The organism is Paucibacter sp. DJ2R-2 (assembly GCF_025717675.1).
Classification (GTDB): Bacteria; Pseudomonadota; Gammaproteobacteria; order Burkholderiales; family Burkholderiaceae_C; genus Paucibacter_A.
The window spans coordinates 113,684-170,365 of sequence record NZ_JAJIRT010000006.1 but is presented as its reverse complement, the minus strand read 5'-3'; the positions used below and the strand labels follow the sequence as shown (position 1 = coordinate 170,365).

Below are 56,682 nucleotides of genomic sequence, written 5' to 3'. Positions count from 1 at the left end.
TGCGCAAGTACATGAAGATCACCTGGATCACATCCTTGCTGGGTTCGCTGGCCCTGATCGGCACGCCGTTCTTCTCGGGTTTCTACTCCAAGGATTCCATCATCGAAGCCGTGCACGCCAGCCATCTGCCGGCGGCGCAGTGGGCCTATTACGCCGTCATCATCGGCGTGTTCGTCACGGCCTTCTATTCATTCCGGATGTATTTCCTGGTCTTCCATGGCAAGGAGAACTTCCGTCACAAGCCCTTCCCGGGCGAGCATGACCATCATGACGACCACGGTCACCATGAGCCTCATGTGCCGCATGAGTCGCCCTGGGTCGTGACCCTGCCGTTGGCTCTGTTGGCGGTGCCCTCGGTGCTGATCGGTTACTTCACCATCAAGCCGATGCTGCATGGCGACTTCTTCAAAGACGCCATCTTCATCAACCACCAGGCTCACCATGCGATGACGGAACTGGGCCATGAGTTCCACGATGCCGCTGCCATGGCTGTGCACGGCCTGCAGACGCTGCCTTTCTGGCTGGCTCTGGGCGGTGTGGTGACGGCTTACCTGTTCTATATGGTCTGGCCGGCCGTGCCGGCGACCTTCGGCCGTGTGCTGCGCCCGCTGATCGTGGTCATGGAGAACAAGTACTTCATGGACTGGATCAACGAGAACATCCTGGCCAAGGCTGCGCGCGGCCTGGGTCTGGTGTTCTGGAAGGCCGGTGATGGTGCCTTGATCGACGGTGTGCTGATCAACGGCTCGGCGCGTGCGGTTGGCGGTATCGCTGGTCTGGTGCGTCGCGTCCAAACCGGTCACCTGTACTGGTATGCGCTGGTGATGATCCTGGGCGTGATCGGCCTGATGACCTGGCAGCTGTGGCCCTATATGTGGCCCCAACTCAAGACCCTGACCGGTCTGTGATTGAGGGCGGAGAACAACAATGTTGCTAAGTCTTGCCATTTTCCTGCCCATCGCCTGCGGCGCCGTGCTGCTGGCCCTGGGCCGTGACGACCAGGCGAAAACCGTGCGTTGGCTGGCCTTGCTGGCCGCGCTTGCCTGCTTTGCCGTGACGCTGCCGCTGATCAGCGGTTTCGACAACAGCACGGCTGCGATGCAGTTCGTCGAAAACCAGCCTTGGATCGAGCGCTTCAACATCCGCTACCACCTGGGCCTGGACGGCATCTCCATGTGGTTCGTGCCCCTGACGGCCTTCATCACCGTCATCGTGGTGCTGGCCGCCTGGGAAGTGATCGAGTCGCGCGTCAACCAGTACATGGGCGCCTTCCTGATCCTGTCCGGCCTGATGATCGGCGTGTTCTCGGCCCTCGACGGCATGCTGTTCTACGTGTTCTTCGAGGCCACGCTGATCCCGATGTACATCATCATCGGTGTCTGGGGCGGTCCGCGTCGCGTGTACGCAGCCTTCAAGTTCTTCCTCTACACCCTGGCCGGTTCGCTCTTGATGCTGATCGCGCTGCTCTACCTGTACTTCCAGTCCGGTGGCAGCTTCGACATCCTGACCTGGCACAAGCTGCCCCTGGCCGGTGGCACGCAGACCTTGCTGTTCTTTGCCTTCCTGGCCGCTTTTTCGGTCAAGGTGCCGATGTGGCCGGTGCACACCTGGCTGCCGGATGCCCACGTGGAAGCGCCCACCGGCGGTTCGGTGGTGCTGGCCGCCATCATGCTGAAGCTGGGTTGCTACGGCTTCCTGCGTTTCTCCCTGCCCATCGTGCCGGACGCCGCCCATCAGTGGTCCTGGTTGATCATCGCCATGTCCTTGATCGGCGTGGTCTACATCGGCCTGGTGGCCTTGGTTCAGCAGGACATGAAGAAGCTGGTGGCTTACTCGTCCATCGCGCACATGGGTTTCGTGACCCTGGGCTTCTTCATCTTCAATGACCTGGGCGTGCAGGGCGGTCTGGTGCAGATGATCTCGCACGGCTTTGTGTCGGGCGCGATGTTCCTGTCCATCGGCGTGCTCTACGACCGTGTCCACTCGCGTGAGATCGCCAGCTATGGCGGCGTGGTCAACACCATGCCCAAGTTCGCGGCCTTCGCCCTGTTCTTCGCCATGGCCAATTGCGGCCTGCCTGCCACGGCCGGTTTCGTCGGCGAGTGGATGGTGATCCTGGGCACCGTGCGCTACGACTTCTGGCTCGGTGCCATCGCCGCCACGGCCCTGATCTTCGGTGCGGCCTACACCTTGTGGATGTACAAGCGCGTCTACTTTGGTGCCGTCACCAACGACGATGTGCGCAACCTCAAGGACATCAACGCCCGTGAGTTCCTGATGCTGGCCGTGCTGGCCGTTGCTGTGCTGTGGATGGGCGTGTACCCCAAGCCCTTCACCGATGTGATGCAGGTGTCGGTGGCTGAGTTGCTCAAGCATGTGGCAACGTCCAAGCTGATCCCCGGTTGATTCTTAGGGCCAACAAGACATGAACAATATGAACTGGCTCGCGGTTTATCCCGAAATCATTTTGCTGGCCATGGCCTGCGTGGTGGCCCTGGCGGACCTGTACGTCAAGGACCCGGCGCGTCGCCCGACCTACTGGCTGACACAACTGACCCTGGTCGCTGTGGCCTGCGTGCACTTCAGCGCCTTCAGCGACGGCCAAACCCTGTACGCTATGCAGGGCATGGTGGTGTCCGACCCCATGGGTCATTTGCTGGGCTTCTTTGCCAGCATCGCCACCATCGTCGTGCTGGTCTATGCACGCCCCTACGCGGCTTCGCGCGAAATGCTCAAGGGCGAGCTCTTCACCCTGAGCCTGTTCTCCTTGCTGGGCGTGTTCGTCATGCTCTCGGCCAACAACTTCCTGGTCATTTACCTGGGCCTGGAGCTGATGAGCTTGTCGCTCTATGCCCTGGTGGCTCTGCGCCGTGACCATGCGGTGTCGACCGAGGCGGCGATGAAGTACTTTGTGCTGGGCGCCTTGGCCAGCGGCTTCCTGCTTTATGGCCTGTCCATGATGTACGGGGCCACCGGTTCGCTGAGCATTCCCCGTGTCTTCGAAGTGATCTCGACCGGCGTGCCCAATAAGTCGGTTCTGGTCTTCGGCGTTGTTTTTGTGACCGCCGGTTTGGCCTTCAAGCTCGGTGCTGCACCTTTCCATATGTGGGTGCCCGATGTGTACCAAGGCTCGCCGACTGCCGTCACTTTGCTGATCGGTGCCGCGCCCAAGCTGGCCGCTTTTGCCATCACTGTGCGCTTGCTGGTGGAAGGCATGATTGGCCTGGCTGTGGACTGGCAGCAAATGCTGATCGTGCTGTCCGTGATGTCTCTGCTGGTGGGTAATCTGGCAGCTATCGCGCAGAGCAATCTGAAGCGCATGCTGGCCTACTCGACCATCGCACAGATGGGCTTCATGCTGCTGGGCCTGGCTTCGGGTGTGGTCAACAACAACACTTTGTCTGCCGCCAACGCCTACAGCTCGGCCATGTTCTATGCCGTGACTTACGTGCTGACCACCTTGGGCAGCTTCGGCATGATCTTGCTGCTGTCGCGTGCCGGTCATGAGGCGGAAGAGATCAAGGATCTGGCCGGCTTGGCCAAGCGTAGCCCCTGGTTCGCGGCCGTGATGGCGATCTTCATGTTCTCGCTGGCCGGTGTGCCGCCCACAGCGGGCTTCTACGCCAAGCTGTCGGTGCTGCAGGCTCTAGTGTCGACCAATGTTCCCTTCTATCTCGGCTTGGCCATTGCTGCGGTCGTGGTGTCCCTGATCGGTGCGTTCTATTACCTGCGCGTCGTCAAGGTCATGTTCTTCGACGAGCCGAGCGATCGCGCTCCCTTGGCTGCTCCGGCCGATGTGCGCCTGGTGCTGTCCTTGAACGGTGCTGCTGTGCTGATCTTCGGTCTGCTGCCTGGAGGCTTGATGGCCTGGTGTGCGACGGCCATCGTCAAGACCTTGGCGACCTGATCCGGCGAGCGGTTCGATTCCATGGATCAGAGTGCAGCCGTCTGGCTGGTCTTGCTGGCGGCCGTGCTGGCCGCCAATCTGCCCTACATCAGCAAGCGTGTCTTGCTGGTCGGCCCTCGCCGCAATCCCAAGCCGGTGGCTTGGCGCCTGTTGGAGCTGGTGCTGATGGCGCTGCTGACCCTCGGGCTCGGCTTCCTGCTCGAGTCCCGGCTGGGGCAGCGCCAGCCTCAGGGCTGGGAGTTCTATGCGGCCGGTTTCTGCCTCTTTGTGACTCTGGGCTTCCCCGGCTTTGTCTGGTGCTATCTGCGCCGCCATCGCCATGAGTCCTGAGGCTGGCGTTGCGGGCGGCGACGCCCACTTGCGCGAAGACAGTCTGTCCTCTGAGCGCGTTTTCTCTGGCAATTTTCTGCAGATCCAGCGCGACATCGTGCGCCTGCCCGATGGTGGGCAGGCCAGCCGCGAGTACATCCGCCATCCCGGTGCGGTGATGATCGTGCCCTTGCTGGACGATGGGCGTTTGTTGCTTGAGCGCCAGTTTCGTTTCCCGATGGGGCGGGTCATGCTCGAGTTCCCGGCCGGCAAGCTTGACGCTGGAGAGGCGCCTTTGCGCTGCGCGCAGCGTGAGTTGCTCGAAGAGACCGGCTATCACGCCAGTGAGTGGGCCCATGCCGGGGTCCTGCACAACGCCATTGGCTACTCGGACGAAGGCATTGAGGTCTTCTTTGCCCGTGGCCTGCGCGCTGGCACTCGCCAGCTCGATGAAGGCGAATTCATCGAATTGCTGTCTCTGCCTCTGGATGAGCTCGATGCCATGTGCTGCGACGGACGCATCACCGATGCCAAAACTCTGATCGGCCTGCTTTGGTTGCAGCGTTGGCGCGCCGGCGATTGGGCCTTGCCTTGGGTGGCCGCCGCCGCTTGAAACCAGACATCGGGGCAAGGCCTTGCTCAACGCGTACCATTGGCCATGCTTGTTCTGAATCTCTCCTGCGCCTGTGACCATGGTTTCGAAGCTTGGTTTGGTTCCTCGTCTGACTTCGAAAGCCAGCAGGCGAGCGGATTGATCGCTTGCCCGGTTTGCGGGAATGCTCAGATTCGGCGCCTGCCCAGCGCGCCCCGGCTCAATCTGTCCCATCTGCGCCGCGACAGTGGCGCCGCTGCAAGCGCTGCTCTCTCGCCGCCCCATGAAGCGGCGCTGCGCGACCGGCCCTTGGCTGATCAAGCAGATGAGGATCGGAACCACAGGATGGCTGAGGCAAAACCTGACCCCACATCCGCCCAGATGGCAATGCAGGCCCAGATGTACCAAGCCCTGCGCCAAATGGCGTCCAAGAGCGAGAACGTTGGACCTCGGTTTGCCGAAGAAGCACGCCGCATCCACTATGGCGAGGCCGAGGCGCGCAGCATTCGCGGCCAGGCCAGCCATGCGGAAAGCGAGGCCTTGCTGGAGGAGGGCATCGCGGTTCTGCCGCTGCCCGATATCCCGGGTTTGAACGATCCGCTCCACTGAGAATCGGTGCTGGTTTGCCGTGGGTCTTAAGGGTAAGTCCGAAGCACCAATCGGTTCCATGACCTCTGGCCCCAGAGACAGCCCTCACTTAAGCTGCCAGGCCTTTGCCCGCCGGCCCGCCATGCTGTGCATGGCTGAATTTCCGCCCCTTCCAACCGGAGTTGATCCGATGACGCGTTCGTCCCGCCTTGCCCCTTCCGTTTCTCTGAGTTTGCTGCTGAGTGCTGCCCTGGCCCTCACCGCCTGCGGCAAGCGAGAGGGCGCCGCAGGTGCCGCTGCGCCGGGCAAGGCCGCCAGTGCGGCGGTCGCCGCCTTGCTGGTCGCGCCGGAAGACCTGCGCACCATGAGCCTGGCGTCCTTTGCTTTCGGCCCCGTCATCACCGGCTCCATCCAGCCCGAGAAGCGCGCCGATCTGCGTGCCGAGGTCTCGGCCGTGGTCTTGCAAGTGCTCAAGGAAAACGGCGAGAGCGTGCGCCGTGGCGACCTGTTGGTACGTCTGGATGACACCTCGATCCGCGACTCGCTGGCCTCGGCGGAAGAGGCGGCGCGCGTGTCGGCACAGTCCTTTGAACAGGCTGAACGCCAGATGCAACGGCTCAAGACCTTGCAGGCCCAGGGCATGAGCTCGCTGCAGGCACTGGAAGACTCGGAACTGCGTCGCAACAATGCCCAGAACGACCTGGTCGCGGCCAAGGCCCGCCTGGTACAGGCCCGCCAGCAGTTGCATCGCACCGAGGTGCGCGCGCCCTTCGACGGCGTCGTCAGCGAGCGCAAGGTCTCGGCCGGTGATACCGCGCAAGTCGGCAAGGAGCTGGTCAAGGTGATGGACCCGCGCAGCATGCGTTTTGAGGGCCTGGTGTCGGCCGACCGCATGCAAGAACTCAAGCCCGGCCAAACGGTCAACTTCCGCGTCAATGGATTTGCCAACGGCGAGTTCACAGGCAAGGTGCGCCGCGTCGATGCGGCCGCCAATGCAACGACACGCCAGCTTGAGGTGCTGGTCGACTTTGCGCCCGGCAAAGCGCCACAGGTGGCTGGGCTCTATGCCGAGGGCCGGGTTGAGTCCGGTAGCGTCAGCACCCTGATGTTGCCCGAGGCCTCGCTGCAGCGCTCGGGTGATTTGGTCCATGCCTGGCGGGTCAAGGGCGGCGTGCTCAAGAAGGTCGCCATCGAGTTGGGCGATCGGGACGCGCGGCGCGGTGAGTTCGTGGTCCGCAGCGGCCTCGCCGTTGGCGAGCAGGTCTTGCGCAGCCCCGGCTCCAATCTGGTGGACGGACAGAAGGTGGAGATCGCCGTGGCCGCCGCGCCAGCGGCCTCGGGCATTGCCCAAGCCAGCGCAGGGAAGTAAGCCATGTTTCTTTCCGATTTCAGTATCAAGAAGCCGATCGCCACGATCGTCATCATCATCGCGCTGATGTGCATGGGCCTGCTGGCCCTGAAAAAGCTGCGCGTCAACCAGATCCCGGATGTTCAGGAGCCGGTGCTGGTGGTGTCGATCGCATACCCTGGCGCCTCGCCCGAGACGGTGGAGCGCGAGGTGGTGAACCGCATCGAGAAGTCGCTGCAAAGCATCTCGGGCGTGCAGCGCGTGCGAGCCACGGCAGCCGAGGGCTTTGCCCAGATCGTGCTGATCTTCAACTTCAACAAGAACATGATCGAGGCCTCGGATGAGGTCCGCAACGCCATCGGCACGGTGCGCTACAAGCTGCCTACCGAGATCCGCGAGCCCGTGCTGGAGCGGGAAGACCCCGCGGCCGAGCCCATCATGCAGCTGGCCCTGTCCAGCAGCAAACACAGCCACGCCGAAATCTCGCGCATCGCCGAGGATCAACTGGCCGACAAGTTCCGCGCCGTGCCCGGCGTTGCCGTGGTCTTCGTCAACGGCGCGCTCAAGCGCGAGCTCAGTGTGCTGCTCCACGCCGAGAAGCTGCGCGAGAACAATGTCTCCGTCACCGAGGTGGTGGCGGCGCTGCGCAACCAGAATGGCACGGCCCCTGTGGGCAAGGTGCGCGGCACGCTGGAAGACCAGAGCATCCGCTTGCTCGGCCGTTTGGAATCGCCCGCCGAGTTCCAGCAGATCGTGGTCAAGCGACGTGGCACCGAGCTCGTGCGCCTGTCCCAGGTGGCCAGCATCGAAGACGGCTACGGCGAGCTGACCCGCCAGAGCCTGCGCAATGGCAATCCCAATGTGGGTCTGGCCGTCACCCGCTCGCGCGACGCCTCCACCGTCACCACCGCCAACAAGATCCGCAGCCTGGTCGACGAGATCAACAAGACCTTGCCCGAAGGCGCCAAGCTGGAAGTGACCCAGGACGGCGGCAAGGACGCGCAGAACAGCCTGAACAACGTCATCGAGTCCCTGGTGCTGGGGGCGGGCCTGACCATCTTCGTGGTCTATGTCTTCCTGAACTCCTGGCGTTCGACCCTGATCACGGCGCTGTCCTTGCCGACCTCGGTGATCGCGGCTTTCATCGCCGTCTGGCTCTGCGGCTTCACGCTCAATTTCATGAGCTTGCTGGGCCTGTCTCTGGCCATCGGGGTGCTGATCGACGATGCCATCGTGGTGCGAGAGAACATCGTGCGCCACTTGGAGCGCGGCTCCGACCGGCGCACCGCCGCCCTGGAGGGTACGGCCGAGATCGGTCTTGCCGTGGCCGCCACCACCTTTGCCATCGTCGCGGTCTTCGTGCCCGTGGCCTTCATGCCTGGCGTGTCCGGTGAGTGGTTCCGGCCCTTCGCGCTGACCGTGGTGGCCTCGGTCATGGTGAGCTTGTTCATCTCATTCACCCTCGACCCCATGCTGTCGGCCTACTGGGGTGACCCTCCGAACCATCACCAACTGCCCAAGAACGCGCTCGGTCGCGCCTTGGTGCGCTTCAACGAGTGGTTTGACCATCAGACCGAACGTTATGGCCATGTGATCGCCTGGGCCTTGCACCACCGTAAATGGATGGCGGCATTCGCCTTGGCCAGCTTGGTCGGCGCCATGGCCCTGCATTGGAAGTTCGGCGGTTCCAGTTTCCTGCCCGTGACCGACAACGGCATGGTGGCCGTGGAAGTGCGCACCCCCGCCAGCAGCAGCCTGGAATACTCCAAGCTCAAGCTGGAAGCAGCGGCCAAGCTGGCGCGCGAGATGCCCGAGACGGTCGCAACCAACAGCAATGTCAACGTCAACGGTGGCCGCATCTATGTGGACATCGGCAAGGCCAAGAACCGCAAGCGCTCGGCCTATGAAGTGGCCAACGACCTGCGCGAGAGGCTCAAGCGTCTGGTGGGCGCCGAGTATGCGGTGTCGGACAACCTCAACGGTGGTGGCCGCAAGCCGGTGCAGATCCGCTTCACCGGCGTCGATTCCCGCAAGCTGCTGGACATCACCAACGAGTTCATGGCCAAGCTGCGCAATGTCAAGGGCGCGGTCGATGTGGGCCTGTCCGAGCAGGATCCGCAGGACGAGCTGCAGATCGAGCTGAACCGCGGCCTCGCCAATTCCCTGGGCATCTCGGTCAACGACGCGGCGCAGGCCTTGCGCGTGGCCTTTGCTGGCGTGGAAGTCGGCGACTGGGTCGACCCCTCGGGCGAGACGCGTGATGTGGCCGTGCGCCTGCATCCCGATGACCGTGTCGATGCCGGCAATATTGAGCGTCTGCCGATTGCCGTCAGTGGCAGCAACACCATGGTGCCGCTGGAGCAGATCGCCACCGTGACCATGGGCAAGGGCCCGTCCAAGATCAACCATGCCGACGGCAAGCGCACCATCGCCGTTGCCGCCAATGTGCAGGGGCGTTCGCCCGGCGAGGTCACAGCCGATGCGCTCAAGCTGGCCAAGTCCATCAATTTCCCGCCCGGCTACAGCCTGGAGCTGGAAGGTGACTCGCGCGAGCAGAACGAAGTTTTCAGCGAGATGGGCATTGCGCTGCTTTCCGGCATCGGCCTGATGTACCTGGTGCTGGTCATGCAGTTCGGTTCCTTCACCGCACCGCTGCCGGTGATGATGTCGCTGCCGCTGTCCTTGATCGGTGTGGTGCTGGCCCTGCTGATGAGCAAAAGCACGCTCAACCTGATGAGCTTCATCGGCGTCATCATGCTGATGGGCCTGGTGGCCAAGAACGCCATCCTTTTGCTTGATGCGGCACGCCAGTTGGAACGCGAAGGCATGGAGCGTGAAGAGGCCTTGATGATGGCCGGCCGAAAGCGACTGCGCCCCATCCTGATGACCACCCTGGCCCTGATCGCTGGCATGCTGCCGGTGGCCATCGGCCTGGGCGAGGGCAGCGAGTTCTACCGCCCCATGGCTGTGGCCATCATCGGCGGCACCATCACCTCGACCTTGCTGACGCTGCTGGTGATCCCGACCTTCTATGACAGCATCGAAATCGCCCGCGACCGCATGATCGCCAAGTTCCGTCGCCGCATGGAGCGCTGGAACGGCTTGTTTGCTTTCGTGATGACCTTTGTCGAGGCCTTGCTGACGCTGACCCTGCTGCGCTTTGTGTTCCGCATGGTGCTCAAGCTCGTCCAGCTGGCGACGGGGCGTCGCGGCGCGGCCCTCCCGCAAGGTGCCGATTGAGCTTGCCCAACTGACCCCGGTTCAAACCATGAAAAAGGCCTCCCTGGTGGAGGCCTTTTCTTTGGGCGGTGGGAAAGCGAAGCCGTGAAGACGGGCTCAGAGCAATCGCCCCGGATTCAACACCCCCTGCGGATCCAGCGCCTGCTTGATCGCGCGCATCAGGCCGATGGCGACAGGGCTCTTGCGGGCGACCAGTTCCTCGCGCTTGAGCTGCCCAATGCCGTGCTCGGCCGAGATGGAGCCACCGTGGGCCATGACCGCGTCGTAGACGATGGCATTGATGGCCTTCTCGTGCTCGCGCAGAAACTCGGCTGCGGGCTGGCCCTCGGGCGCTTGCACGTTGTAGTGCAGATTGCCGTCGCCCAGGTGGCCGAAGTCCACCATGCGGATGCCGGGGTAGGCTTGGGCCAGAGCGGCATCGGTGCTGCTGACAAAGGCCGGGATGGCCGAGACGGGCAGGGCGATGTCGTGCTTGATGTTCAGGCCTTCCTCGGCTTGGGCCAAGGGGATAGATTCACGCAGATGCCAGAGTGCCCGTGATTGCGGCAGGCTCTCGGCCACGGCCGCGTCGCTGATCAACCCGCCTTCCAGGGCGGCCTCCAGCAAGCCTTCGAAGAGCCCTCGCGCATGGGCCTCGCTCTCACTGTCCGAAATTTCCAGCAGCACCGTCCAGGGGCATGGCGCCAGGGGCTGCTGTAGCTGCGGGAAATGCTGGCGCACCAGGCCCAGCGAGAACTGGTTCATCACTTCAAAGCCGGTCAGGCCCGAGCCCGCGCGGGCCCGCGCCAGGCTCAGCAGTTGCACCGCCTGTGCCAGGCTGTCGCAGGCAGCCAGGGCAGTCATCTGCGCCACCGGTTTGGGGAAGAGCTTGAGCGTGGCCGCTGTGATGATGCCCAGCGTGCCTTCGCTGCCAATGAAGAGATCGCGCAAGTCGTAGCCGGTGTTGTCTTTGCGCAGACCCGAGAGGCCGTCCCAGATCTCGCCTTGGGCGGTCACCACTTCCAGGCCCAGGCAGAGTTCGCGAGCGTTGCCATAACGCAGGACCTGCGTGCCACCGGCATTGCTGGCCAGATTGCCGCCGATGCTGCAGCTGCCCTCGGCCGCCAGGCTCAAGGGGAAGAGCAGCTCCTCAGCCGCTGCGGCCGCTTGTACGGATTGCAGGACGGCGCCAGCTTCCACGGTCAGGGTGAGGTTGGCCGCGTCGAGGCTGCGCACGCGGTTCATTCGGCTCAGGCTCAGCACGATCTGTGTGCCGCTGGCGTCGGGCGTGGAGCCGCCGACCAGGCCGGTGTTGCCGCCTTGCGGAACCAGGCTCACGCCATGTGCCGCGCACAGCTTGACCACGCCAGCGACCTGCTCGGTGCTGCTCGGCCGCGCGACGGCCAGGGCGCGGCCGGCATAGCGGCGGCGCCAGTCTTGCTCAAAGGCGGACAGATCACCGTCGCGCAAGAGGCCGGCATCGCCCAGCAGCAGCTGCAAGGCGATCAACAGCTCGTCGTGAGGCAAGGGCTTGCTCATGGCTACGCTGACGCTGGTTCAGCTGCGTTCCGCCTTGGCGGCCGCCAGGCGCTGGCGCACTTGCAGGGCGCAGGCCACAAAGATCAGCACGCTGAGCAGGACCTCGGCCGTGGCCAGCCACATGGCCGGGCCGCTTTCGCTGGTGGCGCGCACGGCGCCTTCGGCGAAATACAGCCAGACCATCAGGCTGAGCCAGCGGAAGGTGTAGAGGCGGTAGCGCCACAAGCCCACCATGGGCAGCAGCAAGGGCAGGGCCTTGATGGCCAGCGTGCCGCGGCCGGTCGGGGCCAGCCACAACTCCCAGCTCAGGCACAGCAGGAAGAGGGCGATCAGGCCGCCCAGGGCGAGATTGCGCGACAGCGCTTCATCCCGGCTCGCTTGGGTGCGGGCGGTGGGCGGCGGCGGCGGGGCTTCGCGAGCCGCAGCTCGGGCGGCTGCCTTGGCGGCGCGTGCGGCCGCTTTGGCTGCTCTTTCGGCCCGGCGCTGTTCGGCCGGGCTCTGGGGGGCGGGGTGCGTGGAAAGGGGCTTTGGCGCAGGGTTGGCGCTGGCCTGAGAGGAGGGGGGCAGGGACATGCTGGCATCATAGCCAGCATGCGAAATCCCAGCTCCGACCCCCTGGTCCAGAGGCCGACCCTCGACCAGTTCCTGATATCCCTGCAAAACTGGCCCTGGCGCCTGACCGTACGCAGCCTGCGCGAGCGTTTTCGCGAGGGCCGCCTCGGCTTGACCGCCGGCAGTCTGACCTTCACCACCCTGATTTCCCTGGTGCCGCTGCTGACGGTGATGCTGGCCCTGTTCACCGCCTTTCCCATGTTCGCTTCCTTCCAGGTGGCGCTGGAGAAGTACTTTCTGAAGAGCTTGATTCCGGACAGCATCGCCCGCCCGGTGCTGGCCGCTCTGACCCAATTTGCCTCCAAGGCCAGCCGGCTCGGCGCCGTCGGCCTGATCGCCCTGGGCCTCTCGGCCCTGGCCCTGATGCTGACCATCGATCGCACTCTGAACCAGATCTGGCGTGTCCAGCGACCGCGGCCGATTGCCCAGCGCGTGCTGGTTTACTGGGCCGCCGTGACCCTAGGCCCGCTACTACTCGGCGGCAGCCTGGCCCTGACCAGCTATGCCATCACCACCGGTCATGAGTTGGTCAGCACCATGCCGGTGTCCCTGTCTCTGCTCTTCAGCATGGTGCAGTTCCTGTTCCTGTCTTTCGGCGTGGCTGCACTTTTTCATTACGTGCCCAACACCGATGTGCGCTGGCGCCATGCCTTGCTCGGCGGCGTCTTCGTGACCGTCGGCTTCAGTCTGGCCAAGGCCGGGCTGGCCTGGTATCTCAAGCAGGTGCCGACGTTTTCCACGCTCTACGGCGCATTCGCCACGGTGCCGATCTTTCTGGTCTGGCTGTACTTGGGCTGGGTGATCGTGCTGCTGGGGGCCTTGCTGGCGGCCAATGCGCCGAGCCTGGGCAGCGGCATGCTGCGCCGGCCGGAAGCGCCGGGCCTGACGCTGGAGCTGTGCCTGTGTGTGCTGCGCGAGTTGCGCGACAGCCAGGCGCGCGGTGAGGGCGGCCTGACCAGCTTGAGCCTCGCGCGCCGACTGCGCGTGGACCCGCTGCAGCTGGAGCCGGTGCTCGATCAGTTGCTCGATCTGAACTGGTTAGGGCGTCTCGACGAAGCTGGTGCCCAGCGTTTGGTGCTGTTGTGCTTGCCCGAACAGACGCCGGCGAAGGCCTTGCTGCAAGCCACCCTGGCCGTGCGCAGCGCCGTGCTGGCGCCGCTCTGGTCGGGCAGCGGCTGGGAGCAGGTCAGTCTGGCCGAGCTGCTTGATACCGAGCCGCGCTGACCCGCTTCAGGGGTGCAGAACGACGAGCAAGGCCACGGCCGGCTCGGCCTGGGCTTGGCCCGCGGCGCTGAGGTGGCGAATGGCATGCGGACCATCCACCGCATAACGTGCAGTTTCACCTGCATTCAAAGTCCGGCTGCTGCCGCCAGCCTCCACGCGCAAGCTGCCGCTGAGCACGCTCAGGTGTTCGCGCGAGCCGGGTTCGTGGGCGGCTGATTCTAGCGCGCCACCGGGCTGCACCGTCAGTTCGTACCACTCGAACTGCCCGGCCAGGTCGATGGGGCCGAGGATGCGCAGCTGGCACAGGCCGTCGGGGCTGCTCATGCTGGGTGTGGCATGGGCGGCTACGGTTTCAATGGCCGGCGCCGCGGCGCGCTCGCCGCCGAGCAGCTCGGACAACTCCACCCGCAGCGCATTGGCCAGGCGCCAGACGACCGCGACCGTGGGGTTGGCCTGGTTGCGCTCGATCTGGGACAGCATGGATTTGCTCACCCCGGCGCGGCGCGACAGTTCGTCCAGCGACAAGCCCTGGCTTTGCCGCAGGGCTTGCAAGGTGGCTCCCACCTTGGGCGGCTCCAGATGATCCAAACTCGGCACGGACATGATGCTTGACCCCAAAAAGGAAATCCCAGATACTGCACATAAGTTCGATATATCGAACTATGTTCAATTTAACGGATTGTGCACCAAGCTCAGCTCGGCGAGCATCCGCCCGCACCACCAAGCCACACCCAGGAGACCCTCATGGCCAGCAGCGAAGACTTTTACGCCCACATTCGCAATGAACTGGCTGGCATCCGCGAGGCCGGCCTCTACAAGAGCGAGCGCGTCATCACCGGACCGCAAGGCTCGCTGGTGCACACCAACGACGGCCGCGAAGTCATCAACCTCTGCGCCAACAACTACCTGGGCCTGTCCTCGCACCCGGCCGTGATCGAAGCCGCGCATGAAGCCCTGCGCAGCCACGGCTACGGCCTGTCTTCGGTGCGCTTCATCTGCGGCACACAAGACCTGCACAAGACCCTGGAACAGCGCCTGGCCAAATTCCTGGGCACCGAAGACACCATCCTCTACGCGGCAGCGTTTGACGCCAATGGCGGTCTGTTCGAGCCTCTGCTGGGCGAACAAGACGCCATCATCAGCGACGAGCTGAACCACGCCTCCATCATCGACGGCATCCGCCTGTGCAAGGCCAAGCGCTTCCGCTACAAGCACAACGATCTGGTCGATCTGCAAGCTCAGCTGGAAGCGGCCAAGGCCGCCGGCGCCCGCCACACCCTGGTCTTCACCGACGGCGTGTTCTCCATGGACGGCACCATCGCCCAGCTGGACAAGATCCGTGCCCTGTGTGACCAGTACGGCGCGCTGCTGGGCATCGACGAATGCCATGCCAGCGGCTTCCTGGGCCAGACCGGCCGCGGCACGCATGAGTACCGCGGTGTTTTTGGCATGATCGACATCATCACCGGCACCCTGGGCAAGGCCCTGGGCGGCGCCTCGGGCGGCTTCACCTCGGGCCGCAAGGAAGTGATCGAGCTGCTGCGCCAGCGCTCGCGCCCCTATCTGTTCTCCAACACCGTGGCGCCCAGCATCGTCGGCGCGTCCATCGCCGTGCTGGATCTGCTGGAAGCCTCCACCGCCCTGCGCGACAAGTTGGAGGCCAACACCGCCTACTTCCGCGAGGCCATCCAGGCCGCCGGTTTCGAGATCAAGCCCGGCACCCACCCCATCGTGCCCATCATGGTGTACGACGCGGTCATGGCACAACGCTTAAGCGCCCGCATCCTCGAGCTGGGTGTCTACGCCGTCGGTTTCTTCTTCCCCGTGGTGCCCAAGGGCCAGGCGCGCATCCGCGTGCAGGTCTCGGCCGGCCATGAGCGTGAGCAACTGGAGCGCGCCGTCGCCGCCTTTGCCCAGGCCGGCCGCGAGCTGGGCCTGATCAAGGCCTGATCTTCTGAAGCCCCTCCCCGAACTGCACTCAGACCCATGAGCACCACCAAGATCCTCATCATCGGCGCCAACGGCCAGATCGGCACCGAGCTGGCCCAGGCCCTGGCCCTGCGCCACGGCAATGACAACGTCATCACCAGCGACCTGGCGCCTGAAGGCCGCGTGCCGGCCCTGACGCACGAGATGCTGGACGCCACCGACGCGGCGGCCATCGCCGCCGTCGTCAAGCGCCACAGCATCACCCAGATCTATCTGCTGGCCGCCGCGCTGTCCGCCACCGGCGAGAAGCACCCGATGTGGGCCTGGGACCTGAACATGAAAGGCCTGCTCAATGTGCTGGAGCTGGCCCGCACCCAGAAGCTGGACCGCATTTTTTGGCCCAGCTCGATCGCGGCCTTTGGCCCCAACACCCCGGCCCTGGACACGCCCCAGACCACGGTCATGGACCCGACCACGGTCTACGGCATCTCCAAGCTGGCCGGCGAGCGCTGGTGCCAGTGGTATTTTGAGAAGCATGGCGTTGACGTGCGCAGTCTGCGCTACCCCGGCTTGATCAGCTACAAGACGCCCCCGGGCGGCGGCACCACCGACTACGCCGTGGACATCTTCCATTCGGCGCTCAAGACCGGCCGCTACACCTGCTTCCTCGAAGAGGGTCAGGCCTTGCCCATGATGTACATGCCCGACGCCTTGCGCGCCACCATCGAGCTGATGGAAGCCCCGGCCGAGGCCATCAAGCAGCGCGGCAGCTACAACCTGGCCGGCGTCAGCTTCACGCCGGCCGAGATCGCCGCTGAGATCGCCCGCCAGGTGCCCGGCTTTGAGATCAGCTATGCCCCGGACTTCCGCCAGGCCATCGCCGCCAGCTGGCCACAGCGCATCGACGACAGCGCCGCCGTGGCCGATTGGGGCTGGAAGCTTGAGTACGACTTGCAGGCCATGGCCACCGACATGCTGACCCAGCTGCGGCCTATCCTGGGCCTCTGATTCCAGAGCATGGGCATGGCTTGATCTGCATCAGCTGAGCCGCAGCGCACGGACAAATGCCGCGCAGCGCTGCTAAGCTGCGCTGATGCTGCTGAACTCCATCTCTCAGGTTTCTGAACATACGACTTGTCATGGTCCGCGGCCTGCGCCGCCCGCCTTGGCCTGGGCAAAAATGCTGCTGCTGGTCGCCGCCGGCCTGCCGGGTCTCAGCCTAGCCCAAACCCCGTTGGAAGCTGCGGTTTCAAGCGATGTGCGCTACTTGATTGGTGCCGCTTATCGCTACAGCCCCGAGTATTTCGGTGCGCGCCAATACGCCGGTGACATCAAGCCGCTGTGGGCGGTGCGTTGGGGCCGCTGGCGCATCGCCACTTCGGGCTCTTCCGGCCTGATGGGTTTCGGCCGCGAAACCGTCGATGGCGGCGCCGGTGCCAGCCGCGAGCTGTTTCGCAACGAGAACTTCAACCTGGGCTTCGGCTTGCGCGTGGACAGCGGTCGCAACAGCCGCGACAGCGAAAGCACCCAGGGCCTGCCCGATGTCAAGCGCACGCTGCGTGGTCGGCTGTTCGTGGGCTTCACCTTGGCCCCGAGTTGGCAGCTGGGTGGCAGCCTGAGCCAGGATCTGGCCGGCCGGGATGGCGGCCTGGTCTGGAACGCCGATCTGCGCAAGCAGCTCTTCCGTTCGGCCGGAGGTGAGTTGAACCTTGGCCTGGGCGTCTCCGGCGGCAATGGCCGCTACATGCAGAGTTATTTCGGCGTGCCCGAAGGTCCGGCGGCAGAGCGCCTGGGGCGGAGCTACGCGCCGGGCTCCGGCCTTCGCGATGCAGGCTTGGGCTTGAGCTACACCCGCTCGGTCAGCAAACACTGGGTTTGCTTCAGCAGTCTTGGCGTGGGTCGCTTGCTGGGCTCGGCCGCCGACAGCCCACTCAACCAGAAACCGAGCTCCTACAGCTGGAGCCTGGGCCTGGCCTACCGCAACTGAGCGTGAGTTGACGCACGCCATGGACACTCCGATTGCCTCAACCCCGGCTGCGCCGCAGCGCCGAACCTTGCCTCGCTGGCTCCTGTGGGGCGTCGGCGTTCTTCTGATCGCTGCAGCCTGGGGCTTGTGGCAAAGCCAGCGCGGCAAGGCCGTGCCGGCCGAGCAGGTGCAGCGGCGCGATTTTGTGCAGACCGTGGTGGCCAGTGCCCGGGTGGAGGCGCCGCACCGGGTGGACCTGGCGGCGCAGATCACCGGCACGGTCAGCGAGGTGCCGGTGGCGCAGGGGCAGACGGTGGCGCAGGGCCAGCTGCTGGTGGCGCTGGAGGCCAGTGAACTCAGCGCCGCGCAGCGCCAAGCCGAGGCGGCCTTGCAGCAGGCGCAGCTGAACCTGCGCCGCCTGGGCGAGGTGCAGCTGCCGGTCAGCGAGCAGCAGCTGCGCCAGGCGCAAGCCACGCTCGATCTGGCGCGTGCCCAGCTGCAGCGCAGTGAGCAGCTTCATCAACAAGGGTTCATTGGTGCGGCGGCCCTCGATGAGGCGCGTAAGAGCTTGAGCCTGGCCGAGGCCCAGGCGCGCGCCAACCAGGCCCAGACCCGCAGCCTGCAACCGGCCGGCAGCGAGCTGGCGCTTGCCCGTGCGGCCCTGAGCCAGGCCGAGGCCGCCGCCGATTTGGCCCGGGCGCGGGCCCGCTACACCCGCATCCAGGCGCCGGTGGCCGGCACCCTGATTGCGCGCAATGTCGAGGTCGGTGATGTGGTGCAGGCCGGCCGTTTGCTGATGACGCTCTCGCCCCAGGGGCGGACCGAGCTGGTGCTGTCCATCGACGAGAAGAACCTGCGCCTGCTGCAGCTGGGCCAGCCGGCCCTGGCCTCGGCCGACGCTTACCCCGAGCAGCGCTTCGCTGCGCGCGTGGCCTACATCAACCCGGGCGTCAATGCCCAGACCGGCGCGGTCGAGGTGCGCCTGGCGGTCGATGCGCCGCCGGCCTATCTGCGCCAGGACATGACGGTCTCGGCCGACGTTGAGGTGGGCCGGCGTCAGCGGGCCTTGCTGCTGGGCCTGGCGCAGCTGCATGAAGCGCCGGGGCAGAAGCCCTGGGTCTGGCGCGTCGATACCCGCGAGGGCTTGCAGCGCCGTGAGCTCCGGCTGGGCCTGCGAAGCGGTGGCTGGGTCGAGGTGCTCGAAGGCATGGCCGAGGGCGATGTGGTGCTGCAGGCCGCGGCCGCCGATGCGGCCGGCCTGAATGCCGGTGATCGGGTGCGGCCGGTGTTGGCCGCGCCGACCGCAGCACCAGCAGCAGCGTCCTCGCCCGCCAGCCGCTGAAGCCGGGCGAGCCCTCTGACCATGCTCAAGTCCTGGCAACCGTTTGAATGGATCGTCGCCCTGCGCTTTCTGCGCGAGGGGCGTTTGCAGACCCTGTTCATCATGACCGGCGTGGCCATTGGTGTGGGCGTGATCGTCTTCATGTCGGCCTTGCTGGCCGGTTTGCAGGGCAATTTCATCCGCCGCGTGCTCTCGGCCCAGGCTCACATCCAGCTGCTGCCGCCGCAGCAATTCACGCGCGAGCTGCGCGGCGAGCACGAGCTGGGCCCCGACGGCCAGCCCGGCGCCGTGGTCGGCGCCATCGTCCAGCCGCCGCTGCAGCGACTCAAGTCCATCGACCAGTGGCAGGCCGTGGCCCGGCAGGTGCAGGCCATGCCGGGCGTGCGGGTGGTCAGCCCCCAGGTCAGCGGCTCGGCCCTGGTGCTGCGCGGCAGTGCCAGCCGTGCGGTGTCCATCACCGGCATCGAGCCGGCGCTGTACTACCGCATCGTCGATCTCAGCGACAAGATCCTGCGCGGCACGGCCCAGCTGGGCAGCGGTGACATCCTGATCGGCAGTGAGCTGGCCGCCGACCTGGGCCTCGATGTCGGCGACAAGCTGCGCCTGAGTACCAGCAATGCTGCCAATCCGGGCGCCGCACCCAGCCTCAGCACTTTCAAGATCGCCGGCATCTTCGACCTGGGCAACAAGGGCGCCAATCAGCGCAGCACTTTTGTGCCCCTGCGCACGGCGCAAAGCCTGCTGGGCCTGCCCGGCGGGGTCAGCAGCCTGGAGGTGACGGTCGAGGATGTCTATGCTGCCGAGCGCATGGCCCAGCGCATCGCCGCGGAAACCGGCGTGCAGGCCGACAGCTGGATCAAGGCCAGCGCCCAGTTCTTTTCGGCCGTCAGCGCCCAGTCGACAGCCAACACAGCCATCCGCTTTTTCGTCGGCCTTTCGGTCGCCTTCGGCATCGCCAGCGTGTTGGTGGTCGTGGTGGTGCAGAAGTCGCGCGAGATTGGCATCTTGCGAGCCATGGGCATTTCGCGTGGGCAGATCCTGCGTGTCTTCCTGCTGCAAGGGGGCCTGCTGGGTCTAGGAGGCGCGCTGATCGGTTGCGCCATCGGCGCGGCGGCCTTGCTGGCCTGGCAGCGCTTTGCACGCAATGCCGACGGCACGCCGCTGTTCGCGCTCAGCCTGGACCCGCAGCTGTTTGCCCTGGCCTTGCTCTTGGCCAGCATCACCGGTTTGCTGTCAGCGTTTGCGCCGGCCCTGCGTGCGGCAAGACTTGACCCCGTGGTGGCCATCCGTGGCTGAGGGCGCCGATCGCAGCGCTGTGGTGACCATGCGCGGGGTGCGCAAGGTCTTCAACCCGGGCACGCCCTTCGCCAGCGAGGTCTTGCACGGCATTGATCTGGACTTGAGCCGCGGCGAGTTTTGCGCCGTCATGGGCCCCAGCGGCTCGGGCAAGAGCACGCTGCTCAATATCGTCGGCCTGCTGGACCGGCCCAGCAGTGGCGAGCTGAGCATCTGCGGCGAGAACACCGTGGGCCTGGACGACCATGCGCTGACCCGGCTGCGCGGCCACAACATCGGCTTTGTGTTCCAGTACCACCACCTGATCAGCGCCTTCACCGCGCTGGAGAACGTGATGCTGCCTCTGCTCGGCGCCAAGGGCCGGCCCGATGCGGCCATGGCGGCGAGGGCGGCCGAGCTGATCGATCAGGTGGGGCTCACGCCCTGGCGCGACAACCTGGCCAACAAGCTCAGCGGCGGCCAGCAGCAGCGCGTGGCCGTGGCCCGAGCCCTGGCCATGAAGCCGGCCTTGCTGCTGGCCGACGAGCCCACCGGCAACCTTGACACCAAGAGCGCCGATGCGGTGTTCGAGCTGCTGCGCCGGGTCAACCGCGAGCAGGGCACGGCCGTGCTCTTCGTGACCCACAACCCCGAGCTGGCCCAGCGCTGCGACCGCACCATCCAGGTGGTGGATGGGCTGATCCAGCACGGTTGAGTGACTGGTTCAGCGCAGCGCCTGGCGCAGCGCCGCCAGCATGGCGTCCGGCGCCTCGGCCATCATCGAATGGCCGGCCGGCAGTGTGTGCACGGCGGTGGGCACCTGGGCTTTCAGCGCCTCGATCAGGGCTTGCGCCTGCTTGGGCGCCGTCATCTGGTCCTGCTCGCCGAGGATGAAATGCGCCGGGCAGCGCACCCGGGCCGCAGCCTCCAAGCCGCCGGCATAGCTGTCGCAGACCCGGAAGTCGTGCTCGAACAAATTGAGCGCCGTCTGCCCGTTCTGGATGCGGGTCTTGAGTGCCAGCTCGGCCCCTTGCAGCCAGCTGCCCGGGCCCGGGTAGCCGGGCTTGCTGGCCCAGCTGGCGAAGGAGAAGGTGTTGACCATGGCAATGGCCTGCTCGGGCGCGGTGCGGGCGGTTTCCAGCAGGGCGGGCGAGACCTTCATCGGGTAGGCCGTGCCCACCAGCACCAGGCGGCTGACCTGCTCGGGCGCGCGCGCAGCGGCCTCCAGCGCGATCAGCGAGCCCATGCTGTGGCCGACCAGGGCGGCGGGCTGGCTCAAGCCCGCGGCCTGCATCAAGGCCAGCAACCAGTCGGCCATGGCCGGCACATCGGCCAGCGGCGCTTGCGCGCGGTTGCGGCCATGGCCGGGCAGGTCGACGGCCAGCACCGCATGGCCGTGGTGGGCGCACCAGCGCGCCAGCAGGGTCCAGACGCTGTGGTCGTTGAGGGCACCGTGGATGAAGACCACGCAGGGCAGGGTGGGGTCAAAGGGCTTGCCGCCGGTGTAGGCGTACGTGGACTGTTCGTGGACGTTGAAGAGCATGGTGTGGGTCTCGGTGGCTTCGCTTCAGCGGGCGGCGATCTTGAGCGCGCGCTTCAAGTCGGCGATCAGGTCCTCGGCGTCTTCCAGGCCGATGGACAGGCGGATGGTGCCGGGCGTGATGCCGGCCTGCGCTAGGGCCGCATCGTCCATGCGGAAATGGGTGGTGCTGGCCGGGTGAATCACCAGCGAGCGGCAGTCGCCGACATTGGCCAGGTGGGAGAAGATCTTGAGCGCTTCGATGAAGCGCCGGCCTTGCTCGCGGCTGCCTTGCAGATCGAAGCTGAAGACCGAGCCGCAACCGCGCGGCAGCAGCTGCTGGGCCAGGCCATGGTCGGCGTGGCTGACCAAGCCGGGGTAGCCGACGCGGCTGACCTGGGGTTGGGTGGCCAGGAACTCTGCAATGCGACTGGCGTTCTGCACATGGCGTTCCATGCGCAGGGACAGGGTCTCGATGCCTTGCAGGATCAGCCAGGCGGTGTGCGGGCTCATGCAGGCACCGAAGTCGCGCAGGCCCTCGCGGCGCGCGCGCAGCAGAAAGGCGCCAGTGCTGCTCTCCTCGCTGAACACCATGCCGTGGAAGCCGGCGTAGGGCTCGCAGAGTTCGGCAAAGCGATGGCCGCCGCTGCGATCAAACGCGGCCTGCCAGTCGAAGCGGCCGCTGTCCACCAGCACGCCGCCGACGACGGTGCCGTGGCCGGACAGGAATTTGGTGGCCGAGTGCATGACCAGGTCGGCGCCCTGGGCGATGGGCCGCTGCAAATAGGGCGTGCTCAGGGTCGCGTCCACCAGCAGGGGCAGGCCGGCCTCGTGGGCGATGGCCGCGACGGCCGGGATGTCCAGCACGTCCATGCCCGGGTTGCCCAGGGTCTCGCCGAAGAGCAGCTTGGTCTCGGGCCGGATGGCGGCGCGCCATCCTTCCAGATCGCCTGGTTTCACAAAGCTGGTGCTGATGCCGAAGCGAGCCAGGGTGTAGTGCAGCAGATTGTGCGAGCCGCCGTAAAGCGCGCTGGAGGCAACGATGTGCGAGCCGGCCGCCGCGATGGTGGCGATGGCCAGATGTAGGGCCGCTTGCCCGCTGGCCGTGGCGATGGCGCCGACCCCGCCTTCCAGCGCGGCCATGCGCTCTTCGAATACGGCCGTGGTCGGGTTGGAGATGCGGCTGTAGACATGGCCGGCGCGCTCCATATTGAAGAGCGAAGCGGCGTGCTCGCTGTTCTCGAACACAAAGGAGGTACTCAGATGCAAGGGCGTGACGCGCGCGCCGGTGGCGGGATCGGGGGCCGCGCCGGCATGCAAAGCCAGGGTGTCAAAGCCAGGGTCGCTGTAACCGGACATATGGACTTTCGTGATGTTGAATGCGCGGATTGTGTGCTATGTTCCCAAGCATCCTGCGGCGCAAGGTGCCGGGTCTTGCCGGCAGCGCGGCAGTTCGTGCGAAGCAGTGGCAGGCAGTGAAAACGAGGAGAAAGCTGATCATGAAAGTCGTCGACATTTTGCGCGTCAAGGGCGGCACGCTGTTCACCGTCACGCCCGACGAATTGCTGGCCGTGGCCGTGACTGCCATGGCCGAACGCGACATCGGCTCCCTGGTGGTGATGGAGCATGGCGACCTGGTCGGCATGCTGACCTTCCGCGAGGTGATCGCGGCCATCGTGCGCAATGGCGGCACGGTCGGCACCTCTCTGGTTCGAAGCGTCATGGACGACCATCCGCTGACCTGCACGCCCGAAACCGAAATCGATGAAGTCCGCCGCATGATGCTGGGCCGCCACGCCCGCTATATGCCCGTGCTCAATGGCAAGACGCTGATGGGCGTGATCTCCTTCTACGACGTGGCCAAGGCTGTGGTCGACGGGCAGGATTTCGAAAACCGCATGCTCAAGGCCTACATTCGCGACTGGCCGCTGGAAGACAATCCGGCCGCGGCGGGCGAGTCCAAGTTCTGAGCGCCTGATCGCCTGCGCACCACCTGAGCGGTGGTGCCGGCCTGAGTTTTATTCCGACAGAGAAGCGCGGCGAAGCCGGCTTCTCTGTTTTGTTTTCAGCCCTGGCTCCGTGGCCAGCGGCGCTTCGGCACTGCGCTGCTTGGAGCACAGAGGAGACGTTCATCGCGATGAAAACCCTGCAGCAACTCTTTGCCCAGAAGTCCTGGGCCAACCAGGAACTGTTTGCCGTGCTGGCGGATGTGGACGCGAGCCAACACGCCGAAGATCTGCACGCCGCCCTGCGCATGCTCAACCACATCTACGTGGTGGACTGCATCTTCCGTGCCCACCTCAACCAAGAGGCGCATGGCTACACCCGCACCAACACCGATGACACACCGAGTTTGGAGGTGCTCCAGTTCGAGCAGGCGGAGGCGGACGCCTGGTTTGAGCGTTATGTCGCTGAACTCAGTCCCCAGCAGGCTGCCGAGCCCCTGCGTTTCCAGTTCACGGATGGCGATGGCGGCTGCATGAGCCGCGAGGAAATGCTGCTGCACCTGATCACTCACGGGGCCTACCACCGCGGCAATGTGGGGCAGATGCTCAAGGCCATCTCGGTCGCACCACCGCGCGACTTGCTGACCAAGTTCCTGCACCTGAGCGAGCCACAGCGCCGCCAGGCTTGAGGGCTGGTCGGCGCGCGCTGTGGGTGACCGAGTTCAAGCGCTCAGGCTCAATGCCTGTTTGCGGCCTCGGCCGAGCGTGGCCCACCAGAGCAAACCCAGGCCCAGCCAAGCCAGCCCCAGCTTCATGGCCGCGCGATCTTGCCCGTAAAGGATGAAGAGCAGCACCGCCAGGCCCAGGGCCGGCAGGAGACCATGGCGCAGCCAGCGGCCGCTGCGCTGGCGCACCAGGAAATGCCAGATCACCGCCAAATGCAGCAGCACAAAGGCACTGAGCGCGCCGAAGGTGACGAGGTTGGTCAGGGCGGCTGCGTCATCGAGAAACAGCAAGGCCACGGCCAGGGACACGGCCGCTACCAGCCAGGTGCTGGCTTGCGGCGTCTGGCGTTCGGGGTGCACCTGGGCCAGCCAGCGCGAGCCCGGCAGTTGGCCATCTCGCGCCATGGCATAGAGCACCCGAGACACCGCCGCCTGCGCGCTCAAGGCATTGGCCACGCCCCAGGCCAGAGCGGTCGCCACGGCGCAGGTGATGAAGAGGCCGCGGCCGCCGGCCAGTGCGGCGATGTCGTAGAAGGCGCTGTCGGGGCTGGCAGGCTTGAAACTTGGGCCTGCGGCCAGGGCCAGTTCGGCCGCCAACCAGGTTTGTGCGATGAAGCAGGCGCCCATCACGAACAGCACCCAGAGGGTGGCCCGGCCCACCGGATTGTCGCGCGGGCGCGAGGGGTCGGACCGGACCTCCTCGCTGAGCGTGGAGATCGCGTCAAAGCCCAGAAAAGACAGGGCCGCGATGGCTGCCGCTCCTGCCACCCAGTTCCAGTTCAGCTGCGGGCCCTGGATGGGCCTCAGGCTCAGGCCCGCGCCGCCCGGCCCAAGCAGTGCCCACAGCGCCAGGGCCATGAACACCGCCAGCACCAGCAGTTGCAGGGCCAGAAACACCCGGTTGGCGCGCGCGGTCAGCTCCACGCCGCGCAGATTGATGGCCGTGCACAGGGCGATGAAGGCCAACACCCAGCAGCCCGTTGGCAGGGCGGGCAGCAGGGCTTGCAGCGAATTCGCACTGACCACAAAGAGCAGGGCGGGAACCAGGATGTAGTCGAGCAGCAGCAGCCAGCCGGCAAGAAATCCGGCCAGCGGGTGCAGGCCGCGCTGGGTGTAGGCATAGGCGGACCCGGCGACCGGAAACTCGCGCGCCATGGCCGCGTAGCAGAGCGCGGTAAACACCATGGCCAAAAGCCCCAGGCCATAGGCCAGGGGCACCAAGCCTTGCGAAGTTTCTGCCACAAAGCCGTAGACGCCAAACGGCGCGATCGGCACCATGGCCACCATGCCGTAGCGGAGCAGGTCCTGGAAGCTCAGGGCGCGTTTGAGCTCCTGGCGGTAGCCGAAGTCGGCCAGGCCGGGCGAGACCGCGCTTGGTGTGGTCGAGCCGTTCACAGTGCAATCCCCAGCTGCTGCAGCAAGGCCTGGGGCATTTCGAAGCGGCAGGTTTTCTTGGGGTCGACGATCTGGCAGATCTGCAAGTTGCCGGCGATGCTCATCAGGTTCACCGCATCGACCTCGCTCAAGCGGCCGTGCCGCGTCAGCAGCTCCACCATCTGGCGGCTGGCCAGCAGGGCGGCCTCATCGAGCTGCACCGCTGAACCCAAGGTGTAGGCATGGCTGGGTGTGCTCAGCAAAGGCAGGGGCCAGACCTTGCCGGCCTCGGTCTTGATCAGGCGCAGGCGTATGTGCACCTCGCCGGCCACCTCCAGCCCGCAGACGGAGACCTCGCCGTCACCCATGGCCGCGTGCAGATCGCCCATTGCCAGCAGAGCGCCCGGCACTTGCACTGGCAGGTAGAGCGTGTGGCCGGCGCTGATCAGCTTGCAGTCCATATTGCCGCCGTGGGCGTCGGGCGTGCCGCAGGACACCGCCTCGCCAGCCGGCGCTGTGCCGATGACGCCGATCATGGGGCGCAGAGGCAAGGTGATGCCTCCTGGCATCAGCACTTGCCCGTCTTCGATGGCCATGCTGCGGATGCTGGCCTTGGTGAAGCGATCGCCGAGGATGCCCAGGCCCGGCGCCGTGACCATGACGGCGCGCTTCCCCACCTCGATGTGCTCGATATCCACGGCCAGCACATCGCCGGCTTCGGCGCCGCGCACGAAGACCGGGCCGGTGGCCGGGTTGATGCGGGCCCAGTCCACGCCCTCGAAGGGCGTGTCTTCGCTGACGATCTGGTCCTGGAAGCAATCGCAGGTTTCAAACAGCAGGCGCTCGCCGCTGTCGACCGTGAGCACGGGTGGGTTGTCACGAGACATGGCGTAGATCACCTGCTCGCGTGAGATTCGATGGGTGCTGCTCATGTGCGTCTCCTCCTCCGGGTGGGGCCTGCGGCCTGCGTCCGGACTCTACGAAGCCAAGCTGCAGCCGACCATTGGTGGCGACCCTTTGCGGGCGCGGATTCCGTGGAAGATCGAAAGCAGGTTTTCATCGCGTCTTTCATTGTTCGGCGAACCGAGTCGGGCGCTGTGTTGCTGGGACCCGGACATCTGTCAGATGTTTCTATGTTCAAGCGCCGATGGGCTGAGGACACTGCGCAGCCTCGGTCCTGAACCGACGGCGCACAACCACCTCTGGAGACTCCCATGCCTGCCCACAAGAACCCCTTGAAACTTGCCCTGCTTCCCGCGGCCGTTCTGGCCCTGAGTTCGCTCGCCAGCCTGAGCCTGCCGGCCGCTGCGCAAGATGCTTCGCGCGAGAGCGCGATGGTGCTGAACCTCGGCAGCGGCGAGCAGCTGATCGATGCTCTGCGCCAGCAACACCGTGGCAGCAGCAGCCCCTTCTTCCGCACCCTGGGCAGCGAGTCGTTGGCGGTGCAGATCCAGGACTTCTTCGACAAGAACGGCCTGGTGTCGATTTCCGGCCATGCACTGGGCAACAGCAACTCGGTGTTCTTCCTCAAGGGCAGTGCCAAAAGCCTAGGGGGATACCTTGCCTTGCACGACAAGCGCAAGGCCTTTGAGTTCAGCACGGGCGCGGTCGATGGTGCCAAAGGTCAGGTGACCGTGCGCGAAGTCCCCTACACCAAGGTCTTCCCGGATTTTGAAGAGGAGTTCCAGCGGGACTACGACCGTGCTCAAGGTATCACCGCGCTGGCCGTGGCCGCGCCGGTCTACAGCCCCATGGCCTTGCGCCAGGCGCCGCACATCGGCCCATATGCCAACCAGGACGTCACCAAGTTGGAGAGCAAGCCCGGCAGCCCCTGGGTTTTCTATCTCAACACCACGGCGGTGATGAGTGGCAGCACGCCGCTCAACGGCGTGAGCAAGGAGCAGATGTACCGGGCCTGGCAGTCGGTGGCCGACCAGTACAGCATGCTGAACATGAACGTCACGACCAACCGTGCGGTCTATGACGCAGCGCGCACGGCCAACACCTTGCGCACCGGCATCATCAATTTCGTCAATCAGGACGGCCGCTCCTTCGCGCCCCTGCGCTCCTTCGGCACCACCTCGGCCGGCACGCTCTACCGCAATCCTTCGGCCGGTTTCGACTACGGCTATGGCATCGGCATGACCGGCGCCCACGAGGTGGGCCACCAGATGGGCATGTCGCATGACGGCGGCGGCAGCGGCGGTGAGTACTACGAGGGCATCGCCGCCTACCAGTGGGGGCCTATCATGGGCAACTATTGGATGGGCGGATCCTGGGCCAACCAGCTCTTCACTTGGAGCCGCGGCGAGTACAGCACGGCCAACAACCAGGAAGACGATTTCCGCATCATGACGGTCAATGAGTCGGTGCCCTATGTGGCCGACGACAACGCCAGTGGCAAGCCGCTGCAGTTGCGCGCCGGTGGTGAGATCAACCCGCTGGACAACTGGGGGCAAATCGAGCGCAACACCGACAGCGACGTCTTCAGCTTCAATGTCGCCACCGCCGGCACTTTGAACTTGCGTGTCGATCCCATCGAGTACCTGCGCATGCTGGATGTCGATGCAGTCATCCTCAACGGCAGCGGCCAGCAGGTGGCGCGCAGCAATCTGTCGGTCAATCGCTCGGCCGAGTTCAAGAACCTGGCTTTGGCGGCGGGCAGCTACCAGATCAAGATCCAAGGCGGCGCTGAGGGCACGCCGCAGAACGGTTTTTCGAACTATTCCTCGGTCGGCTATTACGCGCTCAAGGGCAGCCTGACCGGCGGCGTGCCCGACACCCCGCCCACCCCGCTGAGCAGCGGCGTGCCTCTGGCCAATCAGAGCGCGGCCACAGGCAGCTGGACCTATTACGCCATCACCCTGCCCAGCGCTGCGTCCAAGCTGACCGTCACCCTGCAGGGCGTCAACGGCGATGCCGATCTGTTTGTGCAGAAGACGGCCAAGCCCAGCACCAGCAGCTATGCCTGCAAGAGCGATGGCTCGACCAGCAACGAGAGCTGCGCCATCACCGCGCCGACGGCGGCCACCTACATCGTCGGTGTGCAGGCCTATGCGGCCTACAGCGGCGTGACGGTCACCGCCACGGTCACGCCTTGATGAGCTTGTAACGCTGCGGCGGCGGGCAGGCCGGGCTTCACTCGGCCTGCCCGTAGAATCCTGCGCTTCAGGCAGCACAGGATTCCCATGTCAGGCAGCACTTTCGGCGAATTGTTCCGGGTCACGAATTTTGGCGAGAGCCATGGCCCGGCCATCGGTTGCGTGATCGACGGCTGCCCCCCCGGCCTGGCCCTGAGCGAGGCCGACATTCAGCCTGAACTGGACCGCCGCCGCCCCGGCACCAGCCGCCATGTGACCCAGCGCAACGAGCCCGATGCCGTCGAGATCCTCTCCGGCGTCTATGAGGGCTTTACCACCGGCACCCCCATCTGCCTGCTGATCAAGAACACCGACCAGCGCAGCAAGGACTACGGCAATATTCTGGACAGCTTCCGTCCGGGCCACGCCGATTACAGCTACTACCGCAAGTACGGCCTGCGCGACCCGCGCGGCGGCGGCCGCTCCTCGGCCCGCCTGACCGCGCCCATGGTTGGCGCCGGCGCTGTGGCGCGCAAATGGCTGAAAGAGAAATTCGGCACCGAGTTCCGTGGCTGCATGACCCAGCTGGGCGAGATTGATATCCCTTTCGAGGGCTGGCAGCATGTGGGCAACAACCCCTTCTTCGCCGCCAATGTCAGCAAAATCGCCGAGTTGGAGGCGTATATGGATGCGCTGCGCAAATCCGGCGATTCGGTCGGCGCGCGCATCCGCGTCGAGGCCACCGGCGTGCCGGTGGGTCTGGGCGAGCCTCTGTTCGACAAGCTCGATGCCGACATTGCCTACGCCCTGATGGGCATCAACGCGGTCAAGGGCGTGGAGATCGGCGCCGGCTTCGGCGTGGTGGCCCAGCGCGGCAGCGAGCATGGCGATGAGCTGACCCCGCTCGGCTTTGCCAGCAACAACGCCGGCGGCATGTTGGGCGGCATTTCGACCGGTCAGGACATCGTCGCCTCCATCGCCATCAAGCCGACCAGCTCGATTCGCAGCCCCAAGGCCTCGATCAACCGGGCCGGTGAGCCGGCCGTGGTCGAAACCTTTGGCCGCCACGACCCCTGCGTGGGCATCCGTGCCACGCCGATCGCCGAGGCCATGCTGGCCCTGGTGTTGATGGACCATGTGCTGCGCCACCGCGCGCAATGCGGCGATGTGGCGCTGCCGCTGGCACCGATCCCCGGGGCGCGCCCCGAAGCCGCTGCGGGCTCGGACGGATTGCCTGAATGACCGAGCCGCTGAGCGGCTCCGGCAGCTTCGGTCTGCCGCGCGGCGGCGCTTCGGCCCGCACCTTGGCCGCCAGCGCGGCCCTGTCTTGCGCCTACTTCGCCGCCATCGGCGGCTTTAATCCTTACGCCCCGCTCTGGTACAAAGAGCTGGGCCTGCCGGTCTTCGCCATCGGCTTGCTGGTGTCCCTGTCCAGTTGGACGCGTTTGTTCGCGCCCTACGCCTGGGGCGCCCTGGCCGACCGCACCGGCCAGCGCGTGCAGATCATCCGCTGGACGGCCTTGGCCAGCTGCATCGCCGGCGCGGGCTTCCTGCTGCCGCCGAGTTTGGCGACATTGGTGATCGCCACCTTCCTGATGTTCAGCTTCAATGCGGCCATCGTGCCCTTGACCGAAACCGTGGTGGCCAGCCATCTGAGCACGGCCGACGGCGGCATGGACACGCGCCGTTATGGGCGTGTTCGCATGTGGGGCTCGATCGGTTTTCTGGCCACCGTGGTGCTGGCCGGTTGGTGGTACGAGCATTTCGGCATGCGCTGGTTTGCGCTGACGACCTTTGCCTTGCTGTCCTTGGTGGTGCTGATGGCCTGGCGCATGCCGCTGCAGGCGCGGCCCAGCTCTGCCGCACGCAGCGCAGCCGCGGCGACCGAGGGCAGCGACTCGGTGCTTGCCGTGTTTGCCCGTGCCGAGGTGCGCTGGTTCTTTCTGGGCGTCTTCCTGACGGTGCTGGCGCATTCGGCGCTGTACGCCTTTTTCAGCCTCTATCTCGATGCTCTGGGTTACAGCAAGCCAGTGATCGGTGGCCTGTGGGCGATCTCGGTGGTGGTGGAGATCTTCTGGTTTGCCTTCTCGGGCCGCCTCTTGGAACGAGCCACCTTGCACCATTGGCTGCTGGCAGCGGCCTTGCTGGCGGCGCTGCGCTTCGCCATGACGGCGGCCTTCGGGGCCAGCCTGGGCTTGCTGCTGCTGGCCCAATGTGCTCACGCCGTCACTTTCGCAGCCCAGCACACGGCCTGCATCGCCCTGATCACTCGCTACTTCCCGGGCCGCCTGCGCGGCCGTGGCCAGGCACTGTATTCAGTCCTGGGCTATGGGCTGTCGGGCGTGTTGGGCAGTCTGGGGGGCGCTTGGTTGGTGGCTCGGCATGGCTTCCCGGCCGTGTTCTGGGCGGCGGCGCTGTGCGCGCTGGCCGGTGCCGCTTGCGCCTGGCGCAGCCTGGTCTGCGAGCGCCAAGCCCCGGCGCCCTGAAGCCGGCGGCGGTCCGGTGATCGCAAGCCCGCGCAGATCGTTCCCGGCTTTCCGCGTTTCGTCGCAAGTGGCCAGCCCCAGGCCCCTCGTCTTCCTACACTGCGGCCACTTTGTGGTTTTGACAGATGAATGGGGGACTCCATGCGCAAACAATGGCTGATCGGTGGCATCGCTGCAGTGCTTTTGGCTGGTGGCGCGGGTGTGACGGTGTGGGCAAGCAAAGGCGCTGACGCCGCCAAGAAGCCGGGCGAGGAGGGGCCTGCCAAGCTGACCCTGGAGTTTGTGCCCCGCGAGGTGGTCAAGCCCACCATGACCAGCATGCCGGCTCAGATCGAGTTCTCCGGCCCCCTGGTCGCCCCCAATACGGCCGTGGTTCGGGCCAAGTCCAGCGGCACTTTGCTGAGCCTGGCCGTGGCCGAGGGCAGCCGGGTGCGCGCCGGTCAGGCTCTCGGGCAGGTCGATCTGGAAGAGCTGCGTTACCGCATCGCCGAACGCAGCGCCAGTGTGGAGTCTGCCCGTGCGCAGCTGGATCAGGCAGAGCGCCAGTTCAAGGCCAACCAAGGCCTGGCTGATCAGAAATTCATTGCCAGCACGGCCCTGGACAGCTCGCGGGCCAGCCTGGAAGCCGCCCGTGGCCAGCTCCATGCGGCCAAGGCGCAGCTCGACACGGCCCAGGTGACCCTGCGCCAGGCGGCCCTGGTGGCGCCGATCAGTGGTGTGGTGTCCAAGCGCCATGCGGTGGCTGGCGAAAAGCTGGCGCCGGAGCAACAGGTGCTCAGCATCGTGGACTTGAGCCGCTTGGAGTTGGCCGGCTTGGTCGGCACGCATGAGGTCAGCCGGCTCAAACCGGGCATGGCGGTGCGCGTCAAGGTCGAGGGTCATGACGAGCCGGTGCAGGCCCGGATCAGCCGCATTGCCCCGGCCGCCGAGCCCGGCACACGCTCCATCGGCGTGACCCTGGAACTCGCCAATCCCAAGGAAGAATTCCGGGCCGGCCAGTATGCGGGGGCCCGCGTCGAACTGGCCGATGAAGCCCAGCGTTTGACCGTGCCGGAGACGGCGGTGAGCAGCAATGCAGGTCAGGAGCAGGTCTGGCTGATCGAAAACGGTGCCCTGGTGCGCCGCATCGTCACCACCGGCCGACGCGACGCGCGGGAAGGGCGGGTCGAGGTGCTGCAAGGCCTGACGCCGGCCGCCCAGGTGCTGTCGGCCCGCTTCGATAACTTGCGCGAGGGCGCCAAGGCGACCGTGGTGCCGGCCAAGACCAAGGTGGCCTCGGCCGCCGCGAACTGAGGAGCGGCACCATGTGGATGACGCGCGTCTCGATTCAAAACCCGGTCTTCGCCACCATGGTGATGGTGGCTCTGTGTGTGCTGGGTCTGTTCTCCTACGCCAAGCTGGGTGTGGAGAACATGCCGGATATTTCCATCCCGGTCGCCTCGGTCGATGTGCGCTATCCGGGCGCTTCGCCCGAGGCCGTGGAACGTGAAATTGCCAAGCCCCTGGAAGAAGCACTGAACACGATTGCTGGCGTCGAGAAAGTGCTCTCGCGCAGCTTCGAAGGCCGTGTTCAAGCCCAGGTCGAGTTCGGTCTGAACACCGATATGGGTCGGGCCATGCAGGAGGTGCGGGACCGCGTCTCCCTGGCTCAGGCCGCCTTCCCCAAGGATGCGAAGACGCCGACCGTGGCGCGCGCCCAGATGGAAGACAACCAGCCCGTGGTGCTGGCCGCGCTGATGAGCAAGACCCGGCCGGCGCGCGAGCTGTCGATGATGAGCGAGCTCATCATCGCCAAGCGACTGGGCCGTGTCGACGGCGTGGCCCGTGTGGACGTGGGCGGCATGGTGGCGCGCGAGGTGCGCATCGATCTGGATCCGCTGCGCCTGCGTGCCTACAACGTGACCCCGGCCGAAATCGCCACCGCTCTGCGCGAGGCCAATGTCGACCAGCCGGTGGGCCTGATCTCGGACAAGAGCGCCGATGCCATCCTGCGCGTCGAAGGCCGGGTCAAGGACCCCAAGGCTTTTGCCAAAGTGGTGGTGGCGCGGCGTGGCAATCTGGTGCTGACCCTGGGTGATCTGGGTCAGCTGGTCGAGCGCGAGCGTGAGCCCGACAGCCTGGCCCGCATCAACGGTGCCCAGGCCATCACCTTCAATGTTTTCAAGCAGCAGGACGCCAACATCGTCAACACCGGCGAGGGTGTCAAGGAGGCCATGGCCGAGCTGCGCAAGACCTTGCCCAAGGATGTGGAGCTGAACCTGATCTTTGCCTCCAGCGACAACGTCAAGGACTCGCTCAACGGCCTCAAGCACACCCTGGTCGAAGGCGCGCTGCTGACCGTGGCCATCGTCTTCCTGTTCCTGCACAGCTGGCGCTCGACCATCATCACCGGCTTGACCCTGCCGATCGCGGTGATCTCCAGCTTCATCGCCGTCCATGCCTTCGGCTTCACGTTGAACTTCATGACCATGATGGCGCTCTCCCTGTGCATCGGCTTGCTGATCGATGACGCCATCGTCGTGCGCGAGAACATCGTGCGCCATGTCGGCATGGGCAAGAGCCACCGGCAAGCCGCCTTCGATGGCACCAATGAGATCGGTCTGGCGGTGATGGCCACCACCTTTGCCATCTGCGCTGTGTTCGTGCCGGTGGCCTTCATGGGCGGCATCATCGGCAAGTTCTTCTACCCCTTCGGCATCACCGTGGCAGTGGCGGTGCTGGTGAGCTTGTTCGTCAGCTTCACGCTCGACCCCATGCTGAGCTCGATCTGGAAGGATCCGCCGAGCCACTACGTCAAGAAGATTCCGGTGATCGGCCATCTGATCCGGGCCACCGACCATGGCATGGATGTGCTGCACCGGGTCTACGAGCGTCTGATTCGCTGGGCCTTCTCGAGCCGCCGTTATCGCCTGTTTGCCTTGCCGATCCCGGTCTGGGCTCGCCCCTTCAATGCTGAGGGGCAACGCGACCGCAGCGCCCCGCGCCGCCTGCGCCTGGCCACCATCACACCGCGCGGACTGGTCATGATGGCCGGCGGCGGCAGCTTCGTGCTGGCCTTGGTACTCAGCGGCTTTGTCGGCAGCGAGTTCGCGCCCAAGACGGACGACAGCTTCACGCAAATCAATCTGCGCCTGCCTGTGGCCTCCAGCCTGGAACGCAGCAATGCCAAGGTCTTGCAGGTGGAAGAGTTGCTGAGCCGCTACCCGGAGATCAAGACGGTGTCCACCGTGGTCGGCGGTACCGGCGAGGGCATGGCCACCGGCCGCAACCAGGCCTCGCTGAACATCTCGCTGGTGGACCGCAAGGACCGCAAGCGCAGCCAGAAGCAGATCGAAGACGCGATCCGCGCCGAGATTGCCAAGATCCCCGGCGTCGACGCCAGCGTCGGCGGCGACCGCTCGATCTGGATCACCTTGCTGGGCAATGACCCGGAAGCGCTGACTCAGGTGGCCAACGACTTGGTGGCCAAAATCAAGGCGGTCAAGGGCGCGGTCGATGTCGAGACCACGGTCAAGCCGGGCCTGCCTGCCTTTGCCGTCAAGCTCAAGGACTCGGCCGTTCGCGAGCTGGGCCTGACCGCGCCTCAGGTGGCCGCCTCGCTGCGTGCCTACGTCAACGGCGAGGTGGCGACCTACTGGACCACGCCGGATGGCAACCAGGTCGAAGTCTTGCTGCGTCTGCCGGTTGAGCAGCGTCAGCGCGTTGAGCAGATGCTCAAGCTGCCCGTGGCCTTTGCCAAGGACGGCTCGCCGATCTCGCTCGATCAGGTGGCCACCATTGAATCGGTGTTCAACCCTGAGGTGATCCGCCGTCAGAACCTGCAGCGCCGCGAGGCGGTGTTCGCCGGCACCGAGGGCCGCCCCTCGGGCGATGTCAATGCCGATGTGCAGAAGATCATCAAGTCCATGGAGCTGCCACCCGGTGTGCAGTTCAATGTCGACGGTGCCGGCAAACAGCAGAACGAGGCCTTCAAGGGCTTGCTGGCTGCCATGGGTCTGGCGGTGATCTTCATCTACATCGTGCTGGCCAGCCAGTTCGGCAGCTTTGTGCAACCGATTGCCATCATGGCCTCCCTGCCTCTGTCCTTGATCGGCGTGATGCTGGCCTTGCTGATCACCGGTTCGACGCTCAATGTCTTCTCCATGATCGGTCTGGTCATGCTGATGGGCCTGGTAACCAAGAACGCCATCCTGCTGATCGATTTCGCCAACCACGCACGCAAGGGCGGAGCCACCATTCCCGAGGCGCTGTTGGAGGCCGGCCTGGTGCGCATGCGCCCCATCATCATGACCACGGCCGCCATGGTCTTCGGCATGCTGCCCATGGCGATTGCCTTCAACCAGGGCGGTGAGGTGCAAGCGCCCATGGGTCGGGCCATCATCGGCGGCGTCATCACCTCAACCCTGCTGACCTTGGTGGTAGTGCCGGTGCTGTACTCCTACCTGGTGCGTGAGCGTAAACCCAAGACTCAGCCTGCTGAGGACCATGCGTCCGTGGCCGACTTGGCACTGCAGCCCGGTGGTGACTGAGCTCAGGGCGCAGCCGCCAGGCCTTGAGGTGGCGGCGACCGCCACTTGGCAGGCCAGTGCTTCGGAGGCTTGACGGGACGGCCGGCATTGCGTGAAATGCCGGCCGTTGCTTGCTTGCACGCTGTGCCTGCTAACCGGCCATCCGACCGGAGGCTGGCCAGCCCGCCCGGGGAGGGCCCATGGACCAGAACAGCCAGTGGAATATCAGTCGCCTGAGGCTCTGTCGACGCTTGAGTGTGCTGCTCTGTGCGGCGGCGCTGTCGGCCTGTTCTGGCTCGGGCGGTTCGAGCCCGAATCCTGTGCCCGAACCGGTGCCCGTGCCCGTTCCGCCGGTTGAGACCATCCTCAATGCGACGGGCCCCGGTGAATGGCGCCAGACCAGCCTCTTGCGCAGCATCCCCGTTGGCGAGATCGCCGCCGTGCTCCAGGCTGCTGGGGCACGTGCTCCACAGCTGACACCGCGCTACGAGGTCCGGGCCTATCGGCTGGAGTACCTCACCCGTGATGGCCAAGGCCGTGAGGTGCTCGCCTCCGGCCTGGTGGCGGTACCGCTCAAGCCGGCCGGTGCGCCCAGCCCGGTGCTCAGCTACCAGCATGCCACCTTGATGCATGAGAGAGAGGCGCCCAGCAACCAGGCGGTGGCCAGCGAAGCCGTGGTGATGATGGCTTCGGCCGGCTATATCGTGGTCGCGGCCGACTACATCGGTTACGGCGTATCCAAGCAGCTGCCTCACCCCTATTTGCAAGCCGCTCCATCGGCGTCGGCCGTCAATGACCTGCTGACGGCGGCGCGCTACTGGCGCTACAGCGCCGGCATTGCTGACAACCGTCAGCTCTTCATGGGCGGCTATTCGCAAGGTGGCTATGTCACCATGGCGGCTCACCGGGCCTTGCAGAACAGCCAGAGCCCCCTGCGTCTGCAGCTGCTGGCCAGTGCGCCGGGAGCCGGGGCCTACAGTGTGTCGGCCACCTTGGACGATTTGCTGCGCCAGGTGAAGGAGAAGAATGCGACGCTCGGCACCTTGCTGAACCCCGGCGTACTTCGGTTCCTGAGCGACAACGTACGGCAGCGCGTCCGCGACGAGTTGCTTAAGTTGGTCGTGGACGAGGACAGCGACATTCGCTTCGACCCCCGCTTCATCGACCTCTATCTGGCCGACGACAGCGCGAGTCTGAAGGCCGAAAGCGATGTCCATGACTGGGCGCCGCAGAAACCGGTCTACCTGTTTCATGGTCGCGAGGACCGGACCGTGCCCTATCTGAACGCCAGCCTGGCCCTGGACAGCATGGCGCGGCGAGGCGCCGGCCAGCAAGTCAGTCTGAACGCGTGCCCCAGCCAGCCTTCGGGTCATATTGACTGTGTCTTGCCCTACTGGAATTTCATGCTGCAACAGTTCGCGGGTCTGGCTCGCGATCTGTAGACACCGCTCGGGTGCTGAACGGGCAAAGCTCGCAGCGGCCAAGCCCATGTGAAAAGACCGGTATTCGGCGCGGCCGAGCGTGAGCCAGCGTGAGCGGCTGCTATTCTTTTCACCGATGGATCGACGTTTTTTCACACGCGCCCTGTTCCCCGCGCTGCTCGCCCTGTGTCTGGCCGGGCCCAGCATGGCCCAGAAGCGCCTGCTCAGCGAAGAGTTTCCGCCCATCAATTTCAGCGAAGGCGGTGAAGCCCGCGGGCTCGCGGTCGATGTGGTGCAAGAGATTCAGCGCCGCTTGCAGCTGGACCTGCCGATCGAGTTCATGCCCTGGGCGCGCGCCTACCGGGATGTCCAACTGGGCGGGGAGACCGCCTTGTTCAGCATGGCGCGTACCGCGGGCCGGGAACGCCTGTTCAAATGGGTGGGTCCGGTGGTGACCTTCTACAGTTCCATCTACGGGCCGGCACGTGGCGGTGTGCGCCTGCGCAGCATGGAGGACGCCAAGCGCGCCAAGGCCGTGCTGGTGGTGCGTGATTGGTACACCTCGGAGGAGCTCAAGCAGCTGGGGTTCCGGAATCTGGTCAGTGTGGCCGACCCTCCGGCGGCCATTCGCATGCTGCTGGCCGGCCGGGCCGACTACTTTGCCACCGAGCGCCTGTCCATGCCCAAGATCATGGCCCAAGCGGGCGTGGCCGAAGAGGCGCTTGAGATCGTCTACAGCTATGCCAGCGCCGAGGGCTACATCGCCTTTTCGCCGGACACGCCTGATGCGCGGGTCAAGGCCTGGCAGACCCAGCTCGATGCCATGAAACGCGACGGCAGCTTTGTTGCCATCTACAAGCGTTGGTTGCCGCAGGACAGTCCGCCGCTCAAGCGCTGAGGTCCTCGCATACTGTGCCGACCATGCCTCTCGTCATGGTGAATTTGTATGCACTTGTTACTTCAATGTCGGGTTTTCTGACAGCGTTACGTTCTGTTTCGTGCAAATTACCGTTGAATCAAGCACTTAGTTTCTTGGCACAAACCCTGCGTCACAAAGAAAGCCCGCCACTCTGCGGGCTTTCGTTTTGACTCCTCTAGGGAACACTGACTTGAAGATCTACAACAGCATTTCCGCCGCACTTTTGGCTTGCGGCCTGATGATGGCCAGCACTGTGGCTTCGGCCGGTGCGGTTCACGACACCGTGAAGTTCACCGACTCGACCTTGAGCGCCAACGATGATGATTCGGTGGGTCCAGTAGCCCTGGGTTTCAACATCAATTTCTTTGGCCTGACTTCGAGCAGCCTGTTCGTCAACAACAACGGTAACGTCACGTTTGATGCTGCCCTCGGCACCTATACGCCCTTCGGCTTGCAGGGCACGGCACGCCAGATCCTGGCTGCCTACTTTGCCGATGTGGATACCCGTGGCGCCAGCAGCGGCCTGACCCAGTACGGCCAGGACCTGATCAATGGACGCAAGGTGTTTGGCGTCAATTGGATCGACGTTGGCTACTTCTCCAACGGCGTCGATAAGCTCAACACCTTCCAGCTGATCATCACCGACCGTTCGGATGTGGGCGCGGGTGATTTCGACTTCGAGTTCAACTACGACAAGGTGCTTTGGGAAACGGGCAATGCCAGCGGCGGCGCCGGCGGTCAGGGCGGAAATTCAGCCCGTGTAGGTTGGTCCAATGGCAATGTGAACTCCTTTGAGTTGGCTGGCTCAGCTGTCAACGGCGCCTTTCTGGACGGCGGCGCGAATGCCCTGGTCAGTGGCTCATTGAACTCCAATGTCGCTGGTCGCTACAGCTTCAGCGTGCGCAATGGTTCGGTGCAGCCGCCCTCGACCGTGCCTGAACCCAGCTCCATGCTCCTGGTTGGTCTGGCTTTGGCTGGCTTGGGCGCGGTCTCACGCCGCCGCCGCAGCGCTTGATGCATCTTCCGCGCTGAGCAAAAGGCGACCCTCGGGTCGCCTTTTTTGTCTTGGAGACTTGAGCCCGGCTCAGCACTCGACGATATTGACCGCCAGCCCGCCGCGCGCGGTTTCCTTGTACTTCGTCATCATGTCAGCGCCGGTATCGCGCATGGTCTTGATGACCTTGTCCAGGCTGACGAAGTGGGTGCCGTCGCCACGCAGCGCCATGCGGGCAGCATTGATGGCCTTGACCGAGGCGATCGCATTGCGCTCGATGCAGGGGATCTGCACCAGGCCGCCGACCGGGTCGCAGGTCAGGCCCAGATGGTGTTCCATGCCGATTTCGGCCGCATTCTCGACCTGCTCGGGCGTGCCGCCCATGACCTGACAGAGTGCACCCGCGGCCATCGAGCAGGCCACGCCGACCTCGCCCTGACAGCCGACTTCGGCGCCCGAGATCGAGGCGTTTTCCTTGTAGAGGATGCCGATGGCCGCAGCGGTCAGCAGGAAGTCGACCACGCCGTCTTCGTTGGCTCCGTGATAGAAGCGCGTGTAGTAATGCAGGACGGCCGGCACGATGCCGGCAGCGCCATTGGTCGGCGCCGTGACGACGCGGCCGCCGGCGGCGTTTTCTTCATTGACCGCCAAAGCGTAGAGATTGACCCAGTCCATCACCTGCAGCGGGTCGCGCAGCGCGGCTTCCGGGTTGGCGGTCAGGTCGCGGTGCAGCTGGGCCGCGCGGCGCTTGACCTTGAAGCCGCCGGGCAGGATGCCCTCGGTGCGGCAGCCGCGGCTGACGCAGTCCTGCATCACTTGCCAGATCTTGAGTAGGCCGGCGCGGGTCTCTTCATCGCTGCGCCAGTGGCGTTCGTTGCGGCGCATGATCTCGGCGATGGAAATGCCATGCTGCTTGCTCAGCACCAGCAGATCGTCACCGGACTTGAAGGGGTAGGGCAGAACGGCCGCATCGGGGGCGATGACTTTTTGCTTGCTGCCGTCTGCCGCCACCTCGTCGCTGACGACAAAGCCGCCGCCAACCGAGTAGTAGGTGCGCTGCTGGATCTCCACGCCTTCGGCATCGAAGGCTGAGAAGCGCATGCCATTGGCATGGAAGGGCAGGCTTTGACGCTTGAACAGCACCAGATCCTTGGCCTCATTGAACTCGATCTCATTCTCGCCGCCTAAGCGGATGCGGCCGCCGCTGCGGATGGCGTCGAGGTAAGCCGGCACCTGCTCGACATCGACCGTATCCGGCTCGTGGCCGGCCAGGCCCAGCAAGACGGCCTTGTCGCTGCCGTGGCCCTTGCCAGTGGCGCCGAGCGAGCCATACATCTGCGAGACCACGCGGGTGGTCTTGTCCAGCACGCCCTCGTGACGCAGGCGTTGCACAAACATGCGTGCCGCACGCATGGGGCCCACGGTGTGCGAGCTGGATGGGCCGATGCCGATCTTGAAGAGGTCGAAGACTGAGACGGCCATGGGGCCTCCAAGCGTTGGTGTGAGATCCGAGCCTGGCCTGAAGAATCAGGCCGGTCTTGTGAAAAAGCCGGCTGGCGTCGATGGTGATAGATCCATCGGACGGGCAGCCGGCCGGTGTGTGGCGTCCCGTAGGGACGCATCGCATGAGAGTTTTTGTCGCGAGCGGCTGTCAGGCAAGGCGGACGGAGCACAGGAACCGGAACGTACTTCCTGTACGTGAGGATTCCGAGCACCGGACCAACGACGCATGGCAGCGGCGCAGCAAAAAACTCTCGTGCGATCAGGCGTAGTCGCTCATCGGCGGGCAAGAGCAGCTGAGATTGCGGTCACCGTAGACGTTGTCGACGCGGCCGACCGGCACCCAGTACTTCTGGCGGCGCAGCGAGGCTACCGGGTAGGCCGCTTCTTCGCGGCTGTAGCCATGCGTCCACTCGGCCGCCAGCAGGCTTTCCGCGGTGTGCGGGGCGTTGACCAGAGGGTTGTCGGTGGCGGTCCAGCTGCCGTCGGCGACCTTGGCGATTTCGGCGCGGATGGCCAGCATGGCGTCGCAGAAGCGGTCCAGCTCGAACTTGGATTCGCTCTCGGTCGGTTCGACCATCAAGGTGCCGGCCACCGGGAAGGACAGAGTGGGCGCATGGAAGCCGTAGTCGATCAGGCGCTTGGCCACGTCCTCAGCGCCGACGCCGGTGGCGTCCTTCAGCGGGCGGATGTCCAGGATGCACTCGTGGGCCACACCGCCGCCCTTGATGCCATCGATATTGCCGCTGAAGTGGATGTCGTAAGCGTCCGCCAGACGGGCGGCCACATAGTTGGCCGAGAGGATGGCCACTTCGGTCGCAGCCTGCAGGCCGTCGGCAGCCATCATGCGGCAGTACATCCAGCTGATGGGCAGCACGGCGGCATTGCCCAGCGGGGCTGCGGACACGGCGCCGATGGCGGTCTTGCTGTCGTAGCCGGCCGAACGGTGGGTGGGCAGGAAGGGCACCAGATCGGCCACCACGCAGACGGGGCCGACGCCCGGGCCGCCACCGCCGTGCGGGATGCAGAAGGTCTTGTGCAGGTTCAGGTGGGAGACATCGCCGCCGAACTCGCCCGGTGCGGCCACACCGACCAGGGCGTTCATGTTCGCACCGTCCACGTAGACACGGCCACCGTGGCTGCGCACCAGGGCGCAGATTTCCTTGACCTGGGTGTCGAACACACCGTAGGTCGAGGGATAGGTGATCATGATGGCGGCCAAGTTGGCGCTGTGCTGCTCGCACTTGGCCTTGAGGTCGGCCAGGTCGATATTGCCTTCCTTGTCGCACTTGGTCACCACGACCTGCATGCCCACCATCTGGGCCGAGGCCGGGTTGGTGCCGTGGGCCGATTCGGGGATCAGGCAGATCTTGCGATGGCCTTCATTGCGCGACTCGTGCCAGGCCTTGATGGCCAGCAGGCCGGCGTACTCACCTTGCGAGCCGGCATTGGGCTGCAGGCTGATGCCGGCGTAGCCGGTGGCTTGGCACAACCAGGCGGTCAGCTGTTCGTTCAGCTGGGCATAACCCTGCAGCTGATCGTGCGGTGCAAACGGGTGCACGCCGGCGAACTCGGGCCAGGTGATGGGGATCATCTCGGCCGTGGCGTTGAGCTTCATGGTGCAGGAGCCCAGCGGGATCATGCTGCGGTCCAGCGCCAGGTCCTTGTCCGACAGGCCGCGCAGATAGCGCAGCATCTCGGTTTCCGAGTGGTAGCGGTTAAAGACCGGGTGGCTCATGAAGCTGCTGGTGCGCTGCAGCTCGGCCGGGATCAGGCTGGCGATGCCCTTGTCGAAGCCGCTCAGGTCTGGCACGGCCTTGCCATCGGCAAACACGGCCAACACGGCGGCCAGGTCGGCGCGGGTGGTGGTCTCGTCCAGCGACAGGCTCAGGGCCTCAGCGCTGGCGCGGCGGAAGTTCATGCCGGCGGCCACGGCGCGCGCCAGGATGGCCTCGGTCTGCGCGCCGGTCTGCACATGCAGGGTGTCAAAGGCGCTGGTGTTGCCGAGGGCAAAGCCCAGACCCTTGAGGCCTTGGGCCAGCACGGCGGTGAAGGAGGCCACGCGTTGGGCGATGCGCTTCAGACCTTGCGGGCCGTGGTACACGGCGTACATGCTGGCCACCACGGCCGGCAGCACCTGGGCGGTACAGATGTTGGAGGTGGCCTTCTCACGGCGGATGTGCTGCTCGCGGGTCTGCAGGGCCAGGCGGTAGGCGGGCTTACCATGCGCGTCGATGGACACGCCGACCAGGCGGCCGGGCAGGCTGCGCTTGTACTCGTCCTTGCAGGCCATGTAGGCGGCGTGCGGGCCGCCATTACCCATGGGCATGCCGAAGCGCTGGGTCGTGCCCACGGCGATGTCGGCGCCTTGCTCGGCGGGGGCCTTGATCAGGGTCAGGGCCAGCAGGTCGGCGGCCGCGATCAGCAGCGCACCTTGGGCATGCACCGCGTCTGCGGCGGCCTGCAGGCTGCGCACATCGCCGTTCACACCGGGGTATTGCAGCAGGGCAGCGAAGCATTCGCTCTGGCCGGCATCAGCAGCCGGGCCGACCACCACGGTGAATCCCAGCGGCTCGGCGCGGGTGCGCACCACTTCCAGGGTTTGCGGCAGCACATCGTCGGCGACGAAGAAAGTCTGGCTCTTGCTCTTGCCCACACGGGCGGCCAAGGTCATGGCTTCGGCGGCAGCGGTGGCTTCGTCCAGCATGGACGCGTTGGCAATCGCCATGCCGGTCAGGTCGGTCACCATGGTCTGGAAGTTGACCAGGGCTTCCATGCGGCCTTGCGAGATTTCAGCCTGGTAGGGCGTGTAGGCGGTGTACCAGGCGGGGTTTTCAAGGATGTTGCGCAGGATGACGCCAGGGGTCAGCGTGTCGTAGTAGCCCTGGCCGATATAGCTCTTGAGCACCTTGTTCTTGCTGGCCATGGCCTTCAGTTCGGCCAAAGCCTGAGCTTCGCTCGCGGCGGCCGGCAGGTCCATGCCCACCGAGCGCTTGATGCTGGCCGGCACCACGGCTTCGATCAGAGCACGACGCGAGGCCGCACCGATCACCGACAACATGCCGGCTTCGTCGCTGGCATCGGGGCCGATGTGGCGAGCGTGGAATTCGGTGGCGTTCTCAAGCACCGACAGGGGCTGCAGGGCGGACATCAACATGGCAAATCCTTGGGGCCTGGCGCCGCTTGTGGCGGCCTCGGGCCGTTTGTGTTCGGGAGAGCCTGCCACAGCAAAGCGCAAGGAATGAATGCGCCCTGTGGCAGGGGGTGCCGCGGCCTCACTGAGGGAGCCGCCGCGGCCAAGCGAATCAGCTGTTCTTGACCAGCTCGTCGTACGCGGTGCAGTCCATCAGGCCGTCCAGCTCGGCGGCGTCGCTGAGCTTGACCTTGAAGAACCAGCCGGTCTTCAGCGGGTCGCTATTGGCGAGCGAGGGGTCGTCGCGCAGGGTTTCGTTGACTTCGGTCACTTCGCCGGACACCGGCATGTAGACATCAGCGGCCGCCTTGACCGACTCGACCACGCCGGCCACTTCCTTGGCGGCGAAGCTGCTGCCCACGGCCGGCAGGTCCACGAACACCACATCGCCCAGTGCGTCCTGTGCGTGCACGGTGATGCCCACGGTGACGATGCCGTCGGCTTCGATCTGGACCCACTCGTGGTCAGGCGTGTACTTGATTGTGCTCATGCGGTGCTCCGTTGCTTTCGGAAGGTGGGGGAAAGGAAATTGAAATGTAGGGTGCCCGGTCGTGGCCGGGCAAGCGCGATATGAGTCGAAGCGACTCTCAAGCGCTCAGCCGCTCAGCCGCGGAAATAGCCGTTGGGTGTGAACGGGGTGCTGGACACCGTCATCGGGGTGCGCTTGTCGCGGACGATGGCGAAGACTTCGGTGCCCATGGCAGCGAATTCCTTGGCCAGATAGGCCAGGGCCACCGGCTTGCCCACCGTCGGGCCCAGAGTGCCGCTGGTGACCACGCCGATTTCCACGCCCTCAGCGTTGACCAGCTTGGCGCCTTCGCGCACCGGCATGCGTTCGCTGCTGACCAGGCCGACGCGCTTGCGGGCGGCGCCGTTGGCGAGCTGTTCGTCCACCACCGCTGCGCCGGGGTAGCCGCCGGCGCGGGCGCCACCGGCGCGACGCACCTTCTGGATGGCCCAGGTCAGCGAGGCTTCGACCGGGGTGGTGCTGGTGTCGATGTCATGGCCGTAGAGGCAGAGGCCCGCTTCCAGGCGCAGCGAATCGCGCGCGCCCAGACCGATGGGCTTGACTTCCGGTTGGGCCAGCAGCTTGCGGGCCAATTCGACCGCTTGGTCTTGATGGACCGAGATTTCGAAGCCGTCTTCGCCGGTATAGCCCGAGCGGGTCAGGAAGGTGTCGATGCCGTCCAGATTGAAGAAGCCGCCGGTCATGAAGGTCAGCTTGGCCACGTCAGCGTTCAGGCGCGACAGAGCGGTCACGGCCTGCGGGCCTTGCAGGGCCAGCAGGGCTTGTTCGGGCAGAGGCAAGACCTGGCACTTGTCGCCGATCTTGGCTTGCATGTGGGCGATGTCCTGCACCTTGCAGCCGGCGTTCACCACCACAAAGAGATCGTCCGGGCGGCGGGCGATCATCAGGTCGTCCAGGATGCCGCCTTGTTCATTGGTGAACAGGGCATAGCGCTGCTTGAACAGGCCGAGGTCGATGACGTCGACCGGCACGATGGTTTCCAACGCAGCGGCAGCGCCGTCACCGATCAGGCGGACCTGGCCCATATGGGAGACATCGAACAGGCCGGCGGCAGCGCGTGTGTGCTTGTGCTCGGCCATCACGCCGGCCGGGTACTGGACCGGCATGTCGTAGCCGCCGAAGGGCACCATCTTGGCGCCAAGTTCGATGTGCAGAGCGTGCAGCGGGGTCTTGAGCAGGGGGGCGGAGGTGTCAGCAGCGGACATGGCGGGCAACTTTCGAGGGCAGACATCTGGCCCACACCCTCGAGACCGGCTCAAGGAGTGGGGTGGGTATGCCCTCGCTGTCCGCTTTACCTGAGAGATTGGCCGCCGGCGTATTGCCAACAGCTTGCCCCTTCGGTGGACGGGCTCGAAACCCGTCTCTCTCCAGTGAGGACGCCCGACGTTTTGTGAACGGGCGTTTTATCAGTCCTTTTGCCTGAGCGTTCGCAGCGTGGGATCACCAGTGCCACTGCGCCTTCGGCGGCTTCCGCGAGGAAGCTCTCTCCTGACCGGCGGGATTGTAGCGGCGCTTTTTGGGGCTTCGGCCGAAGTTTTTTGGTCGCTGCTGTGGCAAAGACGGCGGCTCTCTGCGGTGCGACTCCGGCTTTTGGGTGTGGCAGCCAGGCTTTATGCTGAATTGTTCACATGTGCAATGGATGGGAGCGTGTCAGCCATGGAGGGTCCCCTGCGATGAAGGCCGTGATTCTTGCCGGAGGCCTGGGCACGCGCCTGGCCGAGGAAACCTCGGTGCGCCCCAAACCCATGGTCGAGATTGGCGGCCGGCCGGTGCTGTGGCACTTGATGAAGCTGTATTCGCAGCACGGCATCAATGACTTCATCATTTGCCTGGGCTACAAGGGCTATGTGATCAAGGAGTACTTCGCCAACTACTTCCTGCACATGTCCGACGTCACCTTCGACCTCGCCGAGAACCGCATGGAGATTCGCGACCGGCATTGCGAGCCCTGGCGCGTGACCCTGGTCGACACCGGCGAACACACACAGACCGGCGGCCGCCTGAAGCGCGTCCAGCACTATTTGAGCGACGGCGCCGACCAAGGGCCGTTCTGCTTCACCTATGGCGACGGTCTGGCCGATGTTGACCTGACCGCGCTGATCGAGTTCCACAAGGCACAAGGTCGTCAGGCGACCGTGACCGCGGTGCAGCCGCCCGGGCGCTTCGGCGCGCTCGACATCGAGGGCCAGCGCATCAGCAAGTTCTCCGAGAAGCCGCTCGGTGACGGCAGCTGGGTCAGCGGCGGTTTCTTTGTGCTCGAGCGTTCGGTGCTCGAGCTGATCGACCGGGGCGATGCCACCGTCTGGGAAAGCGGTCCGATGGAGACCCTGGCACGCCAGGGCCAGCTGTCCGCCTACACCCACAGGGGCTTCTGGCAACCGATGGACACCTTGCGCGACAAGACCCGGCTGGAGGAACTCTGGCAGGCCAATGCCGCGCCCTGGAAGGTCTGGCCTTGAAGTTTTCGCCGAGCCCGATAGACGGCCTGTGGGAGATCGAGACCCAGCCGCGCGGTGATGCCCGCGGCAGCCTGACGCGCTGGTTCTGCGAGCAGGAGTTCGCGGCCCTGGGCCGGCCGGGCCTGCATTTCACGCAAAGCAATCTCAGCCGCACGGCCCAGCGCGGCACGGTGCGCGGTCTGCATTTCCAGCATGCGCCGGCGCTGGAGGCCAAGCTGGTGCGCTGCATTGCGGGCCGCGTCTTTGATGTCGTGGTCGACCTGCGTGCGGACTCGCCGACCTTTCTGCGCTGGCATGGCGTCGTGCTGGACGGTTCCCAGGAGCGGCAAGTCTTCATCCCCGAGGGCTGCGCCCATGGCTTCCAGACGCTCAGCGACGATGTGCAGATGCTCTACCAACACAGCGCCCCCTACAGCCCCGAGCACGAGGCCGGCCTGCGCCACGACGACCCGGCCCTGGCCGTCACCTGGCCCCTGCCCATCACCGAGGTCTCGGCGCGTGACCGCCAACATGCGCTGATCGACCCGGCCCATTTCTCAGGAGTTCGTTTGTGCTGAGCTGTCGCCATTGCCAGTCCGCCCTGCATGAGGTCTTCATCGACCTGGGCAGCGCGCCGCCGTCCAATGCCTTTTTGCGCGCCGAGGACCTGAATCGGCCCGAGCTCTACTTCCCGCTCAAGGTCTTCACCTGCCAGGCCTGTGGTCTGGTGCAAGTGGATGAGTTGCAAGGGCATGAAGCCCTGTTCTCGAGCGACTACGTCTATTTCTCGTCCATTTCCAGTTCCTGGGTTGAGCATGCGCGCCGCCATGTCGAGCGCTGCGTCGACCGCCTCGGCCTGGGGCCTGGCTCCCTGGTGCTGGAGATCGCGTCCAACGACGGCTACCTGCTCCAGCATGTGCAGGCGCGCGGCATTCCCTGCCTGGGCATCGAGCCCACGCACAGCACGGCCCAGGCCGCCAGAGCGCGCGGCATCGAAAGCATCGAGCAATTCTTCGGCCGCGAGTTCGCCCAGCATCTGGCGCTGGAGCGCGGCCATGCCGATTGGATCGTGGGCAACAATGTGCTGGCCCATGTGCCAGACATCAACGATTTCGTCGCCGGTCTGAAGGCCGCGCTGGCCCCGGGTGGCTGCATCACGCTGGAGTTCCCGCATCTGCAGCAGCTGGTCGAGCAGGCGCAGTTCGACACCATCTACCACGAGCATTTTTCCTACCTCGGCTTCGCCACCGTGCGGCGCATCTTGGCGGCCCAGGGTCTGGCGGTCTGGGACGTCGAGCAATTGCCCAGCCATGGCGGTTCGTTGCGCGCCTGGGCCGGCCATGCCGAGAGCAGCCCGGCGGAACTGCCAAGCGTCGGGGCACTGCTGGCCCAAGAAGTGGCGGCAGGCATGGAAGAACCGGCGTTCTACCGCAGCTTGCAGGCGCGGGCCGATGCCATCAAACACCAGTTGCTGCGCTTTTTGCTGGAGCAGAAAGCTGCCGGCAAGACCGTGCTGGCTTACGGCGCGGCTGCCAAGGGCTGCACCTTGCTGAACTATGCCGGCCTGCGGCCCGATCTTCTGGCGGCGGTGGCCGATGCCTCGCCGCACAAGCAGGGCCGATTCCTGCCCGGCTCGCGCATTCCTGTCGTCAGCCCCGAGGAACTGCTGGTAGCGCGGCCGGATTTCGTCTTGTTGCTGCCCTGGAATCTGCGCGCTGAGCTGGAGGCCCAGCTGGCCGCCATCCGCGGCTGGGGTGGCCAGTTTGTGGTCGCAGTGCCGGAACTGCAGGTGTTCTGAATATGAGTGCCGCCACGGAAGATCGCATCCACTACACCTTGCCTTCGGTCACCGAGCTGGAGCTGCGTTATGTGGCCGATGCGGCGGCCCATGGCTGGGGCCCGCGCTGCTATGACTACATCCAGCGCTTCGAGGCCGACTTTGCCCGCCATCTGGGCGTGCGCCATGCCATCGCCACCAGCAGCTGCACGGGGGCTTTGCACATGGGCCTGGCGGCCCTGGGTGTGGGCGCAGGCGACGAGGTCATCCTGGCCGACATCAACTGGATCGCCACCGCCGCACCCATCCACCATCTGGGCGCCACGCCGGTTTTTGTCGATGTGCTCGAGCACAGCTGGTGCCTGGACCCGGCCCGCGTGGCGGCGGCCATCACGCCGCGCACCAAGGCCATCATCGCCACGCATTTGTACGGCAACCTTTGCGAGATGCAGGCCTTGCTGGAGCTGGGCGAGCGCCATGGCATCGCCGTCGTCGAGGATGCGGCCGAGGCCATAGGCAGCGTCCACCACGGGCAGCGTGCCGGCTCCATGGGCAGGTTCGGGAGCTTTTCCTTTCATGGCACCAAGTCCCTGAGCACCGGCGAAGGCGGCATGTTCGTCTGCAATGACAGCGCCTTGTTCGAGCGTGTGTTGGCCCTGAGCAATCATGGCCGCGTGGCCGGCCAGGCCCGGCAGTTCTGGCCCGAGGCGATCGGCTTCAAGTACAAGATGAGCAATCTGCAGGCGGCCCTGGGCTGCGCGCAGCTGGAGCGCATCGACGAGCTGGTGGGCGCCAAGCGCCGCATCCTGGCGGCCTACCGCGAGCGTCTGGGCGATCTGCCCCTGCACTTGAACTCGGAAGACCCGGGCTGCATCAATGGCTGCTGGATGCCCACGGCCATCGTCGACGCCGGCCTGGGCTTCGATCGCGAGGCCTTGCTGGCCGACTTCAAGGCCGACCGCATCGATGGCCGGACCTTCTTCTGGCCGCTCAGCATGCTGCCCATGTTCGAGCCCCGGCCCGACAACGTCGTCAGCTACGGCCTGCAGGGCCGCGGCATCAACCTGCCGAGTTACCACGATTTGAGCGAGGCCCAGATTGATCGGGTGTGCGCTCATGTTCGGCGTCATGTCCAGGGCTTGCGACATGGCTGAGGACTTGTTGATCTGGGGCGCCACGGGCCAAGCCCGGGTCTTGCACGAATTGATCGGCCAGGGCCAGGCCTGGCGCCTGGTGGCTCTCGGTGACCGTCAAGCCGTGCCTCATCCGCTGCCGGCCAGTGCCGTTCCTCTGCTGTACGGCGAGGCGGCTTTGCTGTCATGGCTGGCAGGCCGCGCGAGCTTGCCGGCTGCCGCCGCCGCCATTGGCAGTGACAACCGCGCACGCCTGGCCGTGCTGGCCTGGCTGCAAGGTCTAGGTTTGGCCTTGCCCAGCCTGGTCCATCCGCGCGCATTCGTCGCCGCTGACGCGCATCTGGCCGAAGGCTGCCAGATCCTCGCGCAGGCAGCGGTGTGCAGCCATGCGGGGCTGGGACGCGGCGTGATCGTCAACACCGCCGCCGTGGTCGAACATGATTGCCAATTGGACGAGGGCGTGCACATCGCACCGGGCGCGGTGCTGGCCGGTGAATGTGAGCTCGGCGCTCGTGTCTTCGTCGGCGCTGGCGCCGTGCTACTGCCGCGCTTGCGCATCGGCGCCGATGCGGTGATCGGCGCGGGCGCCGTGGTCTTGCACGATGTGCCGGCCGGTGCCCGGGTGGTCGGCAATCCGGCCCGACCCTTGCCGTCCTGAGGGCTCAGGCTGCGAATTTGCGCAGCAGCTCCGACTCCTGAATCACGCAGGCTCCGCCCAGGTGTTGCCGCTCCGCATCGCTCAGCGGCAGGCGGCTGAGCACCAGGCCATGTTCGCCGAGCGGGGGGAGATCGCGGGTGTCGGCAAGAAACTGCACCGGCTGTTCCGAGCGCTGGCGGATGTAGTCGCGCAGGTCTTCGCTGAAGTCGCCCAGGCAGAGGCGCTGCTGCACGCCGCGGCCCAGCTCAGGGTCGGTCAGCCAGAACTGCAGGGCGGCAAAGCCGCGCAAGGTGTCCAGGTCCATGGGCAGCAGCGATTCGGCGCCCAGGGCCTTGAGCCGGTAGGCCAGGTAGTAGGTTTCCACCGCGTCGCGGTCGGCGCCCAGGCGCAGGCGCACCGCCACGGCGATGCGGCGGGCGATCATCTGCTCGATGCGCAGCAGGAACTCGGCGCGCTCGCTCTCGCTCAGCTGGCTGCGGGCGCGGCCCAGGATGTATTCAAGGCCGGCGCGGTAGCGGTCCCAGGCGGTCTCGGCCTCTTCATTGCCGCCTTGCTCGCGTTGGTGGTCGGCGAAGTAGTTGGTGATGGAGACGTAGTAAGGCTCTTTGAGAAAGAGCACGGCCGAGCGGTCCACATACTCGGCCGCCTGCACGTAGGCGTAGTAGGCCTGTTGGTGGATGCGCGGCAGCGCCGCTTGCACGAGTTCGCGCCGGCAGATGTTGATGTCGGGAAAGATACCGTAGCGCAAGAGCGTGTCCAGCAACTCGCGCTGCTGGCCGGCCTCGATGCGCACATCGCGGTCCTGGCGATAGAACTGGCCGAGGTCCAGGTCTTGCACCAGGTCCAGCAGCTTCCAGGGTGCGTAGACGATGCCGACCTCGGGCTGCGCCTCCATCAGCGCAATCACCTCGGCCACGCGCGCGCCCATCACCGCGTCGTCATCGGCGATATAGACCAGGTAGCGGCCCCGGGCCTGGGCTTGCAGAAACTGGTAGTTGGCGCGGCCGCCGCGGTTCTCGGCCTGACGGACATAACGGATCGGCAGATCGGCCTGGTAGCGGGCCACGACTTCGGCCGTGTCGTCCGCCGAGGCATTGTCCGAAATGAAGACCTCGCAGGGGTAGGGGAAGTCGGCCAGCTCCAGGCACAAGCTGCCGAGCAGCGAGTCCAGGTAGCGGGCGCGTTGGTAGGTCGGGATGCAGAAGCTGACCAGGGGCGAGGTGGAGATGGGGGAGGACATGGGGGAGGGCCTTTGCCTCAGGCGTGAAAGTAGCGCTGCCAGAACGGCGCTGCGCCGGCCTTCAGCGCCTTGAAGATGGGCTTGCGCGGGCCGCCAGGCCCGGCCAGCACATAGCAGTCGCCGGGCGTGTCGCAATCGACCAGCACGACACCGGGGGCAATCACCGTGTTGGCGCGCACCCGGCAATGGCCGATCACCATGGAGCCCGGGAACATCACCGTGTGGCCCTCGAAGTGCGGGCGGTGGCCGTCCAGCTTGTGGCCGATGGTGCAGCCCTGGTGGAAAACCAGATGGCTGCCGAAGCTGGCCTTGGCGAAGACCAGACCCGGCGTGTGGCCGATCAGGAAGACCTCGGGCAAGGCCACGTCGTAGAACAGCTCCAGGCCGTGCAAGGCCTTGTTGAGCAGAAAGAGGCGGGTTGCGGTGACGCCGTCTCTCAGCGTCACGCCGACCTCGTTGGACAGGAAGTACAAAAAGCTCGCGTACTGGCCCGACATCACTGGGTCAAAGCCCTGCGGCCAGGCGATCACCTGGCCGACGCAGTGGCGCACTCGGTCCAGGGTCGCCGGCATGGCCGCCTGCACAACGTCCCGACTGTCCAGGTCGTCGGGGTAGAAGTTCTCGAGCTGGCGGCAGACGAATGCGGCCAGGCGATCGGGATCGGGGCTCATGCGGCTGCCACCGTCTGCTGCCAGCGCAGCGATTCATCGAGCGCGCCGCTGGTGATGTGCTGCTCCAGCACCTTCAGGCGCATGAAGCTGGAGCTGCGGAAGTCGGCATCGCCAAAGCGCATGGCGCGCAGGCCTTCGATCAAGCCGGCGATGGCCGCATCCAGCGTGATCTGCGGCTGGTGTGCCGGCGCCAGGCGCTGGAAGAGCGAGAAATCCACCCGGTAGCTGCGCCGGTCGGGCGGCGCCTCGGTGTTGATGTGCAGGGCCGTGCCGGGCAAGGCGCGCTGCACGGCGGCGGCCAGATCCCGCACCTGGTAGTTCCAGTCGCTGGCGCCGGTGTTGATGGCCAGAAAGGGCTGGGCCTCGTCGACCGGCCGCAGCAGCGCCCATTCGATCGCCCGGGCCATATCGCGCACCTCGATCAGCGGTCGCCAGGGGCTTCCGTCGCTGAGCACGCTGATCTCGCCCCGGCTCACAGCGCAGGCGACGAAGTCATTGAGCACCAGGTCCAGGCGCAGGCGCTCGGACATTCCGCAGGCGGTGGCAAAACGCAGGGCGGTGAAGCTGTCGCCAGGTCGGGCCAGTGCCGCCAGGGCCTGTTCGCTGGCCAGCTTGGAGCGGGCGTAAGCGGTCAGCGGGTTCAGCGCGTCGCCCTCGCGGCGTGGCCCGCCTTCGGCCGCGCCGTAGAGGCTGCAGCTGGAGGCGAAGACGAAGCGGCGCACACCAGCAGCGCGCGCGCGGCCGGCCAGGTCGGCCACGGCGCGGTGGTTGATGGCGTCGGTGACCGCCTCAAAGCGCGAGCCCATGGGGTCGTTGGACACGGCGGCCAGGGCGACCACGGCGTCGACGCCGCGCAGCAGGGCATCGGGCAGATCGCGCACATCGCCGAAGTACTGGGCATCGAGCTGGCGTTCCGGCAGGGCGGACGGGGCGCTCAGCACATGAGCAAAGAAGCCGCTGTCGTAAGCAATCAGCTCAGCGGCAGGTAGGACCCAACGCAGATGACGGACCAGCACCGGTCCGATATAACCCATATTGCCGGTGATCAGGATGCGCATGCTGGCGTCAATGCAGTGGATGCGGCCATTGTCGGCCGCGCTGGCGGTGCCCAGGCGCTGTGGATGGCCGGCTTTTCCTGCTAGTTCTGCGGCTATTGCGGCGGCTATTTCAGCGGTTGCGGCGCTGCTGCAGAGCCATTCCCAGCAGCGCCAGGCCGGCCGCGGCCACCAGCACCAGGCCGCTGCTCAGTGGCGTGGCCGCCCGGTTGAAGCCCAGCAGGTCGAGTGCGCGGACATCGGGCAGTTGGGTGGCCAGGTACAGCCAGCTCAGGAACAGCATCAGAAAACTGCGCCCGCCCTGGGTGGCCTGGCCCAACAGGCTGGCGCAGGTGCTCAAGAGCAGCAGGCCGGCCAGCAGCGCCGCCGTGGCCATGGGGTCCAGCCAGCGCAGCAAGGCCGGCGCGCAGAACAGCAGGCCCAGCAAAAGGCTGGCCAGGCCCTGGCGCCAGTAGCGCAGCCGGGCGCCACCGGGCAGGGCGGCCTGCAGCTCGCTGCAGCCTGACTGCGCGTCGCGCGCGGGCAGGTCGCTGATCAGCACGCCCCAGACCGCACAGCCGGCGATCAGCAGAGCCGGCAGTTGCGCCGTCGGCAGCAGCAGGCCCGCCAGCCAGGCGGCGGGCAGCAGCAGCAAAGCCAGGGGGCTGAGGATCAGGCTCAGCAGTGCATCGGCCAGCACCTGGCCGGCCAGGCCCGGCAGGCGGGCGCTGAGCGGCAGCAAGCGGGCGCAGGCCCGAGTCAGCGGCGCGAGCAGACGGGCCAGCAGGCCGGCCCAGAAGCCGCGCTGTGCCACGGGCCGGGCACGCACCAGGTCCGGGTCATAGCGGTGGAACAGCCACAGCGCTGGCAGCAGGGGCAGGGTGGCGACGCCGACGGCGGCCAGGCGCAGAGCCGTCAGCTGGCTCGACCAGTAGTTGGCCGGGAAGCTCAGCATCGGCAGGGCCGCATCGAAGGGCCCGCCGCCGACCGAGATGTGTTCGGTGTTCAGCGTGGCGCAGAGCTGCATCAAGCTGCTGGACATGCCCGAGATGTCGAGCGCGAACAGCGGGTTCAGCGTGCGTAGGCCCTGGCCCAGGGTCAGGGGCAAGACGGCGAACTGGGCCATCCAGAGGCCGAAGAACAGCAGGTCGCCGCGCTTGCCCATCAGCGGCGCCCAGGCATCGCAGAGCACCGCGAGGCTGGCACTGAAGACCAGCACCGGCAGCAGCAACAGGGTATAGGTTTGCAGATAGACCAAGGGCTGGACGGGGCCTTCGCCGCGTGTCCACTGCAGCACCCAAACGGTCAGCATCATGCCCATGGTCAGGATCACCAGAAACAGCAGGGCGCCCAGCCAGCGCGCCAGCAGCAGCAGGCTGCTGGACATGGGGGTGGCGCCCAGCACCTGGGCGCAGCCGCTGCGCAAGTCTTCCTGGCAGCGGCCGCGTGAGAGGTAGAAGCCGGCCAGGCCCAGCAGCATGCCGGTCAGCGTCGCGCTGCCGAAGGCCAGGGTGGCGCTGTCGTAAACCATGCGGGCGCGGCCCACCACCATCATGGCCACACCGCTGCGCGGGTCGGCCACCATCAGCCAGGCCAGGGCCACGGCCGCCAGCAGCACCAGCAGGGAACTGATGCGACGGCTGCGCAGGCGCAGCTCGTTCTGCACCATCGCTTGCAGCGCGGCCTTCATGCCGCCAGGCCCAGGGTTGCGGCCGGGCTGTCTTGCTGGGCGTAGCGCAAGGCCATCAGCGCTTCTTCCAGGCTCGGCTCGCTGAGCCGCGCTGCGCTGCAAGGCTGCTGATCGGCGGCCATGCGCAGACGGATCTGCTCGCCCAGGCGCTGGCTCTGCAGCACATGGACCTGGCCACGCAGCGCTTCGTAGTCGGCCGGGGCCAGATCGGCGCTCCAGACGCGCGGCCGGGCGCGCTCCAGCAGCTCAGCCGGCGACTCGAAAGCGATCAAGCGGCCCTGGCGCATGATGGCCAGATGGCCGGCCATGTTCTCCACGTCCGAGACGATGTGGGTGGAGACGATCACCAGCTTGGAAAAACCGATCTCGCTGAGCAGCTGGCGAAAGCGCAGGCGCTCCTCGGGGTCCAGGCCGGCGGTCGGCTCGTCGACGATCAGCACATCGGGGTCGTTCAGCAAGGCTTGGGCGATGCCCAGGCGCTGGCGCATGCCGCCCGAAAAGCTGGCCGCCTGGCGCTTGGCATGCGGGGCCAGATTGACCAGCTCCAGCAGGCGCTGGATGCGAGCCGGGTCGCGCACGCCCTTGAGTGCGGCGAAGTACTGCAAAAACTCGAGCGCGCTGAGCTGCGCATAGACGCCAAAGTCCTGCGGCAGATAGCCCAGGCGGCGGCGCATGAGATCGGGCTTGGCGACGATGTCCTGGCCGTCCAGCAAGATGCGGCCGCTGCTGGGCTTGCTGAGCGTGGCGATCATCTGCATCAGGCTGCTTTTGCCGGCGCCGTTGTGGCCGATCAGGCCCAGCACGCCGGGCTTGAGTTCGAGGCTGAGATCGTCCACGGCTTTCAGGGCGCCATAGCGTTTGACCACGTTTTGAATGCTCAGCATGAATCGGCCTTTTTTGTCTGGGTGTTGGCTGGTGATGACCGCGAGTCTAGGCAGACCGCTGGGCGGACGCCCTCGGGATTCGACAGACCGTCAAAGCGCCGGCATGGGCGGCATGGGCGGAGCGATTCAGAGCTGGTGCAGCTCGGATTTCAGGTACCACTCGCTGATGCGCTCGCCGTTCCAGCGCAGGGTCACATGCTCGCCCTGGCGCGCTGGGGGGCGGGTGGCCTGCGGATTGAAGAGGGCGACGCATTGGCCGCCTGTGTGGCGCACGCTGTCGTAGACCAGGCCGGCGCTGCCGGCGGCGCGCAGGTCGGCGGCGAAGGGGCGCGAGTGGGCATAGGACTGCGGGTCTAGCAGCGCCAGCAGCTCAGGAGTGCGGGCGCCGCGCAGCTCATGAAGATCGGCGGCGATGCTGACCCGGTAGCAGCGCAGGTCCACGTCAATGGCCGGCTCGCTCGTGCGGGCCAGGAACAAAGAGCGGTGGTGGCTGACCTCGGCCACGGCCGTGTCCAGCTCTCGGGCAGCGTAATAGACGCCGTAGCTGCCGTCGGAGAAACGGCTGCCCTCCGGGTTCAGGTGGGTGAAGGCGGCCATGATGGGGCTGCTGCCCGGGCCGCTGAGGCGCTGGGCCTGCGGCACCAGGCTCAGCTCGCCGGCCAGCTCGCGCAGGCGCGGGTTGCCCAACGACTCGATGGCGAAGACCACCTCCAGATCGGCCGGATCGGCCACCGCATCAAACAGCAGCACGGGCGGATAGCGGCTGGGCAAGAGGCGGCAGGAATCGGGCCAGTGCAGCGGCGTGGTGCTGATGTCGCGCAGGGACAAGGGTTCTTTGCTCAAGCCCAGCCGCCTCTTTGGGCGTCCAGGTATTGGCGGACCACGAACAGGTCCGAGACCTGGCCGCCCAGCATGCGGGCGAGGGCGCTGGCGCCACCGAACAGCGGTGCGCTATTGGCCTTCTTGATCCAGGCGTCGGCCCGCTCGGGAATGGGCAGGAGGATCTGCAGACCGGCATAGATGCCGAAGACATGGGACAGACGCTCGAGCGTGGCCGCGTCCAGGCCACTCTTGATGCGGCCAGCCTTCCAGTCGTAGAACGTGGTGCGGCCG

The 56,682-nt window shown here is 65.8% G+C and carries 48 protein-coding genes and 2 riboswitches (2 of these 50 only partly in view); of the genes, 30 read left to right on the top strand and 18 right to left on the bottom strand.

All coding sequences use genetic code 11. From position 1 onward, the window contains the following. The 8 genes from nuoL to LNV28_RS15605 form a co-directional block, all read left to right on the top strand. Positions 1-908, top strand: the 3' portion of a protein-coding gene (gene nuoL, locus LNV28_RS15640) for an NADH-quinone oxidoreductase subunit L (RefSeq protein WP_263517307.1). It extends 1,144 nt beyond the left edge of the window; the window shows 908 of its 2,052 coding nt (coding positions 1,145-2,052); its start codon lies off the left edge, out of view; it ends in the stop codon at positions 906-908. Between the two features lie 19 nt (positions 909-927). Then, positions 928-2,406, top strand: coding sequence for an NADH-quinone oxidoreductase subunit M (locus LNV28_RS15635; protein ID WP_263517306.1), 1,479 nt, complete (start codon positions 928-930; stop codon positions 2,404-2,406). A gap of 19 nt (positions 2,407-2,425) precedes the next feature. Further along, entirely contained in the window at positions 2,426-3,907 is a 1,482-nt protein-coding gene (gene nuoN, locus LNV28_RS15630; protein WP_263517305.1) for an NADH-quinone oxidoreductase subunit NuoN, read from the top strand. Positions 3,908-3,928: 21 nt separating this feature from the next. Next, positions 3,929-4,237, top strand: a complete 309-nt coding sequence (locus tag LNV28_RS15625) for a DUF2818 family protein (RefSeq protein ID WP_263517304.1) — start codon at positions 3,929-3,931, stop codon at positions 4,235-4,237. After that, positions 4,197-4,829, top strand: a complete 633-nt coding sequence (locus LNV28_RS15620; protein ID WP_411969983.1) for an NUDIX domain-containing protein — start codon at positions 4,197-4,199, stop codon at positions 4,827-4,829. The genes LNV28_RS15625 and LNV28_RS15620 overlap by 41 nt, the downstream gene beginning before the upstream one ends. A gap of 45 nt (positions 4,830-4,874) precedes the next feature. Then, complete coding sequence (locus LNV28_RS15615) at positions 4,875-5,417, top strand: DUF1178 family protein (RefSeq protein WP_263517302.1); 543 nt, start codon at positions 4,875-4,877, stop codon at positions 5,415-5,417. A gap of 169 nt (positions 5,418-5,586) precedes the next feature. Continuing rightward, positions 5,587-6,765: an efflux RND transporter periplasmic adaptor subunit gene (locus tag LNV28_RS15610; RefSeq protein WP_263517301.1), complete on the top strand. Its 1,179-nt coding sequence runs from the start codon at positions 5,587-5,589 to the stop codon at positions 6,763-6,765. Positions 6,766-6,768: 3 nt separating this feature from the next. Next, entirely contained in the window at positions 6,769-9,984 is a 3,216-nt protein-coding gene (locus LNV28_RS15605) for an efflux RND transporter permease subunit (protein WP_263517300.1), read from the top strand. A 96-nt stretch (positions 9,985-10,080) separates the two neighbouring features. Here LNV28_RS15605 and LNV28_RS15600 read toward each other — a convergent pair whose 3' ends face one another. Further along, the gene (locus tag LNV28_RS15600) at positions 10,081-11,502 is read right to left on the bottom strand and encodes an FAD-binding oxidoreductase (RefSeq protein WP_263517299.1); all 1,422 of its coding nucleotides are present in this window, start codon (positions 11,500-11,502) and stop codon (positions 10,081-10,083) included. A gap of 18 nt (positions 11,503-11,520) precedes the next feature. Further along, positions 11,521-12,075: a DUF2069 domain-containing protein gene (locus LNV28_RS25090; protein ID WP_318013863.1), complete on the bottom strand. Its 555-nt coding sequence runs from the start codon at positions 12,073-12,075 to the stop codon at positions 11,521-11,523. Between the two features lie 18 nt (positions 12,076-12,093). Between LNV28_RS25090 and LNV28_RS15590 the strand changes: the two genes are divergently transcribed. After that, entirely contained in the window at positions 12,094-13,338 is a 1,245-nt protein-coding gene (locus tag LNV28_RS15590; RefSeq protein ID WP_263517298.1) for a YihY family inner membrane protein, read from the top strand. A gap of 6 nt (positions 13,339-13,344) precedes the next feature. On the opposite strand, the gene LNV28_RS15585 is transcribed toward LNV28_RS15590, so the two are convergent. Then, entirely contained in the window at positions 13,345-13,941 is a 597-nt protein-coding gene (locus LNV28_RS15585; RefSeq protein WP_263517297.1) for a helix-turn-helix domain-containing protein, read from the bottom strand. A 141-nt stretch (positions 13,942-14,082) separates the two neighbouring features. On the opposite strand from LNV28_RS15585, the gene kbl reads away from it, so the two are divergent. The 6 genes from kbl to LNV28_RS15555 all read left to right on the top strand — a co-directional run bounded on the left by kbl (position 14,083) and on the right by LNV28_RS15555 (position 20,565). Then, complete coding sequence (gene kbl / locus LNV28_RS15580; protein WP_263517296.1) at positions 14,083-15,288, top strand: glycine C-acetyltransferase; 1,206 nt, start codon at positions 14,083-14,085, stop codon at positions 15,286-15,288. A 36-nt stretch (positions 15,289-15,324) separates the two neighbouring features. Next, on the top strand, positions 15,325-16,275 hold the full coding sequence (locus LNV28_RS15575; protein WP_263517295.1) for an NAD-dependent epimerase/dehydratase family protein: 951 nt from the start codon (positions 15,325-15,327) through the stop codon (positions 16,273-16,275). A gap of 157 nt (positions 16,276-16,432) precedes the next feature. Further along, positions 16,433-17,254, top strand: coding sequence for a MipA/OmpV family protein (locus LNV28_RS15570; RefSeq protein WP_263517294.1), 822 nt, complete (start codon positions 16,433-16,435; stop codon positions 17,252-17,254). Positions 17,255-17,273: 19 nt separating this feature from the next. After that, on the top strand, positions 17,274-18,575 hold the full coding sequence (locus LNV28_RS15565; RefSeq protein WP_263517293.1) for an efflux RND transporter periplasmic adaptor subunit: 1,302 nt from the start codon (positions 17,274-17,276) through the stop codon (positions 18,573-18,575). Between the two features lie 21 nt (positions 18,576-18,596). Continuing rightward, positions 18,597-19,871 carry an ABC transporter permease gene (locus tag LNV28_RS15560; protein ID WP_263517292.1) on the top strand — a complete coding sequence of 425 codons (1,275 nt, stop codon included), beginning with the start codon at positions 18,597-18,599 and terminating at the stop codon, positions 19,869-19,871. A gap of 28 nt (positions 19,872-19,899) precedes the next feature. Continuing rightward, complete coding sequence (locus LNV28_RS15555; protein ID WP_263517649.1) at positions 19,900-20,565, top strand: ABC transporter ATP-binding protein; 666 nt, start codon at positions 19,900-19,902, stop codon at positions 20,563-20,565. A gap of 9 nt (positions 20,566-20,574) precedes the next feature. On the opposite strand, the gene LNV28_RS15550 is transcribed toward LNV28_RS15555, so the two are convergent. Further along, positions 20,575-21,393: an alpha/beta fold hydrolase gene (locus tag LNV28_RS15550; protein WP_263517291.1), complete on the bottom strand. Its 819-nt coding sequence runs from the start codon at positions 21,391-21,393 to the stop codon at positions 20,575-20,577. 24 nt (positions 21,394-21,417) lie between these two features. Further along, a complete protein-coding gene (locus tag LNV28_RS15545) occupies positions 21,418-22,728 on the bottom strand; it encodes an O-acetylhomoserine aminocarboxypropyltransferase (RefSeq protein ID WP_263517290.1) in 1,311 nt (436 codons plus the stop codon). A gap of 140 nt (positions 22,729-22,868) precedes the next feature. Between LNV28_RS15545 and LNV28_RS15540 the strand changes: the two genes are divergently transcribed. Both LNV28_RS15540 and LNV28_RS15535 read left to right on the top strand, forming a co-directional pair. Beyond that, positions 22,869-23,339 (top strand): CBS domain-containing protein, encoded by a 471-nt coding sequence (locus LNV28_RS15540; protein ID WP_263517289.1) that lies wholly within the window; start codon positions 22,869-22,871, stop codon positions 23,337-23,339. 167 nt (positions 23,340-23,506) lie between these two features. Then, positions 23,507-24,004, top strand: coding sequence for a DinB family protein (locus LNV28_RS15535; protein WP_263517288.1), 498 nt, complete (start codon positions 23,507-23,509; stop codon positions 24,002-24,004). 33 nt (positions 24,005-24,037) lie between these two features. Here the strand turns inward: LNV28_RS15535 and LNV28_RS15530 are convergent, their stop codons facing one another. Continuing rightward, on the bottom strand, positions 24,038-25,435 hold the full coding sequence (locus LNV28_RS15530) for an APC family permease (RefSeq protein WP_263517287.1): 1,398 nt from the start codon (positions 25,433-25,435) through the stop codon (positions 24,038-24,040). Further along, the gene (locus LNV28_RS15525; protein WP_263517286.1) at positions 25,432-26,346 is read right to left on the bottom strand and encodes an acetamidase/formamidase family protein; all 915 of its coding nucleotides are present in this window, start codon (positions 26,344-26,346) and stop codon (positions 25,432-25,434) included. The genes LNV28_RS15530 and LNV28_RS15525 overlap by 4 nt, the downstream gene beginning before the upstream one ends. 282 nt (positions 26,347-26,628) lie before the next feature. Between LNV28_RS15525 and LNV28_RS15520 the strand changes: the two genes are divergently transcribed. The 8 genes from LNV28_RS15520 (at position 26,629) to LNV28_RS15485 (ending at position 38,843) form a co-directional block, all read left to right on the top strand. Beyond that, a complete protein-coding gene (locus LNV28_RS15520; protein WP_263517285.1) occupies positions 26,629-28,515 on the top strand; it encodes a PPC domain-containing protein in 1,887 nt (628 codons plus the stop codon). Between the two features lie 87 nt (positions 28,516-28,602). Continuing rightward, a complete protein-coding gene (gene aroC / locus LNV28_RS15515; protein WP_263517284.1) occupies positions 28,603-29,736 on the top strand; it encodes a chorismate synthase in 1,134 nt (377 codons plus the stop codon). Next, on the top strand, positions 29,733-30,980 hold the full coding sequence (locus LNV28_RS15510) for an MFS transporter (protein WP_263517283.1): 1,248 nt from the start codon (positions 29,733-29,735) through the stop codon (positions 30,978-30,980). The genes aroC and LNV28_RS15510 overlap by 4 nt, the downstream gene beginning before the upstream one ends. A gap of 141 nt (positions 30,981-31,121) precedes the next feature. Next, positions 31,122-32,273 (top strand): efflux RND transporter periplasmic adaptor subunit, encoded by a 1,152-nt coding sequence (locus LNV28_RS15505; protein WP_263517282.1) that lies wholly within the window; start codon positions 31,122-31,124, stop codon positions 32,271-32,273. 11 nt (positions 32,274-32,284) lie between these two features. Further along, positions 32,285-35,509: an efflux RND transporter permease subunit gene (locus LNV28_RS15500; protein WP_263517281.1), complete on the top strand. Its 3,225-nt coding sequence runs from the start codon at positions 32,285-32,287 to the stop codon at positions 35,507-35,509. Positions 35,510-35,688: 179 nt separating this feature from the next. Further along, on the top strand, positions 35,689-36,930 hold the full coding sequence (locus tag LNV28_RS15495) for a prolyl oligopeptidase family serine peptidase (protein ID WP_263517280.1): 1,242 nt from the start codon (positions 35,689-35,691) through the stop codon (positions 36,928-36,930). A 115-nt stretch (positions 36,931-37,045) separates the two neighbouring features. After that, positions 37,046-37,807 carry a substrate-binding periplasmic protein gene (locus LNV28_RS15490; protein WP_263517279.1) on the top strand — a complete coding sequence of 254 codons (762 nt, stop codon included), beginning with the start codon at positions 37,046-37,048 and terminating at the stop codon, positions 37,805-37,807. Between the two features lie 211 nt (positions 37,808-38,018). Beyond that, the gene (locus tag LNV28_RS15485) at positions 38,019-38,843 is read left to right on the top strand and encodes a nidogen-like domain-containing protein (protein ID WP_263517278.1); all 825 of its coding nucleotides are present in this window, start codon (positions 38,019-38,021) and stop codon (positions 38,841-38,843) included. A gap of 69 nt (positions 38,844-38,912) precedes the next feature. On the opposite strand, the gene LNV28_RS15480 is transcribed toward LNV28_RS15485, so the two are convergent. The 4 genes from LNV28_RS15480 to gcvT form a co-directional block, all read right to left on the bottom strand. Continuing rightward, entirely contained in the window at positions 38,913-40,304 is a 1,392-nt protein-coding gene (locus LNV28_RS15480) for an L-serine ammonia-lyase (RefSeq protein WP_263517277.1), read from the bottom strand. Positions 40,305-40,584: 280 nt separating this feature from the next. Then, a complete protein-coding gene (gcvP, locus tag LNV28_RS15475; RefSeq protein ID WP_263517276.1) occupies positions 40,585-43,479 on the bottom strand; it encodes an aminomethyl-transferring glycine dehydrogenase in 2,895 nt (964 codons plus the stop codon). Between the two features lie 148 nt (positions 43,480-43,627). Beyond that, positions 43,628-44,005: a glycine cleavage system protein GcvH gene (gene gcvH / locus LNV28_RS15470; RefSeq protein WP_263517275.1), complete on the bottom strand. Its 378-nt coding sequence runs from the start codon at positions 44,003-44,005 to the stop codon at positions 43,628-43,630. A gap of 113 nt (positions 44,006-44,118) precedes the next feature. After that, entirely contained in the window at positions 44,119-45,249 is a 1,131-nt protein-coding gene (gcvT, locus tag LNV28_RS15465) for a glycine cleavage system aminomethyltransferase GcvT (RefSeq protein WP_263517274.1), read from the bottom strand. Positions 45,250-45,316: 67 nt separating this feature from the next. Then, positions 45,317-45,425: riboswitch (glycine riboswitch) on the bottom strand. A 16-nt stretch (positions 45,426-45,441) separates the two neighbouring features. After that, a riboswitch (glycine riboswitch) is annotated at positions 45,442-45,545 on the bottom strand. Positions 45,546-45,717: 172 nt separating this feature from the next. On the opposite strand from gcvT, the gene rfbF reads away from it, so the two are divergent. From rfbF to LNV28_RS15440, 5 genes are read left to right on the top strand one after another with little or no spacing between them, the layout of a single operon-like run. Further along, positions 45,718-46,503, top strand: coding sequence for a glucose-1-phosphate cytidylyltransferase (gene rfbF, locus LNV28_RS15460; RefSeq protein ID WP_263517273.1), 786 nt, complete (start codon positions 45,718-45,720; stop codon positions 46,501-46,503). Continuing rightward, complete coding sequence (locus LNV28_RS15455; RefSeq protein ID WP_263517272.1) at positions 46,500-47,060, top strand: dTDP-4-dehydrorhamnose 3,5-epimerase family protein; 561 nt, start codon at positions 46,500-46,502, stop codon at positions 47,058-47,060. The genes rfbF and LNV28_RS15455 overlap by 4 nt, the downstream gene beginning before the upstream one ends. Further along, complete coding sequence (locus tag LNV28_RS15450; RefSeq protein ID WP_318013861.1) at positions 47,054-48,280, top strand: methyltransferase domain-containing protein; 1,227 nt, start codon at positions 47,054-47,056, stop codon at positions 48,278-48,280. Before LNV28_RS15455 ends, LNV28_RS15450 begins: the two co-directional genes overlap by 7 nt. A gap of 2 nt (positions 48,281-48,282) precedes the next feature. Then, positions 48,283-49,413 (top strand): DegT/DnrJ/EryC1/StrS family aminotransferase, encoded by a 1,131-nt coding sequence (locus tag LNV28_RS15445; RefSeq protein WP_263517271.1) that lies wholly within the window; start codon positions 48,283-48,285, stop codon positions 49,411-49,413. After that, positions 49,406-50,050 (top strand): acetyltransferase, encoded by a 645-nt coding sequence (locus LNV28_RS15440; protein ID WP_263517270.1) that lies wholly within the window; start codon positions 49,406-49,408, stop codon positions 50,048-50,050. Before LNV28_RS15445 ends, LNV28_RS15440 begins: the two co-directional genes overlap by 8 nt. A 4-nt stretch (positions 50,051-50,054) precedes the next feature. Here the strand turns inward: LNV28_RS15440 and LNV28_RS15435 are convergent, their stop codons facing one another. The 7 genes from LNV28_RS15435 to LNV28_RS15405 form a co-directional block, all read right to left on the bottom strand. Continuing rightward, positions 50,055-51,290 (bottom strand): glycosyltransferase family 2 protein, encoded by a 1,236-nt coding sequence (locus LNV28_RS15435; RefSeq protein ID WP_263517269.1) that lies wholly within the window; start codon positions 51,288-51,290, stop codon positions 50,055-50,057. A gap of 17 nt (positions 51,291-51,307) precedes the next feature. Beyond that, on the bottom strand, positions 51,308-51,961 hold the full coding sequence (locus LNV28_RS15430; RefSeq protein ID WP_263517268.1) for an LbetaH domain-containing protein: 654 nt from the start codon (positions 51,959-51,961) through the stop codon (positions 51,308-51,310). Beyond that, positions 51,958-53,019, bottom strand: a complete 1,062-nt coding sequence (locus LNV28_RS15425) for an NAD-dependent epimerase/dehydratase family protein (protein ID WP_263517267.1) — start codon at positions 53,017-53,019, stop codon at positions 51,958-51,960. Before LNV28_RS15425 ends, LNV28_RS15430 begins: the two co-directional genes overlap by 4 nt. A 109-nt stretch (positions 53,020-53,128) precedes the next feature. Continuing rightward, positions 53,129-54,685 (bottom strand): hypothetical protein, encoded by a 1,557-nt coding sequence (locus tag LNV28_RS15420; protein ID WP_263517266.1) that lies wholly within the window; start codon positions 54,683-54,685, stop codon positions 53,129-53,131. After that, a complete protein-coding gene (locus LNV28_RS15415) occupies positions 54,682-55,569 on the bottom strand; it encodes an ABC transporter ATP-binding protein (protein ID WP_263517265.1) in 888 nt (295 codons plus the stop codon). Before LNV28_RS15415 ends, LNV28_RS15420 begins: the two co-directional genes overlap by 4 nt. A gap of 126 nt (positions 55,570-55,695) precedes the next feature. After that, on the bottom strand, positions 55,696-56,412 hold the full coding sequence (locus LNV28_RS15410) for an RES family NAD+ phosphorylase (protein ID WP_263517264.1): 717 nt from the start codon (positions 56,410-56,412) through the stop codon (positions 55,696-55,698). Beyond that, positions 56,409-56,682, bottom strand: partial view of an antitoxin Xre-like helix-turn-helix domain-containing protein gene (locus LNV28_RS15405; protein WP_263517263.1) — the 3' portion only. The gene runs 155 nt beyond the window's last position; only the last 274 of its 429 coding nucleotides appear in the window; the start codon falls outside the window, past its right edge; it ends in the stop codon at positions 56,409-56,411. Before LNV28_RS15405 ends, LNV28_RS15410 begins: the two co-directional genes overlap by 4 nt.

Bases quoted from the DNA above. Each gene is read 5' to 3' on its own strand.
- LNV28_RS15435 (WP_263517269.1), bottom strand. From the start codon at position 51,290: ATGTCCTCCCCCATCTCCACCTCGCCCCTGGTCAGCTTCTGCATCCCG.
- LNV28_RS15555 (WP_263517649.1), top strand. From the start codon at position 19,900: ATGCGCGGGGTGCGCAAGGTCTTCAACCCGGGCACGCCCTTCGCCAGC.
- rfbF (WP_263517273.1), top strand. From the start codon at position 45,718: ATGAAGGCCGTGATTCTTGCCGGAGGCCTGGGCACGCGCCTGGCCGAG.
- LNV28_RS15490 (WP_263517279.1), top strand. From the start codon at position 37,046: ATGGATCGACGTTTTTTCACACGCGCCCTGTTCCCCGCGCTGCTCGCC.
- LNV28_RS15520 (WP_263517285.1), top strand. From the start codon at position 26,629: ATGCCTGCCCACAAGAACCCCTTGAAACTTGCCCTGCTTCCCGCGGCC.
- LNV28_RS15525 (WP_263517286.1), bottom strand. From the start codon at position 26,346: ATGAGCAGCACCCATCGAATCTCACGCGAGCAGGTGATCTACGCCATG.
- LNV28_RS15495 (WP_263517280.1), top strand. From the start codon at position 35,689: ATGGACCAGAACAGCCAGTGGAATATCAGTCGCCTGAGGCTCTGTCGA.
- aroC (WP_263517284.1), top strand. From the start codon at position 28,603: ATGTCAGGCAGCACTTTCGGCGAATTGTTCCGGGTCACGAATTTTGGC.
- LNV28_RS15505 (WP_263517282.1), top strand. From the start codon at position 31,122: ATGCGCAAACAATGGCTGATCGGTGGCATCGCTGCAGTGCTTTTGGCT.
- gcvH (WP_263517275.1), bottom strand. From the start codon at position 44,005: ATGAGCACAATCAAGTACACGCCTGACCACGAGTGGGTCCAGATCGAA.
- kbl (WP_263517296.1), top strand. From the start codon at position 14,083: ATGGCCAGCAGCGAAGACTTTTACGCCCACATTCGCAATGAACTGGCT.
- LNV28_RS15430 (WP_263517268.1), bottom strand. From the start codon at position 51,961: ATGAGCCCCGATCCCGATCGCCTGGCCGCATTCGTCTGCCGCCAGCTC.
- LNV28_RS15415 (WP_263517265.1), bottom strand. From the start codon at position 55,569: ATGCTGAGCATTCAAAACGTGGTCAAACGCTATGGCGCCCTGAAAGCC.
- LNV28_RS15600 (WP_263517299.1), bottom strand. From the start codon at position 11,502: ATGAGCAAGCCCTTGCCTCACGACGAGCTGTTGATCGCCTTGCAGCTG.
- LNV28_RS15615 (WP_263517302.1), top strand. From the start codon at position 4,875: ATGCTTGTTCTGAATCTCTCCTGCGCCTGTGACCATGGTTTCGAAGCT.
- gcvT (WP_263517274.1), bottom strand. From the start codon at position 45,249: ATGTCCGCTGCTGACACCTCCGCCCCCCTGCTCAAGACCCCGCTGCAC.
- LNV28_RS15565 (WP_263517293.1), top strand. From the start codon at position 17,274: ATGGACACTCCGATTGCCTCAACCCCGGCTGCGCCGCAGCGCCGAACC.
- LNV28_RS15510 (WP_263517283.1), top strand. From the start codon at position 29,733: ATGACCGAGCCGCTGAGCGGCTCCGGCAGCTTCGGTCTGCCGCGCGGC.
- LNV28_RS15540 (WP_263517289.1), top strand. From the start codon at position 22,869: ATGAAAGTCGTCGACATTTTGCGCGTCAAGGGCGGCACGCTGTTCACC.
- LNV28_RS15575 (WP_263517295.1), top strand. From the start codon at position 15,325: ATGAGCACCACCAAGATCCTCATCATCGGCGCCAACGGCCAGATCGGC.
- nuoN (WP_263517305.1), top strand. From the start codon at position 2,426: ATGAACAATATGAACTGGCTCGCGGTTTATCCCGAAATCATTTTGCTG.
- LNV28_RS15605 (WP_263517300.1), top strand. From the start codon at position 6,769: ATGTTTCTTTCCGATTTCAGTATCAAGAAGCCGATCGCCACGATCGTC.
- LNV28_RS15550 (WP_263517291.1), bottom strand. From the start codon at position 21,393: ATGCTCTTCAACGTCCACGAACAGTCCACGTACGCCTACACCGGCGGC.
- LNV28_RS25090 (WP_318013863.1), bottom strand. From the start codon at position 12,075: ATGTCCCTGCCCCCCTCCTCTCAGGCCAGCGCCAACCCTGCGCCAAAG.
- LNV28_RS15590 (WP_263517298.1), top strand. From the start codon at position 12,094: ATGCGAAATCCCAGCTCCGACCCCCTGGTCCAGAGGCCGACCCTCGAC.
- LNV28_RS15610 (WP_263517301.1), top strand. From the start codon at position 5,587: ATGACGCGTTCGTCCCGCCTTGCCCCTTCCGTTTCTCTGAGTTTGCTG.
- LNV28_RS15440 (WP_263517270.1), top strand. From the start codon at position 49,406: ATGGCTGAGGACTTGTTGATCTGGGGCGCCACGGGCCAAGCCCGGGTC.
- LNV28_RS15545 (WP_263517290.1), bottom strand. From the start codon at position 22,728: ATGTCCGGTTACAGCGACCCTGGCTTTGACACCCTGGCTTTGCATGCC.
- LNV28_RS15535 (WP_263517288.1), top strand. From the start codon at position 23,507: ATGAAAACCCTGCAGCAACTCTTTGCCCAGAAGTCCTGGGCCAACCAG.
- LNV28_RS15425 (WP_263517267.1), bottom strand. From the start codon at position 53,019: ATGCGCATCCTGATCACCGGCAATATGGGTTATATCGGACCGGTGCTG.
- LNV28_RS15560 (WP_263517292.1), top strand. From the start codon at position 18,597: ATGCTCAAGTCCTGGCAACCGTTTGAATGGATCGTCGCCCTGCGCTTT.
- LNV28_RS15445 (WP_263517271.1), top strand. From the start codon at position 48,283: ATGAGTGCCGCCACGGAAGATCGCATCCACTACACCTTGCCTTCGGTC.
- LNV28_RS15480 (WP_263517277.1), bottom strand. From the start codon at position 40,304: ATGGCCGTCTCAGTCTTCGACCTCTTCAAGATCGGCATCGGCCCATCC.
- gcvP (WP_263517276.1), bottom strand. From the start codon at position 43,479: ATGTTGATGTCCGCCCTGCAGCCCCTGTCGGTGCTTGAGAACGCCACC.
- LNV28_RS15625 (WP_263517304.1), top strand. From the start codon at position 3,929: ATGGATCAGAGTGCAGCCGTCTGGCTGGTCTTGCTGGCGGCCGTGCTG.
- LNV28_RS15500 (WP_263517281.1), top strand. From the start codon at position 32,285: ATGTGGATGACGCGCGTCTCGATTCAAAACCCGGTCTTCGCCACCATG.
- LNV28_RS15420 (WP_263517266.1), bottom strand. From the start codon at position 54,685: ATGAAGGCCGCGCTGCAAGCGATGGTGCAGAACGAGCTGCGCCTGCGC.
- LNV28_RS15635 (WP_263517306.1), top strand. From the start codon at position 928: ATGTTGCTAAGTCTTGCCATTTTCCTGCCCATCGCCTGCGGCGCCGTG.
- LNV28_RS15585 (WP_263517297.1), bottom strand. From the start codon at position 13,941: ATGTCCGTGCCGAGTTTGGATCATCTGGAGCCGCCCAAGGTGGGAGCC.